Annotated in this window: 52 protein-coding genes (1 of these 52 only partly in view); 24 read left to right on the forward strand and 28 right to left on the reverse strand. The window is 71.4% G+C overall.

The genetic code is table 11. From position 1 onward, the window contains the following. Positions 1–976, reverse strand: the 5' end (the start) of a protein-coding gene (locus tag BJ964_RS20060) for an RICIN domain-containing protein (RefSeq protein ID WP_188122088.1). It extends 2,084 nt beyond the left edge of the window; 976 of the gene's 3,060 nt are visible here — the first part of the coding sequence; the start codon lies at positions 974–976; its stop codon lies off the left edge, out of view. Between the two features lie 94 nt (positions 977–1,070). Further along, positions 1,071–5,903, reverse strand: a complete 4,833-nt coding sequence (locus BJ964_RS20065) for a family 43 glycosylhydrolase (protein ID WP_188122089.1) — start codon at positions 5,901–5,903, stop codon at positions 1,071–1,073. 97 nt (positions 5,904–6,000) lie between these two features. On the opposite strand from BJ964_RS20065, the gene BJ964_RS20070 reads away from it, so the two are divergent. Beyond that, a complete protein-coding gene (locus BJ964_RS20070; RefSeq protein ID WP_229807367.1) occupies positions 6,001–6,621 on the forward strand; it encodes a TetR/AcrR family transcriptional regulator in 621 nt (206 codons plus the stop codon). A gap of 104 nt (positions 6,622–6,725) precedes the next feature. Then, positions 6,726–7,064 carry a DoxX family protein gene (locus tag BJ964_RS20075; RefSeq protein WP_188122091.1) on the forward strand — a complete coding sequence of 113 codons (339 nt, stop codon included), beginning with the start codon at positions 6,726–6,728 and terminating at the stop codon, positions 7,062–7,064. Between the two features lie 134 nt (positions 7,065–7,198). Here the strand turns inward: BJ964_RS20075 and BJ964_RS20080 are convergent, their stop codons facing one another. From BJ964_RS20080 to BJ964_RS20090, 3 genes are all read right to left on the reverse strand, one after another. Beyond that, complete coding sequence (locus BJ964_RS20080) at positions 7,199–8,302, reverse strand: FAD-dependent monooxygenase (RefSeq protein WP_188122092.1); 1,104 nt, start codon at positions 8,300–8,302, stop codon at positions 7,199–7,201. Between the two features lie 61 nt (positions 8,303–8,363). Then, on the reverse strand, positions 8,364–8,747 hold the full coding sequence (locus BJ964_RS20085; RefSeq protein WP_188122093.1) for a J domain-containing protein: 384 nt from the start codon (positions 8,745–8,747) through the stop codon (positions 8,364–8,366). Then, positions 8,744–9,457 carry a hypothetical protein gene (locus BJ964_RS20090; RefSeq protein WP_188122094.1) on the reverse strand — a complete coding sequence of 238 codons (714 nt, stop codon included), beginning with the start codon at positions 9,455–9,457 and terminating at the stop codon, positions 8,744–8,746. Before BJ964_RS20090 ends, BJ964_RS20085 begins: the two co-directional genes overlap by 4 nt. 174 nt (positions 9,458–9,631) lie before the next feature. Here BJ964_RS20090 and BJ964_RS20095 point away from each other — a divergent pair, with 174 nt between their 5' ends. Beyond that, a complete protein-coding gene (locus BJ964_RS20095; protein WP_188122095.1) occupies positions 9,632–10,267 on the forward strand; it encodes a hypothetical protein in 636 nt (211 codons plus the stop codon). A 107-nt stretch (positions 10,268–10,374) separates the two neighbouring features. Here the strand turns inward: BJ964_RS20095 and BJ964_RS20100 are convergent, their stop codons facing one another. After that, positions 10,375–10,710: a hypothetical protein gene (locus BJ964_RS20100; protein WP_188122096.1), complete on the reverse strand. Its 336-nt coding sequence runs from the start codon at positions 10,708–10,710 to the stop codon at positions 10,375–10,377. A gap of 1,136 nt (positions 10,711–11,846) precedes the next feature. Here BJ964_RS20100 and BJ964_RS20105 point away from each other — a divergent pair. Continuing rightward, positions 11,847–13,868, forward strand: a complete 2,022-nt coding sequence (locus tag BJ964_RS20105; protein ID WP_188122097.1) for a diguanylate cyclase — start codon at positions 11,847–11,849, stop codon at positions 13,866–13,868. Between the two features lie 92 nt (positions 13,869–13,960). Beyond that, complete coding sequence (locus tag BJ964_RS20110; protein ID WP_188122098.1) at positions 13,961–14,689, forward strand: matrixin family metalloprotease; 729 nt, start codon at positions 13,961–13,963, stop codon at positions 14,687–14,689. Here the strand turns inward: BJ964_RS20110 and BJ964_RS20115 are convergent. Further along, on the reverse strand, positions 14,670–16,112 hold the full coding sequence (locus BJ964_RS20115) for an aminopeptidase P family protein (RefSeq protein ID WP_188122099.1): 1,443 nt from the start codon (positions 16,110–16,112) through the stop codon (positions 14,670–14,672). The genes BJ964_RS20110 and BJ964_RS20115 overlap by 20 nt on opposite strands. Positions 16,113–16,168: 56 nt before the next feature. Here BJ964_RS20115 and BJ964_RS20120 point away from each other — a divergent pair, with 56 nt between their 5' ends. Then, complete coding sequence (locus BJ964_RS20120; RefSeq protein ID WP_188122100.1) at positions 16,169–17,938, forward strand: cellulase family glycosylhydrolase; 1,770 nt, start codon at positions 16,169–16,171, stop codon at positions 17,936–17,938. Here BJ964_RS20120 and BJ964_RS20125 read toward each other — a convergent pair whose 3' ends face one another. Both BJ964_RS20125 and BJ964_RS20130 read right to left on the reverse strand, forming a co-directional pair. Next, entirely contained in the window at positions 17,939–18,613 is a 675-nt protein-coding gene (locus BJ964_RS20125) for a carbonic anhydrase (RefSeq protein WP_188122101.1), read from the reverse strand. 119 nt (positions 18,614–18,732) lie between these two features. Beyond that, complete coding sequence (locus BJ964_RS20130; protein ID WP_188122102.1) at positions 18,733–19,242, reverse strand: PaaI family thioesterase; 510 nt, start codon at positions 19,240–19,242, stop codon at positions 18,733–18,735. Between the two features lie 56 nt (positions 19,243–19,298). Between BJ964_RS20130 and BJ964_RS20135 the strand changes: the two genes are divergently transcribed. Beyond that, positions 19,299–19,775 (forward strand): winged helix-turn-helix transcriptional regulator, encoded by a 477-nt coding sequence (locus BJ964_RS20135; protein WP_188122103.1) that lies wholly within the window; start codon positions 19,299–19,301, stop codon positions 19,773–19,775. Here the strand turns inward: BJ964_RS20135 and BJ964_RS20140 are convergent. Both BJ964_RS20140 and BJ964_RS49120 read right to left on the reverse strand, forming a co-directional pair. Next, positions 19,764–20,621, reverse strand: a complete 858-nt coding sequence (locus BJ964_RS20140; protein ID WP_188122104.1) for an arylamine N-acetyltransferase family protein — start codon at positions 20,619–20,621, stop codon at positions 19,764–19,766. The genes BJ964_RS20135 and BJ964_RS20140 overlap by 12 nt on opposite strands. Beyond that, a complete protein-coding gene (locus BJ964_RS49120) occupies positions 20,614–22,215 on the reverse strand; it encodes a tetratricopeptide repeat-containing diguanylate cyclase (protein WP_188122105.1) in 1,602 nt (533 codons plus the stop codon). Before BJ964_RS49120 ends, BJ964_RS20140 begins: the two co-directional genes overlap by 8 nt. Before the next feature lie 143 nt (positions 22,216–22,358). Between BJ964_RS49120 and BJ964_RS20150 the strand changes: the two genes are divergently transcribed. After that, complete coding sequence (locus tag BJ964_RS20150) at positions 22,359–23,546, forward strand: MFS transporter (RefSeq protein WP_229807369.1); 1,188 nt, start codon at positions 22,359–22,361, stop codon at positions 23,544–23,546. Here BJ964_RS20150 and BJ964_RS20155 read toward each other — a convergent pair. Beyond that, positions 23,515–24,759: an SGNH/GDSL hydrolase family protein gene (locus BJ964_RS20155; protein ID WP_229807370.1), complete on the reverse strand. Its 1,245-nt coding sequence runs from the start codon at positions 24,757–24,759 to the stop codon at positions 23,515–23,517. The genes BJ964_RS20150 and BJ964_RS20155 overlap by 32 nt on opposite strands. Before the next feature lie 81 nt (positions 24,760–24,840). Here BJ964_RS20155 and BJ964_RS20160 point away from each other — a divergent pair, with 81 nt between their 5' ends. The 3 genes from BJ964_RS20160 (at position 24,841) to BJ964_RS20170 (ending at position 28,099) form a co-directional block, all read left to right on the forward strand. Then, complete coding sequence (locus BJ964_RS20160; protein ID WP_188127578.1) at positions 24,841–25,419, forward strand: hypothetical protein; 579 nt, start codon at positions 24,841–24,843, stop codon at positions 25,417–25,419. 520 nt (positions 25,420–25,939) lie between these two features. After that, entirely contained in the window at positions 25,940–26,707 is a 768-nt protein-coding gene (locus BJ964_RS20165) for a hypothetical protein (RefSeq protein WP_188122107.1), read from the forward strand. A gap of 192 nt (positions 26,708–26,899) precedes the next feature. After that, the gene (locus BJ964_RS20170) at positions 26,900–28,099 is read left to right on the forward strand and encodes a DUF2231 domain-containing protein (RefSeq protein WP_229807374.1); all 1,200 of its coding nucleotides are present in this window, start codon (positions 26,900–26,902) and stop codon (positions 28,097–28,099) included. A gap of 6 nt (positions 28,100–28,105) precedes the next feature. Here BJ964_RS20170 and BJ964_RS20175 read toward each other — a convergent pair whose 3' ends face one another. After that, complete coding sequence (locus BJ964_RS20175) at positions 28,106–28,411, reverse strand: antibiotic biosynthesis monooxygenase (RefSeq protein ID WP_188122109.1); 306 nt, start codon at positions 28,409–28,411, stop codon at positions 28,106–28,108. A gap of 41 nt (positions 28,412–28,452) precedes the next feature. Beyond that, entirely contained in the window at positions 28,453–29,424 is a 972-nt protein-coding gene (locus BJ964_RS20180; RefSeq protein ID WP_188122110.1) for a helix-turn-helix transcriptional regulator, read from the reverse strand. Positions 29,425–29,561: 137 nt separating this feature from the next. On the opposite strand from BJ964_RS20180, the gene BJ964_RS20185 reads away from it, so the two are divergent. Both BJ964_RS20185 and BJ964_RS20190 read left to right on the forward strand, forming a co-directional pair. Further along, a complete protein-coding gene (locus BJ964_RS20185; protein WP_188122111.1) occupies positions 29,562–30,128 on the forward strand; it encodes a GNAT family N-acetyltransferase in 567 nt (188 codons plus the stop codon). Between the two features lie 96 nt (positions 30,129–30,224). Beyond that, complete coding sequence (locus BJ964_RS20190) at positions 30,225–30,698, forward strand: DUF4265 domain-containing protein (protein ID WP_203832953.1); 474 nt, start codon at positions 30,225–30,227, stop codon at positions 30,696–30,698. An 18-nt stretch (positions 30,699–30,716) separates the two neighbouring features. On the opposite strand, the gene BJ964_RS20195 is transcribed toward BJ964_RS20190, so the two are convergent. Next, on the reverse strand, positions 30,717–31,508 hold the full coding sequence (locus tag BJ964_RS20195) for an alpha/beta fold hydrolase (protein WP_188122113.1): 792 nt from the start codon (positions 31,506–31,508) through the stop codon (positions 30,717–30,719). A gap of 56 nt (positions 31,509–31,564) precedes the next feature. Here BJ964_RS20195 and BJ964_RS20200 point away from each other — a divergent pair, with 56 nt between their 5' ends. After that, entirely contained in the window at positions 31,565–32,212 is a 648-nt protein-coding gene (locus BJ964_RS20200; protein ID WP_188122114.1) for a TetR/AcrR family transcriptional regulator, read from the forward strand. 232 nt (positions 32,213–32,444) lie between these two features. Further along, on the forward strand, positions 32,445–32,660 hold the full coding sequence (locus BJ964_RS20205; RefSeq protein ID WP_183218021.1) for a hypothetical protein: 216 nt from the start codon (positions 32,445–32,447) through the stop codon (positions 32,658–32,660). Between the two features lie 34 nt (positions 32,661–32,694). Here BJ964_RS20205 and BJ964_RS20210 read toward each other — a convergent pair whose 3' ends face one another. After that, positions 32,695–34,116: an NAD(P)/FAD-dependent oxidoreductase gene (locus tag BJ964_RS20210; RefSeq protein WP_188122115.1), complete on the reverse strand. Its 1,422-nt coding sequence runs from the start codon at positions 34,114–34,116 to the stop codon at positions 32,695–32,697. Positions 34,117–34,241: 125 nt separating this feature from the next. Between BJ964_RS20210 and BJ964_RS20215 the strand changes: the two genes are divergently transcribed. Beyond that, positions 34,242–34,937 (forward strand): TetR/AcrR family transcriptional regulator, encoded by a 696-nt coding sequence (locus BJ964_RS20215; protein ID WP_229807372.1) that lies wholly within the window; start codon positions 34,242–34,244, stop codon positions 34,935–34,937. Here BJ964_RS20215 and BJ964_RS20220 read toward each other — a convergent pair. The 4 genes from BJ964_RS20220 to BJ964_RS20235 are packed head-to-tail and all read right to left on the reverse strand — an operon-like array spanning position 34,913 to position 38,552. Beyond that, positions 34,913–35,713 carry an SAM-dependent methyltransferase gene (locus tag BJ964_RS20220; protein WP_188122116.1) on the reverse strand — a complete coding sequence of 267 codons (801 nt, stop codon included), beginning with the start codon at positions 35,711–35,713 and terminating at the stop codon, positions 34,913–34,915. The genes BJ964_RS20215 and BJ964_RS20220 overlap by 25 nt on opposite strands. Positions 35,714–35,723: 10 nt before the next feature. Then, on the reverse strand, positions 35,724–36,776 hold the full coding sequence (locus tag BJ964_RS20225) for an aminotransferase-like domain-containing protein (RefSeq protein WP_188122117.1): 1,053 nt from the start codon (positions 36,774–36,776) through the stop codon (positions 35,724–35,726). Position 36,777: 1 nt separating this feature from the next. Next, positions 36,778–37,914 (reverse strand): acyl-CoA dehydrogenase family protein, encoded by a 1,137-nt coding sequence (locus BJ964_RS20230; RefSeq protein ID WP_188122118.1) that lies wholly within the window; start codon positions 37,912–37,914, stop codon positions 36,778–36,780. Beyond that, positions 37,914–38,552: a TetR/AcrR family transcriptional regulator gene (locus BJ964_RS20235; protein WP_188122119.1), complete on the reverse strand. Its 639-nt coding sequence runs from the start codon at positions 38,550–38,552 to the stop codon at positions 37,914–37,916. Before BJ964_RS20235 ends, BJ964_RS20230 begins: the two co-directional genes overlap by 1 nt. Positions 38,553–38,673: 121 nt before the next feature. Between BJ964_RS20235 and BJ964_RS20240 the strand changes: the two genes are divergently transcribed. Continuing rightward, positions 38,674–41,556, forward strand: coding sequence for a type II toxin-antitoxin system Rv0910 family toxin (locus tag BJ964_RS20240; RefSeq protein WP_188122120.1), 2,883 nt, complete (start codon positions 38,674–38,676; stop codon positions 41,554–41,556). A 30-nt stretch (positions 41,557–41,586) separates the two neighbouring features. Next, a complete protein-coding gene (locus BJ964_RS20245; protein WP_223149587.1) occupies positions 41,587–43,164 on the forward strand; it encodes an AMP-binding protein in 1,578 nt (525 codons plus the stop codon). 34 nt (positions 43,165–43,198) lie between these two features. On the opposite strand, the gene BJ964_RS20250 is transcribed toward BJ964_RS20245, so the two are convergent. Further along, a complete protein-coding gene (locus BJ964_RS20250) occupies positions 43,199–43,576 on the reverse strand; it encodes a YccF domain-containing protein (protein ID WP_188122122.1) in 378 nt (125 codons plus the stop codon). Between the two features lie 89 nt (positions 43,577–43,665). On the opposite strand from BJ964_RS20250, the gene BJ964_RS20255 reads away from it, so the two are divergent. Together BJ964_RS20255 and BJ964_RS20260 are read left to right on the forward strand one after the other, a co-directional pair. Beyond that, the gene (locus BJ964_RS20255) at positions 43,666–44,412 is read left to right on the forward strand and encodes a LamG domain-containing protein (RefSeq protein ID WP_188122123.1); all 747 of its coding nucleotides are present in this window, start codon (positions 43,666–43,668) and stop codon (positions 44,410–44,412) included. Between the two features lie 121 nt (positions 44,413–44,533). After that, positions 44,534–45,955 (forward strand): MFS transporter, encoded by a 1,422-nt coding sequence (locus BJ964_RS20260; RefSeq protein WP_188122124.1) that lies wholly within the window; start codon positions 44,534–44,536, stop codon positions 45,953–45,955. Here BJ964_RS20260 and BJ964_RS20265 read toward each other — a convergent pair whose 3' ends face one another. Beyond that, on the reverse strand, positions 45,956–46,561 hold the full coding sequence (locus BJ964_RS20265; protein WP_229807373.1) for a TetR/AcrR family transcriptional regulator: 606 nt from the start codon (positions 46,559–46,561) through the stop codon (positions 45,956–45,958). It abuts the gene before it with no gap. Between the two features lie 130 nt (positions 46,562–46,691). On the opposite strand from BJ964_RS20265, the gene BJ964_RS20270 reads away from it, so the two are divergent. Both BJ964_RS20270 and BJ964_RS20275 read left to right on the forward strand, forming a co-directional pair. After that, a complete protein-coding gene (locus BJ964_RS20270) occupies positions 46,692–47,678 on the forward strand; it encodes a lysylphosphatidylglycerol synthase transmembrane domain-containing protein (protein ID WP_188122125.1) in 987 nt (328 codons plus the stop codon). 4 nt (positions 47,679–47,682) lie between these two features. Next, positions 47,683–48,162 (forward strand): DinB family protein, encoded by a 480-nt coding sequence (locus tag BJ964_RS20275; protein WP_188122126.1) that lies wholly within the window; start codon positions 47,683–47,685, stop codon positions 48,160–48,162. 6 nt (positions 48,163–48,168) lie between these two features. Here the strand turns inward: BJ964_RS20275 and BJ964_RS20280 are convergent, their stop codons facing one another. From BJ964_RS20280 to BJ964_RS20305, 6 genes are all read right to left on the reverse strand, one after another. Next, positions 48,169–48,705 (reverse strand): DUF5565 family protein, encoded by a 537-nt coding sequence (locus BJ964_RS20280; protein WP_188122127.1) that lies wholly within the window; start codon positions 48,703–48,705, stop codon positions 48,169–48,171. A 93-nt stretch (positions 48,706–48,798) separates the two neighbouring features. Continuing rightward, positions 48,799–50,226, reverse strand: coding sequence for an FG-GAP repeat domain-containing protein (locus BJ964_RS20285; RefSeq protein ID WP_188122128.1), 1,428 nt, complete (start codon positions 50,224–50,226; stop codon positions 48,799–48,801). A gap of 84 nt (positions 50,227–50,310) precedes the next feature. Next, positions 50,311–51,804: an FG-GAP repeat domain-containing protein gene (locus BJ964_RS20290; protein WP_188122129.1), complete on the reverse strand. Its 1,494-nt coding sequence runs from the start codon at positions 51,802–51,804 to the stop codon at positions 50,311–50,313. 31 nt (positions 51,805–51,835) lie between these two features. After that, positions 51,836–52,096, reverse strand: a complete 261-nt coding sequence (locus BJ964_RS20295; protein WP_188122130.1) for a hypothetical protein — start codon at positions 52,094–52,096, stop codon at positions 51,836–51,838. Next, positions 52,096–52,269, reverse strand: a complete 174-nt coding sequence (locus tag BJ964_RS20300) for a hypothetical protein (protein WP_188122131.1) — start codon at positions 52,267–52,269, stop codon at positions 52,096–52,098. Before BJ964_RS20300 ends, BJ964_RS20295 begins: the two co-directional genes overlap by 1 nt. A 164-nt stretch (positions 52,270–52,433) precedes the next feature. Further along, positions 52,434–53,645: an ISAs1 family transposase gene (locus BJ964_RS20305; protein ID WP_239163896.1), complete on the reverse strand. Its 1,212-nt coding sequence runs from the start codon at positions 53,643–53,645 to the stop codon at positions 52,434–52,436. 196 nt (positions 53,646–53,841) lie between these two features. Between BJ964_RS20305 and BJ964_RS20310 the strand changes: the two genes are divergently transcribed. Further along, complete coding sequence (locus BJ964_RS20310) at positions 53,842–54,810, forward strand: helix-turn-helix domain-containing protein (protein WP_188122132.1); 969 nt, start codon at positions 53,842–53,844, stop codon at positions 54,808–54,810. 247 nt (positions 54,811–55,057) lie between these two features. Continuing rightward, complete coding sequence (locus tag BJ964_RS20315) at positions 55,058–56,251, forward strand: MFS transporter (RefSeq protein WP_203832845.1); 1,194 nt, start codon at positions 55,058–55,060, stop codon at positions 56,249–56,251. Positions 56,252–56,301: the final 50 nt, after the last annotated feature.

The raw sequence follows: 56,301 nt of genomic DNA on the forward strand, positions 1-56,301 counted from the left end.
CCCAGCTGCCCTCGACCTCGCTCATCCACAGCGGCCGCTGCTCGGCCTTGGCGATGTCCCGTACGGCGGTCCGCTGCCCGGTCCCGTACGTGTGCACGTTGATCCGGTCGACGGCGTCCCGGGCGGCCGGCGTGAGGCCGTACCAGTCGGTGACGAGCCGTCCCGGGTTGGTCTCGTCCGGGGCCGCGATCGCCCGCTCCGGCGCGGCGCGCCGCAGCGCCTCGATCACCGCGGCCTGTGACGCGGGCCCGGCGTGCGCGCCCTCCTGACGCCCTCCGGTGGGCCGGCCGTCAGACCCCAGGGTGGTACGCCAGTAGTCCGTGTTCGGCTCGTTGAGCGGCTCGATGGTGTCGACCGTGATGCCGTGCGCCTGCTCCAGGTGCTCGGTGACCCGGACCAGGTAGGTGGCGAAGTCGTCGAGCGTGTCGGTGCGGATCTGGTCGGTGTTCGCGTCGAATCCGCCGCTGACGTACCCGCTGACGGTCTGGAACCAGGGCGGCGAGTTGCTGAACGTCTCCCAGGAGGTGACCCGGTCCTTGATCCGGTCCACCCACCAGCGCTGGTTCGGGTCGGCGTCCCAGTTCCAGTGCTCCGGGTTCTCCGGGTCCCACCAGTCCTTGTCGGTGGGGCCGTAGGTGGCCGGCGCGTTCCACCAGCCCGGCACGTCGCCGCCGGGGCGCAGGTAGGACGGTACGGTCGGGGCGTTGCCGCCGCCGATGTTGTAGCGGGCGATGTTGAGGTTCAGCCCGTCCTCGCCGTAGAGCAGGTCGGCGAGCCGGTCGCGGATCTCGTCGGGGTAGCCGCCGGTGGCGTGGGCGAGCCAGGCGAGGCTGGTGCCCCAGCCCTCCCACTCGGGTCCCCGGTAACTCGGGTCGATGGTGATCGTCGTGGTGGCCGCGGCGGCGGTGGCCGCCGGTGGCGCGGCCAGGGGTGCGGCGGCCAGAAGCGTGGCGGCGAAAAGCGTTCGAATCTTCATCGCAGTCCTAGCGTGCGGGGATGTTTACGTAAACATTTACGAATCTGAATGTCAACGAAGGCGGGCCAGGGCAGTGCCCTGGCCCGCGGATACGTCAGACGGTGACGCCGCCACCGTCCAGGTGAGCGTCCCGCACCTCGTGGACGAGCCGGCCGGTACGGGCGTCCCAGATCCGGATCAGGATCCGATCCCTTCTCCCGTCCAGCACGGTCACCTGCATCGTGAAGCCGGCGCCGCTTCCGAAGAAGGTGGCGGTCGGACCGAGGATCAGCGGCGGGGTGAGACTCGACGAGGTGAAGACCCCCTTGGGGGTGCTGATCCACGCCGTCCCGCCACCGGGCTTGGCCAGGAACGCGAAGTCCGTCGTCCCGCTCCAGCCGCTGCCGGCCACCTGCCCGGCGCGCGGCTGGTGGACCGTCACGAACGGCAGCTCCCCGGTGGCCGAGGCGCCGCTGTCGTCGCGGACCGTGACCGACGGCCGGTGGACCCCGGATGTGGTGTACCGGTGGCGCAGCGTGCACACGCCCCCGGCGATCGCGCCCTCCGACGTGGCGCCGTCGCCCCACGTCGCGGTGCAGGTGAGCGTGTCGCCGCTGCCCGGGTCACTGACCGGGACGGTCCGGACCACCTCGGTCTTCGTGGCGACCGGGGCGTCCGGTGCGGGGTGCCCGCCCGGCACGGTGACCACCGGCGCCGCGTTGACGACCGTGACGGTCGCCGAGTCCCGGCTGCGGCCCGCGCTCAGCGTGACCGTGTACGTCCCCTCGTCCGCACAGGTCACCGTGGTGGCGGCCGCGTGCGGGTCGGCGAAGACGCAGCCCTCCGGTTCGGCGGTCCAGACCGCCTGGTTGGCGTCGTTGGAGACGGTCCCGCCGAGGGTGACGGCGCTGCCCTCGACCCCGCCGGCGTCCGGCCCGGCCGACACGACGGTCACCGGGTCGATGCTCGTCAGCGTCGGCACGACCGGCTTGATCGCCCTGTCCGCGGTGAACTCCAGCCGGTCGATCGTGGTCTCCCGGTGCGTGCCGTCCCCGCCCGGCATCGCGAACCGGTGGTAGGCGGTGTACCAGTCGCCGGTTCCGGGGACGCGGACCACCGAGTGGTGGCCGGTCCCGAGGATGCCCAGCGACGCGTCCTTCGACAGGATCACGCCGACCCGGTCGCTCCACGGCCCGAGCGGGGACGAGCCGGTCGCGTACGCCACCCGGTAGTCCGCACTGCGGGTGTCGTTCTCCGACCACATGAAGTAGTAGACGCCGTCCCGCTTGATGACGAAGCTGCCCTCGTTGTAGTTCGTGGGCTTGTATGTCTTCACCAGCGACGGGTCGAACGACACCATGTCGTCGTTCAGCGGCGCCTGGTACGAGTTGCCGTTGCCCCAGTACAGGTAGGACTTCCCGTCGTCGTCGGTGAACACCGCCGGGTCGATCATCTGCCCGCTGTAGGTGCCGGCCGCGACCAGCGGTTTGCCGAGCGCGTCGGTGAACGGCCCGGCGGGGGAGCCGGCCACCGCCACGCCCAGGTGCTTGGCCGTGTTGCCGGTGGCCATGCCGCCGGAGAAGTAGAGGTAGTACTTCCCGTCCCGCTGGGCGATCGTCGGCGCCCACGCGCTGTTGTCGGCCCACGTGACGTCCGGCCCGAGGTCCAGGATCACCCCGTGGTCGGTCCAGTTGACCAGGTCCTTCGAGGAGAACGCGTGGAACTGGGTGCCGGACCACCCGGCGAACCCGTCGGTGGTGGCGTGGATCCAGAACGTGTCGCCGAAGACCGAGATGTTCGGGTCGGCGTACAGGCCGGGGATGATCGGCGACTTCATGACCAGCGCCTTGACCGTCCACGCACGGGAGGTCCCGTCCGCGGCCGTGACGGTGTAGGTCACCGGCCCGCTGAAGTCCTGGGCCGTGGCCGGGCTGACGGTGCTTCCCCGCGCGAGGGTGAAGGCCGGGGCCAGCGACGTGACGTCGGTTCCGGGTCTGACCGGCAACGTCACCGTCGCCGCCGCGTCGTCGATGATCGCGTCGACCTTCAAAGCCTCAAGATCAACATCACCGACCGATGTGGTACGCCCGGCGAGCTCCAGAATCTCCGACGGCGACAGTGCGGTGTCGTAGATCCGGAAGTCGTCGACCTCGCCGGCGTAGTACGGGTCCGCCGAGTAGAGCGACCGCCCCACGTAACCGCTGTACGTCTTCGTCGCGTCGTACAGATCAGAGGGTTTGACCGTGACCCCGGTCGCGGAGGCGACCCGCGTGCCGTTGAGGTACATGGCCGCGTTCGCCCCGTCGATCGTCACCGCGATGTGCTGCCAGCTGCCGCCCGGCAGAGCCGCGTTGTGGGCCAGCTTCGACTCCGCCGACCAGCTCCCCGTGGTGATCGCGGAGTAGAGGACGTTGCCGCCGTTGCGCGGCCCGGTGAACAGGTATTTGTTGCTGTCCGGCCCGAGGGCGTAGATCCACTGGTTGATCGTGGTGGACGCGGTCCACTTGGCCCACACCGAGACGGTCGCCGCGGTCGCGCCCTTGAGCACGCCGTTCGGGATGGTGACGTACGGCGAGCTGCTGCCCCCGGCCATCCTGAACGAGCCGTCCTGCACGCCGGCGCCCCACGCCGGAGTGCGCACGTAGGTGCCGTTGAAGTCGTTGCCGGAGGTGTCCCGGGCGACCGTGCCGCTCGTCTCGTCGAACTGGTAGCGCAGCCGCAGCCCGATCGCCGGGGTGGGCGGCTCCTCGTACCTCGCGGAGATCCGGTCGTACTCGGCCCTGGTCACCGGCAGGACCGTGCCGTGCCGCGGGCGCGACGGCAGGCTGTAGGTGGGCTCCGGCGTCCACACGCCCGAGTCCAGGTCGGTCGTGGAGAACGGGACGTAGCCGCGGCCGCCGTACTCGTCGATGAACAGGTACCACCTGTCCTCGGTGTTCGACTTGAACACCAGCGGGCCCTCACCGCGGGACAGCGCGCCCGAGCCGATGCACTCGGCCACGAAGTCCCACTCCAGGTCCAGCAGATCGCCCGCCTTCTCCTGGATCAGGAACTTGCTGCACGGCGACGACGACGAGTTGTTCCGCTCGTCCTTGGTGATCCGGTGGTAGACCCCCTCGTGCTCGACGATCGTGGAGTCGATCACCGAGTAGCCGGGGTCCTTCCACACCTTCGGCGCGCTGAACGTGTGGAAGTCGCGGGTGGTCGCGTACATCATCCGGTTGTAGGTGCTGCCGGTGTGGTTCGGGTCGTCCTCGGCGTAGAGCTTCGAGGCCCAGAAGACCACGTACGCCCCGAGGTCCTTCGAGTAGAACGCCTCCGGCGCCCAGGTGTTGCCGGCCGTGTCCGGAGAGACCTTCACGAGCCGCTGGTCGGTCCAGTTGACCAGGTCGGTCGACTCCCACACCATGATCGACTTACTGCCGGAGCGCTGCGAGGCGTCCCAGTCGCCGTTGCCGTAGATCTTGAGGTCGGTGGCGATCTGGTAGAACTTGTCGCCCTCCGGCGAGCGGATGATGAACGGGTCGCGCAGGCCGGTGGTGCCCTTCGTCGAGGTCAGCACCGGGTTGCCGTTGTTGATCTCGCGCCAGCTCAGCGGATCGTTCCCGTTGCTCAGCGCGTTGTAGATCTGCTCCCCGTTCGCGTAGCCCTCGCCGGTGAAGTAGCTGAACAGGTAACCCTCGTACGGCGCCGCGGCCGGCAGCGGCGGAACCGTCGCGGTGAACTCCCGGGTCGCCGTCGCCGTGCCGTAGGTGACCGTCGCGGTCAGCGTGACCGTCCTCGCGGCCGAACCCGTGGCGGGGCGGTGGACCTCGCCGGTGGCCGAGACCACCGCCGGGTCGCTGGAGGCCCAGGTCGCGTTCGAGGGGAGGGCGAGATTTCCGCGTACGTCGTCGATGTCGTGCACGACGAGGGCCGCGGCCGCGGCAGCCGCGTTGGCCGCGTCGTCGAACGCGGCCTTGACCGTCACCTCGAACGTCTTCGTGCCCGAGGCGCCGCCCCGGCTCAGCGTCGCGGTGAGCGTGGCGTGCGCGTCCGGTTCCCCGGCGGCCGGGCGGGTGACCTTGCCGGCGTCGGTGATCACGCCGGAGTCGTCGCTGCTCCAGGTCACCTTCGAGCCGTTCGGTGCGGTCGCCGGCAGGGTCAGGTCGGCGGTGACCCCGCCGGTGTCGCCCAGGTTCAGCGCCGCCACGTCGGCCGCGACCGACTCGGTGTTGGCCGGCGCGGCCAGGGTCTCCACCTCGGCCGCGGACAGCGCCCGGTCGTAGACCCGCACGTCGCGCAGGCCGCCCTTGAGATAGCGGTCGCCGGTGTAGACCGAGCGGCCGAAGTAGTTCGCGGTCGTCGAACCGCCGCCGATCGCGCTCGGCAGGACACTGATCGCGGTGTTGGTGGCCACCGCGACGCCGTCCTCGTAGAGCGTGCCGGTCGTCTGGGTCTGCGTGTAGGTGACCGTCTTCCAGGCGTCGCGGGCCAGGTTGTAGCCGGCCGCGGGCCGGGTGTTCTGCTCGCCGGACCAGTTGCCCAGCGAGATCGCGTTCCGGAACGAGTTGCCGGTGGCGAACAGGTAGCCGTTGCCGTACCCGGTGGCGGTGTCGGTGTTGCCGAAGCCGTAGAGGAAGTAGGGCGCCGGCTGGGCAGTGTCGATCTTGACGTCGAAGGAGACGCTGATCGAGTCCATGTCGCGCAGCAGGTGGTCGGGCGCCTTGATGTAGGTGTCGGTGCCGTTGAGGCCCAGGCCTTGGTCGCCGGACCAGGACGGGGTGCCGAGCACGGCGCCGTCGCGGCCGTTGCCGGACGAGTCGGTGGCGACCGTCCCGGCGGACTCGTCCAGCTTGTACCAGAGGACCAGACCGTCGGTGGCGGCCGCCGCGGGCGCCGGGGTGACAAGGGTTCCGGCCAGCAGCGCCAGGCCGGCAAGGGGCGCTAACAGAAGCCTCGAGTGCATGTCTCTCCTTGCTGAGGACAGCAACGTAACGGGGGTGTTGCCAGAGTGTTAGCGCTCACAGCGGGAACGTCAAGAGTCGATGTGCGATAGTCCGGCGGTGAGTGAGAGAGGCCGGCGGCGCGACGCCGAGGAGAACCGGGACCGGATCCTGCGGGCGGCCCGGACACTGCTCGCCCGCCAGCCCGCGGCCAGTATGGACGACCTGGCCCAGGCCGCCGGCGTGGTCCGCCGCACCGTCTACGCCCACTTCCCCAACCGGGACGCCCTCCTGGCCGGGCTCGCCGACCGGTGCGCGACCGACCTGCTGGACGCGCTCGCGGTCACCGACCGGGCCGCCCTCGAACCGGAGGTGGCGCTCGCCGACTTCGCCCTCACCGTGTGGGCGGCCGGCGAGCAGTACCGCCTGCTGATCTCCCTCGCCGAGACCGGCCTCGGCATGGCCGGGCTGCGCGACCTGCTCCACCCGATCGCCGAACAGAGCTATCAGCTGCTGGTCCGGGGCCGGGAACAGGGCCGGTTCGCCACCCACCTGCCGCTGCCGGTGCTCAGCGTCGCGCTCCAGGCCATGACGCTGGCCATGATGCGGGCGGTCAACGACGAGCTGTGGGCCGACGACGGCACCCGCTCCACGGCCGGGCTCCTGGTCGCCGCCGGACTCACCCCGGCGGACGCCGAGGAGGCCATCCGCCGGGCCCGCGAGCCGTTGCGCCCGGCCTGAGGCCCGGTCCGCGAGCCGCGTCACAACCCGTTGCGCCTCGTCCGGCGTCCGGCCTAACCTGCACGTGCCTGTGCAGTTTGTCGCCGTCCGTTCGGAGTGACCTCGTGAACACCGTGCTCGCCGGCATCGTCATCGTCTTCTTCGGCGTCCAGGGCCTGGCCCGCCTCGCCGCCGCGCGCGAGGAGCAGCTCGCCGCGGCGTACCACTTCGGGGTCTCGCTGGGGGAGTACCGGAAGTTCTCCGCCCTGCTCATCGCCGGCAGCATCGGCGTGGCCGCCGGGCTGGCCGTCCCGCTGCTCGGCGTCGCGTCGGCCGTCGGCCTCATCGTGCTCATGGTGATCGCGGCCGGGTTGCGATGGCTCTGCCAGGACGGCGCGTGGCGGATCGCGGTGCCGCTGGTCGTCGCCGCACTCACGGCGGGTTACCTCACCACGGCCGGTTGATCCTCCTCCCCGGACCACCGATCTTCGCCCGGCGGCGCCTCGCGGGCGGGACCACGCACCCGGCTCGCGGTGCGCTACGGGACGTGCTGGATGCGGTGGGGGACGTTGTAGCCCGTACCGGGAACGGGGTTGATCTAAGGGGTGGGGAACGGGTGGCGGAGCGGGTCGTAGGTGGCGTGGTAGGTGCGCGGGCCGATCCGGGGGAGCAGCCGGTCACGTAGCCAGACCGGCAGGGCGGCGGCCCGGGAGAAGCGGTCGGTGGCGGCCTGTACGTGGGTGACCCGCTCCCGGCGCAGCTGTTCGTAGCGGGCGCCCGCGCCGTCCCAGTCGCCGTCGGCGAGCAGGTCGGCCAGGACCAGTCCGTCCTCGATGGCCAGAGCCGCGCCCTGCGCCCAGACGGGGGCGGTGGCGTGGGCCGCGTCGCCGATCAGCACGCAGTTGCCGGAGGCCCACGTGCCGGTGCGGACCTCCTCGACCGGGGAATGGTAGAGATCGGTCAGCCCGTCCAGAACCCGGCGGACCGGCGGCGGATAGTCACCGAACGTGTTCTGGAGCCAGGACGCGTCGGCGCTCACCGCGCCGCCGCCGGTGGCTGAGGCGTACCCGTAGACGGTGTCGTCGTCGACCGGGATCAGCAGGAACGCGCCGCCCCTGCCGGACCAGACCGTCCAGCAGTCGACGCCCGGGTTGGTCGCCATGAAACGCCAGCTAGCGGCGCTGAGCAGGGCGGTCTGCGTGCCGGTGGCGCCGGCCGGCATCGCGGTGGCGCGAACGACCGAGTGGACGCCGTCGGCGCCGGCGGCGAAGCCGAAGGTCTGGCGGGCGCCGTCGCCGAAGGTCGCCTCGGCGCCGCCCGGCACCGGCCGGACCGCGGTCACCGTGAGTGGCCGCCGGACCGGGGCGTCCAGGCCGTCGGCCAGCAGGGCCAGCAGATCGGAGCGCCGCACGCAGCGGGGCCGCGCCTCCGGGCCCCAGAACGCGTCCTCGTCGACGGCGAAGAGCAGCCGGTCGCGGGCCGAACGGTACTCCCTCCGGTGGGTGGTACGGCCCAGCTTCTGCAGACCGTCGGCGAGGCCGAGGGCGGCGAAAGCGGTCACGGCGTTACCGGGCAGGTTGATCGCCAGGCCGCCGGTGTCGCTGTCGCCGCGCTCGGCGACGGTGACCGGCACGTCCCGGCGGCGCAGCGCCCGGGCCATGGCCAGGCCGGCGATGCCGCCACCCACCACAAGAACGTCCATGACGACCCAGGCTCCCCTCATTCGCCGTCATCGTTGGATGAGTGGCGTCAACCGGACAGTTTCAGCGGCCGGCCCCCATGAGCCCGAGCAGGCAGCCGACGAAGCATACGAGGGTCACGACGGCGAGGGTGATCAGCAGGGTGTTGAGCGCGCCACCACCGGACGGCGGCGGCACGTGGTAGTGGTACGGCGACGTGTACGTGGGCGGCGGCGGCCCCGGGACGCGCGAGTTGTCGTACTCCCGCCGCAGTGCGTCGTCGAGCAGGATGTCCGCCGCCGTGTTGATCAGCTTGGCCCGGTCGCCGTCACCCGCCCCGCCGTCCGGGTGCGCCTCGCGCTGGCGGTCCCGCCGGGCCCGGCCGATCTCCTGCCGGGACGCGGTCGGGGCCACGCCGAGCACCTGGTACGGGTCGTGCCCGTGCAGATCCCGGAACCGGCCGGTCACTTGCGGACCCGGAACCGGCGGCAGTTCAGCCGCCAGGTGGCCGCCTCGCCGCGCAGCACCCCGGAACCGGCCACAACCGTCGCCCACCGGTCGTCGTGCAGGTAGCCGAACACCTTCCAGTCACGCTGGACGGCCGTCTCCCACTGGAAGATCTCCCGCTCGCCGCGGGGTGGTCCGGCCGCGTCCCGGAACGGTTTCTGCATCAGCCGTTGCGCCTGTTCGGGCAGGTGGCCGAGGAAGTCCCGCAGTTCCTGGGACATCCGGTCCAGCACGGGGGAGCCGGGCATCCGCTCCACCCCGCCGCCGGCCGTTCGAGTGCGGCCCCCGCCGGAAGTCTCGGTGATCTCCTTCAGGAGGGCGGTCTCCGGGCTCAGCGGGATCAGCTCGGTGAACTCGTGGCTACGCCCGTTCGGGGTGGCCTTCACCAGCGCCCGGTCGCCCAGCAGAATGGCGGTGACCAGGCCGTCGTCGACCCGTGCCCAGCGTTCCAGCGGCTGCCCGGCCCGCCGGGCGAGCACGCCGCGGACCTCCGGGTTCAGCCGGTTCCACGCCTCCTCGGGGTCGACCGCCGGAAAGAACTCGATCGCACCCGGCCGGTGGACCGGAACCGGCCGGCCCTCGCCGCGCTCTTCGCCGCCCCGGGCCAGGGCCCGCTCCCGGTCGGCGGCGCTGCGCCGATCCTCCCTGAACCTTTCCCGCTCGTCAGACACGGTCCCACGCTATCGACGGATGTTCTGTCCGTCAGTACCCGATCAAGCGATGTGCACTCAGGACATCGTCCACACCGAAGACCCACAACGGACAGTTTCGGCACTCGGACGTGGTCTGCCCCTGTTCAGACCACTCTGTACCTGCCAGGCTGGCGGCCGAGCAAGGGGGATGCAATGCCTGGTTTCCGGGAGATTCAGCAGCAGGAGGCGGAGCAGATCGCCGCCGGCTGGAAGTCGATGGTCGGGATGATCGAGCACCTGAACGCGGGCCGGACTGTCCAGCCGGTGCAACCGACGATCATGTGCCGGCCGGGCGAGGAACAGTACGGCACGCTGCCCGTGGACGTGAGCCTCTACTGCGGCGCCGACTACTCGTACTCGGGCGGCACCTACGCCTCCGGCGGCCTGCTGTTCACCGCCGCCGCGATGGCCGCCGGCGCCGCCTACCACGCGAACCAGCGGCGCAAGGCCGAAGAGGCGTCCCGCCCGCAGTGGCGACCGTGGGGCCGCTTCCCGGCGATCATCACGAACCGGCGGGTGCTGCTGATGATCGAGCAGTGGTCCAGCTACGAACTCGAACACCTGCTGATGATCGAACCGAGCCCGATGCAGTACTCGGTGGCCCTGCACTTCGAGGGCTCCCAGCCGATCATGCTGCGCGGCCCGTGGGTGCCCTGGGCGACCGTCACCCTGTGCGGGGCGATGTTCGGCAAGCCGTGGCCGCCCGGCTTCGTGCCGCCGCCCGAACTCCAGGGCATCGGCGGCCCGGCCCCGGAGACCGTCCAGCACGAGTTGCCGCCCGGCCCCTAGATCAACCCCGTTCCCGGTACGTGTGACGCCGTCCCGCCCTTTCAGGTCCGTTCCGCCCAGCCACGCGAGCCCGCTGCCCACTCCCGCCTTTGCCGCGTCCACCGGGCTCAGACGGGGTGGTCCCGCAGGCCGGCCTTCTGCCCACTCCCGCCCTTGCCGCCGCTCACCCTCCAGCCGGCGGCCACTGTTATGGCTTCCCATGCGCCCGGGCTGCCCACTCGCTGCCGCCGCTGCCGCCGCTGCCGCCGCTGCCGCCGCTGCCGCCGCTGCCGCCGCTGCCGCCGCTCCCGCTCCCGCTCCCGCTCCCGCTCCCGCTCCCGCTCCCGCTCCCGCTCCCGCTCCCGCTCCCGCTCCCGCTCCCGCTCCCGCTCCCGCTCCCGCTCCCGCTCCCGGCAGGTTGGTGGTTGCTGTTGTGCTTCCCATGCACCCGGCTGCCCACTCACCGCCGAAGCGCCGGTAGCGGTGGGCGCGGGCGGTGCAAGGGGCTGGGCGCACAAAGCGGCGGCCGTGTGCGCCCACGCCGTCTATCGCCGTGACGGTTGCCCACTTTGCGGCTTTCGTGCGCACTCACCTCCGAAAACCCGACGGGCCGGAACTCCGCGTGAGCATGAAACCCCGCTCACCGGCTCTTGCGGAAGATAGAAGCAGCGGGCGCGCCCCCACAGCCCACGATCTTGGACGATTGACCACCGCAACCGGTAGAAGAACATCCAAGATCGCGGGAGGGCGCCCGCGCCAGCATGCACCGTGCCAGCCGCCGCCGCGGTGGCGGTGGCGGTGGCGACGATCTTGGGCGACTGGCCACCGCAACCGGTAGAAGAGCGTCCAAGATCGCGGGAGGGCGCCCGTGCCAGCCGTGCCAGCCGCGCCAGCCGCGGCGGTGGTGGCGGCGGTGGTGGCGATCTTGGACGATTGGCCACCGTAGCCGGTGGTGAGGCGTTCAAGATCGCGGAAGCGCTTGGCGGGATGGCGGGCACCTGCCCGTGTGCGCCTCCGCGACCCGCGATCTTGGACGATTGACCACCGCAACCGGTAGAAGAACATCCAAGATCGCGGGAGGCCGCCCGCGCCAGCATGCACCGTGCCAGCCGCCGCCGCGGTGGCGGTGGCGGTGGCGGTGGCGGTGGCGGTGGCGGCGATCTTGGGCGACTGGCCACCGCAACCGGTAGAAGAGCGTCCAAGATCGCGGGAGGGCGCCCGCGCCAGCCGCGCCAGCCGTGCCAGCCGCGCCAGCCGCGGCGGCGGCGGCGGTGGTGGTGGTGGCGGCGGTGGTGGCGGTGGTGGTGGTGATCTTGGACGATTGGCCACCGTAGCCGGTGGTGAGGTGTTCAAGATCGCGGAAGCGCTTGGCGGGATGGCGGGCACCTGGCCGGGCGCGCCTCCGCGGCGCGCGATCTTGGGCGACTGGCCACCGAAATCGGTGGGAAAGCGTTCAAGATCGCGGGGCGGCGCCTGCAGTCGCCACCCGGGCGGTGGGAGACGGGGGGAGGCCGGGCGGGGAAGGCCGGGCGGAAGGCTCAGGTGGGGATGGGGTGGGCCGATGGGAGCCCGGTCAGGAGCCGGCCGGGGGAGGTGACGCGTGGGCAGGCGCAATTCCCTGGGGGCCGGGCAACGGTCGCGACGGCAGTCGGTGCGGGCCTCCACCCTCTACGGCGCGGTGCCCGCGGTGCTGGCCGGGGCCTACGCGATCGGCACCTGGAACGACGGCGGCCGTGGGCCGATGCTGCTGCTGGCGGCCGTGATGACCGGGTTCGCGCTGGCCGGGTGGGTGATGGCCGGGTGGATCGCGCGGTCCCGCTGGTGGATCGTGATCCAGACGGCGGGGTCGATCGTCAACCTGGCGGGGGCCGCGGCTCTCGGACTGTTGGACGGTGGGGTGGCCGGCCCGCTGGGCACGTTCGTGCCGTTGTCGGTGGTGCTGCTGGCGATCGTCGTGCCGCCGCGGGCGTTTCTGGTGCCGGCCACGGCCGGTGCTCTCGCGTACGCCTCGCTTGTGATCTTTGGTGAGACGCCGCCGGCGGCGGGTTATCCGCTGGTCCACGCGCTGGGTTTCGCCTGCGTGGCGGTGTTGTGCCTGCGGCATTCGGCGGTGCTGGCGTCGCTGCGGCGGCGGCTGGCCGACAGTTCCCGCACCGATCCGCTGACCGGCTGCCTGAACCGGCGCGGCTTCGACGAGCGGGCTGCCGCCGCGCTGACCGAGGCGGAGCGCACCGGTCGCCCGCTCACCGGGATCCTGCTCGACCTGGACCGTTTCAAGGAGGTCAACGACACGCTCGGCCACCGGGCCGGTGACGAGTTGCTGGCCTGGACGGGGCAGGAGCTGCGCGCCGAGTTGCGGGCGCACGACGTGGTGGGCCGGCAGGGCGGTGACGAGTTCGCGGTGCTGCTGCCGGACACCGACGCGGAGTCCGCGGCCCTGGTGGTGGACCGGCTCCGGGAGCGGCTGCGGGCGTGCGCGCCGGCCAGCCTGGGTCACGCCACCTTCCCGACCGACGCCACCGACCTGGCCGGCCTGGTGCACATCGCCGACCAGCGGCTCTACCGGGACAAGGCGTCCCGGGACCGGTGTGCGCCGAGTGCCGAGGCGGTTGCCGGGGCGCGTACCGGTGTCCGGTCGGCGCGGCCGGCCCGGTCGGTGACGGCACTGGAACGCCGCCGTCATTCGATCGCCGATCCGGGCTGGATGTCGATCACCCAGACCTGTGTGGCGATGCTCTACATCGCCCTGTTCGCGTCCGACCACCCGCACCGTACCGGCATGGTGGCGCTCTCGGTGTGGGGTTTCCTGACCGGGCTGGCCGTGGTGGCCCGCGCCGACTGGCTGAGCCGGTCGCGGCTGGCCCGGCCGCTGATGCTGGCGTTCGCGGCGAGTTCTTTCCTGAGCTGCGCGGCGGTCGCCACCCTGGACGGCGGTGTGGATCAGCCGCTCGGTGTCGGCGTGCTGCTGTCGATCCCGTTGCTGGTGCTGGGGATGCGCCCGGAGGTGACGGGACCGATCGCGGTCGTGGCGGGGGCCATGTGGATGCTGGTCGGCGCGCTTGTCGGCGATCCGGGCGGGTGGTATCTGGCGATTCAGCTGTTGGGTACGGCGACGGCCGCGGTGGCGTGTGCGGTGCAGGGCCAGGCGAGTGCCCGGCAGCGGCGGATGCTCACCAGGCTGTCCCGGGTGGACGTGCTGACCGAGGTGCTGAACCGGCGCGGGTTCGACGAGCGGTTCGCCGCGGAGGTGGCCGATGCCCGCCGGACCGGCCGGGGCGCCGCGCTGCTGGTCCTGGATCTGGACGATTTCAAGGCGGTCAACGACACGGAGGGGCACGCGGCCGGCGATCAGTTGCTGCGCTGGGTGGCCCTGACCCTGAGGGCCGAGGTCGACGTGGTCGGCCGGCTGGGCGGTGACGAGTTCGTGGCCCTCGTGGACGACGGCACGGACCCGTACGCCGTGGCGGACCGGCTGCGGGAGCGACTGGCCGCCCGGACCGGCGCCAGCATCGGTGTCGCCGTCCTCGACGTGGACGGCGGGGACTTCGACTCGCTCTATGCGGTCGCCGACGCACGCCTCTACCAGCAGAAGAAGCCGAAGAAGAGGTACGCCCACCGCTGAGCACCGCAACCGTTCCGCACCCTGCGGCGACCGGAGGGGTCACCCGTCCCGATCACAGAATGGGTCCTCCCTTCGATCGGAACGGATCCCTCATGAAGCGTGTTCTCGTCCTGCTCGCCGCGGTGTCGTCGCTGGTGGTGGCCCAGCCCGGGGTGGCGCTGGCCGCTGCCGGGAGCGCCCGGTCGTACGCGTTCATGAGCCAGTCGAACGGCGACCGCCTGGTCGCCCGCTGGAATCCGTGTGCCGGCCCCATCGACTACCGGGTGAATCTGGCCCGCGCGCCGAAGAACTCGCTCGCCGAGGTGAAGACCGCGTTCGCCCGGGTCGGCTCGGCCACCGGGCTGACCTTCCGGTACGCCGGGACGACCTCGGTGATCCCGCAGGCGAAGAAGGGGTTCAACGGGAAGTACCCGGCCGGCACCGAGATCGTGATCGCCTGGGCCACTCCCGGCAAGCACAGCACCTGGCTGCCGGCCAAGGCCGGGGCGCTGGGCATGGGCGGCGGCTCGTGGCAGGCCGCCTGGACGAAGTCCGGCGGTGACGCGCTGATGCTGGTCGAGGGCGCCGTGGTGCTCAACGCGACCGGGCTGAAGGGGATGGCCCGCGGTTTCGGGGCGCACCGCGGCGGCACCACCGGGGCGGTGCTGATGCACGAGATCGGGCACGCGGTCGGCCTGGCCCACCCGAAGCAGAACGACCGCAGCCAGATCATGTACCACACGGTGACGTCGAAGAAGGCGGTCTGGGGCGCCGGCGACCTGGCCGGCCTGCGCAAGGTCGGGAAGTCGGGCGGCTGCCTGGTCACCCGGAAGCCGAGCTGAGCCAGGACTCCACGTCGGCGGCGGTGCGCGGCATCGCCGCCGACAGGTTCTCGTGGCCGTCCTCGGTGACCAGCACGTTGTCCTCGATCCGGACGCCGATGCCACGGAACTCCGCGGGCGCGAGCAGGTCGTCGGCCTTGAAGTAGAGACCGGGCTCGACGGTGAGGATCATGCCGGGCCGCAGTTCGCCGCCCACGTAGTCCTCGCGGCGCAGCTGGCCGCAGTCGTGCACGTCCATGCCGAGGTGGTGTGAGGTGCCGTGGACCATCCAGCGGCGGTGCCAGCCGCCGGATTCCGGGTCCAGCGTCTGGTCGACGGTCACCCCGGCGGGCAGCAGACCCCATCCGTGTACGCGTTCGGCGATCACCCGGGTGGCGGCCGCGTGGATGTCCCGGAATTGGTTGCCCGGCCGGACGGCGGCCAGTCCGGCCTCCTGTGCGTCGAGGACGGCCTGGTAGATCTCCCGCTGCGGGCCGCTGAACCGGCCGCCGGCCGGCAGGGTGCGGGTGATGTCGGCGGTGAACAGCGAGTCCAGTTCGACGCCGGCGTCGATCAGGATCAGGTCGTCCGGGCGGACCTCTCCGGTGTTGCGGATCCAGTGGATGGTGTTGGCGTGGTCACCGGCCGCGCAGATCGAGTCGTACCCGACGCTGTTGCCCTGGTGGCGGGCGTGCAGCCCGAAGATCCCCTCGATCCAGCGCTCACCGCGGCCGGTCGTGATCGCCTCGGGCAGGGCCGCGATGATCGCCTCGAAGCCGCGGTGGGTGGCGGCGATCGCGGCGCGCATCTCGCCGATCTCCCACTCGTCCTTGACCAGCCGCATCTCGGACAGCTGCCGGTCCAGTTCGTCGTCGGCGCCGGGCAGGACGGCCGGGCCGTCGACCCGCAGTTTGTCGACGAGCCGTGCCACCGCCGCATCGGCCGACCGGACGACCCGCAGCCGGGCCGGGTCGGCGTCCTTGGCGAGCACGTCCGGGAGGGCGTCGAGGTGGGCCGCGGCGATGCCGTAGCGCGATTCGATCTCCTCGATGGTGGGCCGCGGGCCGACCCAGAATTCGCCGTACCGCATGTCGGCGTAGAACTCGCTGCTGTCGCGCGGGGCGAGCGGCCGGAAGTAGAGGGTGGCCCGCCCGTCGTCGAGGACGAGCACGCTGTCCGGTTCGGCGGCCGCGCCCAGCCCGGTGAGGTGGGCGAAGGCGGTGTGCGGCCGGTACGGGTAGTCGGTGTCGTTGCTGCGCACCTTGAGCCCGCCGGCCGGGATGACCAGCCGCTCGCCGGGGAATCTCCCGGCCAGTGCGGCACGGCGGCGGGCTGCTGGGCCGGCGACGTCGGCCCGGGGCGCCGGGGTGGTTTCGCGGGGCGCCCACCCGGAGGCGATGAACGCGCGGAAAGCTTCGGCCGTCATGGGTCGAAATAGTGCCATGCGCCGCTGTTATCGCGGGGGTATGCCGATTGTGAACGAGTGATTACCGTCGATACATGCGGGCCTTCTTCGTGACACTCCTGCTGGTCATGGTCGGTGTGGTGGCGCCGGCGCAACCCGCCTCGGCCGCCGCTCCGGCGTTCACCGACGCGTACGGGCGGGAAATCGTGCTCCGCGGCTTCAACGTCTCCGGCGGCACCAAGCTGTACGAGAACGGCCTGCTGCCGTTCCGCGACACCGCCGGCGCGGCCGCCGCGGCCACCGCGATGCGCGAGCTCACCGGCGCCAACGCGATCCGCTTCCTGATCAGCTGGGAGGGCGTGCAGCCGGCCCGGGACCGGATCGACACCGCCTACCTGGCCCGGGCCGCCGCGCAGATGCGGGAGTTCACCGACCGCGGCATCCGGGTGCTGATCGACTACCACCAGGACCTCTACTCGTCGTACCTGTTCGACCCGGACAGCTGGTACACCGGCGACGGCGCCCCGAAGTGGGTGATCGACGCCGGCACCTATCCGGACGAGTCGTGCGGCATCTGCATCCTGTGGGGGCAGAACATGCTCACCAACGGGGCGGTCCGGGCGGCCGCCCACGATTTCTGGCACAACCGGTACGGGGTACAGGACGCCTACCTGGCGCAGGCACGGGCCGCTCTCACCTACTTCCGCGCCAACCTGGACCCCACCATGGTCCTGGGCGTCGACCCGTTCAACGAGCCGTTCGACGGCGGCCTCGACGGCGCGTCCGGCACGACCTGGGAGGCGACCCTGCTGATGCCGTTCTACCAGCGGTTCCGTGCCGTGATGGACGAGACCGGCTGGGCCGCGCAACCGCTGTACGCCGAACCGCTGGTGTTCTGGAACACCCAGTTCGGTGAGGCGGGCGGGTTCACCACGATCCCGCCGCCCGGGTCCCGGTACGTGTTCAACAGCCACTACTACGACGGCGGCCGGATGACGCTGGACCCGACCGCGGCCGGCGACGGGACGTACAGCGCCGCCATGAACCGCATCCGGGACCGGGCGACCGCGCTGGGCACCACACCGTTCGTGTCCGAGTTCGGCAACGCGCTCTCCGGAACCGGCAGCAGTGGCCGTACCCCGTGGATGGTCCGGGCCATGTATCAGGGCCTCGATTCCCGGCTGTCCGGCGCCTCGTTCTGGAACGGCACGACCGGGTCCGGCCCGGTGCTGTCGGCGACGCAGTGGCACTGGGACGTCTACAGCGGCCGGCACAGCGAGGCGATGAACGGCAACCCCGACAAGATCCAGACCACCGGGGACGCATGGAACGGCGAAGACCATTCGGTGTACGCGAACGGAGCACTCCGACTGGACCGGCGGGTGCTGGACCGCCTCTTCCCCACCGCCGTGGCCGGGAGCACGATCGCGTTCGCCTACGAGGACCTGGCCCGCGACGGGTACGCGGGCGCCGGCCGCCAGCAGGCGTGGCTGACCGTCCCGTCCCGGCTGCCGGCGATCGCCGGGCTGGTCGCCGGCCGCCAGTACGGCGTACTGGTGTGGCGTGGCCCGTCCGCCCCGCTCGGCGCGCCGACCGAGTTGCACCTGCCCGGCTCGTTCCCGTCGGCCCGCACCGTGGTGGTCTCCGACCTGGGCACCCGGAGCGGGCTGACGGCGAGCGGCCCGATCGCGGTCGCGGGCGAGTCCGGCGCGACGACGGCCCGGCGGCTGCTGCTGGAGGGGGACGGATCGGTGCACGTGGCGCTTGTCGTCAACGCCTCCGACACGGCCTCGATCCCGGCCGCCACCCTGACGGCGGCGCAGACCGAACTTCTCGGCTGGGTGGCGGCCATCCACGCCGGGTGATCAGTCGACCAGCGTCACCAGTCCGGAGTCCAGGTCGTAGCGGGCGCCGACCACGATCGTCGCGCCGCTCTCCACCGCCTCGTGGACGATCCCGCTCTGCTCGACGAGTGCCTCGGCCTGGGCGTACACGTTGGCCCGGACCGCCTTCTCGAGGCCGTCCGGGTCGTCCACATAGGGCTCGACGATTCCGCGCAGCGCGTCCACGATGGCCGCGATGTGGCCGGGCACCTCGGCGCCGGTGCGGATCGCGTTCAGGGTGGCCGAGATCGCCCCGCAGCGCTCGTGCCCGAGCACCATGATCACCGGCGGGACGAACTCCTCCACCGCGTACTCGATGCTGCCGAGCAGGATGTCGTCGACCAGGTTGCCGGCGACCCGGTTGTCGAAGAGGTCACCGATCCCCTGGTCGAAGAGGATCTCCGGGGCGAGCCGGGAGTCCGCGCAGCCCAGGATGACCGCGAACGGATGCTGCCCGGCGGCGACCTCGCGCACCCGGGCGGGACTCTGGCGAGGATGCCGGGCGCGTCCGGCGGCGAACCGCCGGTTTCCGGCCAGCAGTGAAGCCAGCGGGTCCGGCGAGTGACCTGTGTCCGCCGAGGCGGTATGCGGGAGCGCCATCGATCCGGCGATGGCGCCACCGGCGGTGAACAGGGTGCGACGGTGGAGCGTAAGCATCAGACGTCTCCTATCTCGCAAGAGGGACGCCGGTCATCGTGCTCTCGCGAGTGGCCCCCGCCAAGACTCCGTCGTGATCAGGACACGTCGATCTGATGATGGTTCAAAAGACAGAAGAATCAGGCGGGCAGCTCGAAGATCATGCAGCTGGACGTGGCGTGGGCGATGAGACGGCCGGCCGCGTCGGTGATCCGGGCCTCGGCGAGCGCGGTCCGCCGGCCGCGCTGGAGCACGGTCCCGGTGCAGGTGAGCTTGCCGGACGCGATGGTGGCCGGGCGCAGGAACTTCACGTTGAGATCCATGCTGGTGTAGCCGACCCCGGCCGGGAGGGTGCTGTGCACCGAGCAGGCGGCCGCGGTGTCGAGCAGCGTCGACAGGATCCCGCCGTGCACGCTGCCGAGCGGGTTGTAGTGGAACTCCCGCGGCTCCAGCGTGAGGGTCACCGTGCCCTCCTCGACGTGCATGCCCTCGCCGTCGATGAGGTGCATGACCGGCGGCGGCGGGAGCTCGCCGGTGGCCATGGCCCGCAGGATCTCCAGCCCGCTGCGCCGGCCCAGCAGATGCGCGTGCTCCGCGGGGTCGGACCAGCCGAACGTACGGGTACGGGTGGCATCCTGAGTCTGCGTCATGGATGCAGGCTTGCAGAGGCTTGCTGCGTCTGTCAACGAGACTTAGCCTGGCTCACATGACTGCACCCTCCCCGCTGGACTGGTCGTTCGACAACTGCACCATCGAGCGGGCGATGGGCGTGCTCGGCGAGAAGTGGACCCTCGTGGTGCTGCGCGAGATCTTCACCGGGGTCCGCCGGTTCGAGGACATGCGCACCCGCACCGGCATCCCCCGCCAGGTGCTCACCAACCGGCTGGCCGGCCTGGTGGAGCACGGGGTGCTCCGGCGCGAGCCCTACCAGGAGCCGGGCGCCCGGGTCCGGCACGAGTACCGGCTCACCCCCAAGGGCTTCGACCTCTACCCGGTGCTGATCGCCCTGGCCGAGTGGGGCAACCGCTACCTGGCCGACCCGGAGGGCCCACCGATCCGCTACGCCCACCGCGACTGCGGCGCCGACCTGCACCTGGAGGCGCACTGTGCGGACGGCCACCACCTCACCGACCACCGCGAGATCCAGCCCCGCCCGGGCCCGGGCGCCCGGTTACGCCCGTGACTCCAGCCAGGCCTCGTGGGCCCGGGTGGCCGAGGCCCACAGGATCGCCCGGTCCTCGGCGGGCAGGGTGATGCCGAACACCTCGTCCAGGGCGCCGAAGTAGTCGTCCGGGCTGTTCAGTTCGGTGGGGACCGGCTCGGCCTCGGTCCGGGTCAGGGTGCGGGCGCGCAGCACGTCGAAGCCGGTGGCGTCACGCCGGCAGACCGCCGGGGTGCGGACGAAACCGGACTCCGGCGAGGTGGACAGCTCCTCGTGCTTCGCCCGGAACTCCGACATCCGGGCCGGTTCCGCGCGGAAGTCCATGCCGAGGAAGCTGCCGCGCGGATCGTGGTCGAACCGCCAGCCGCCCGGCTCGGCCTCGGACGGGCGCAGCGCGTACCGGAACGGGCCGTCCGCATGATCGCCCGCGATCAGCGGAAGCGGGCCGTGCAGGCCGTCGCCCATGCCCAGGTCGACCAGCCAGACGCCATCCGGGCAGGCGTCCGACGGCAGGCCGGAGACGGTCAGCACCAGGTGGTTGGCGGACGCCCCGGCGGGCAGCGTCTGGTTGCCCTGCACGCCGCCGACATGCCGGGTGACCTGGTAGCCGAGCGCCCGCAGCAGCGCCGAGAAGGCCCCGTTGAGATGGAAGCAGTAGCCGCCGCGACCGGCCACGATCCGGGCCGCCGACTCGGTCGGGCAGACCGTGGTGGGCCGCCCGATGTGGATCTCCAGGCATTCGTAGGGCACCCGTTCCGCGTGCGCCCGGTGCAGGGCGCCGAGCGCCGCCACACCCGGCTCGTGACCGGCCAGCTCGGACAGGCCCAGCCGGGCCAGGTAACCGGGTACGTCGATGCTGTCAGGCATGGGTAGACGTTAGTCCGAACCCCACACAGACCCGGTTCCGCCCGGCCCGCTTGGCCGCATAGAGCTGGGCGTCCGCCCGGGCCAGCAGCTCCGCCTGCCCGGCGCCCGGAGCGACCGCGTCCGCTCCGATACTCACCGTCACCGGCAGTTCCCCGGTAACCGGCCCCCACGGATGGTCGGCCACCGCCGCCCGCACCCGATCCAGGTACTCGGTCGCCTGTGAGCCGTCCATCCCGGTGATGACCAGCAGGAACTCCTCCCCGCCGAGGCGGGCGGCGAACCCCGCCGACGGTTCCATCTCGGTCAGCAGCCGGGCCACGTCGATCAGCACCCGGTCCCCGGCCTCGTGCGTACACCGGTCATTGACCTGTTTGAAGTGGTCCAGATCGAGCAATGCGGCCCAGAGCGAATCCCCGGTCCGCAACGTCTGCTCGATCAGTCCGGGCAGTTGCTCGTCCACGTAGCGGCGGTTGCGCAGCCCGGTCAGCGGATCACGGCGCGCCTGCTCACGGAACCGTTCCGCCTCCTGCCGGGCCTCGTTGACCTCGAAGAGCGCCTGCCGGTTGCGGGCCTGCGCCTCCCTGGCCGCGGAGAGCACCTCCCGCTCAGCCGCGTGGAACCGCTTGTGCTCGGCGAAGGCCCGCTCGTAGTCACCGGCAGCGCCGTGCAGCTCCGCCTGCTCCTGCATCACCCGAACCAGGATCTCGCCGTGCTCGTGCGCCTCGCACTGGTCCCGGCACGCGTCCAGGGTGTGCTGGGCGGCGGCGAGATCGCCCTGTAGCCGGCGGGTGACCGCCAGGGTGAGCAGGAACTCGGGCAGCGAGTCGGCCTCCTGCGGGCCGTCCGGATATCCGCCGATCGCGGCCAGAACGGTCTGTTCCGCCTCGGCGTGCTGCCCCAGCGCGATCTGCACGCTGGCCACCGTGTCCAGGTCGTTCGGGTCGAGCCGGTGCCCGCCCGCGACGGCGGTGGTGCACATCCGCTGGACCACCGCCCAGGCCCGGTCCGGTTCGCCGGCCAGGTATTCGGCGTACGCGTGATTGTTCAGCACCATGATCTGGTCGCGGATGTCCGTGCTGTGCCGGGCCAGCTCCTCGGCCTGTTGGTAGCGTTCCCGGGCCGCGTCGATCGAGCCGGTCTCGGTGAGCGCGTCGGCGTACTTGACCACGTAGGGCAGCCGGCGACGGGCCGGGACGCTGTCCTCCAGGGCCTCGACCGCGGCGACCGCGTGCTCCAGAAGCGCGGCGACGTCACCGAGGTTGCGGAAGGTGCGGCCGAGCAGCAGGTGGCTGCGGGCGATCAGGTAGCGGTTGCCGTGTTCATGGGCCCACTCGTTGATCAGCCACATCTCCTTGGCGGCGGCTCTCAGGTCACCGGAGCGTTCGGCGGCGTCGGCCTGGATCAGCCGGGCCCGCATCCGGGAGACCGGATCTCCGTCGGCGACCGCCTCCTGTTCGACCTCGGCGGCCCGGGCGGCCCGGGCGGCGGGGTCGCGGCCGACCCAGTCCTCGAGATCGTCCAGTTCCGCGGCCCGCGCCGCATGCACGGCGGCGAGCGCGGCGCTACCGGCCGAGGCCCGCGTCACGGCTGTCACGGTCATACCCGACCATCGGCGGCACCGCGCCCGGACGTAGGTTTCCCGCCGTCATGCCGATCATCGTGCGCCCACCGGGCACAACCGGCAAGGACCCGGCGACAGTTCGTCGATGCCTGTGGTCAGCCGCCTACGATCCGCGGGTGACTGTCACCGACACCGCCCGGCGCCGCCCGCTCATCACGCTGCTGGTCGTCTGCCAGAGCACGATCGGGCTGATCTTCGGCGGGATCGGGCTGTTCCTGCCGCTGATCCGTACCGACCTGGGGCTGAGCTTCACCGAGGCGGGCACGCTGGCCGCCGCGAGCAACCTCACCTACGCCCTGATGCAGGTGCCGTCCGGATACCTGGCCGACCGGTTCACCCCGCGCCGGCTGTTCCTCATCGGGCTGCTCGGCCTGAACGTCCTGTCGGCCCTGTTCGCTGTGCTCGACACGTACCCCCTGCTGTTGATCGATCAGGCGCTCGCCGGCTTCTTCCGCGCCCTGGTCTTCACCCCCGGCATGCTGCTGATGACCCAGTTGTTCCCGCCCGGCCGGCGGGCCACCGCCATGGGCCTGTACGTGGTCGGCGGCTTCTCCTCGAACGTGCTGCTCAGCGCGGTCGGGCCGCTGCTGGTCGGGCCGCTCGGGTGGCGGCTGCTGTTCCTGCTGTTCTCCGGGTTCGGGCTGCTGGCCCTGGTGCTGTACCGGTTCCTGGCCGGGGCCGCGCCGCGCCGGGAACCCGGCGACCCGGTCCGGTTCGCCGACCTGCCGGGGCTGATCCGGCAGCGGATCATCCAGCTCACCGGGGTCATCCAGTTCACCCGGCTCGCCGTGGCGCAGGGCTTCACGTTCTGGCTGCCCACCTATCTGGTGGTCGACCGCGGGCAGTCGCTGGCCACCGCCGGCCTGGTCGCGGCGCTGGCCTCGGCGATCAGCGCGCCGGTCAACTACCTGGGCGGCTACCTGTCCGACCGGATCAACCGGCCGCTGCTGGTGATCGGCGGTTCGCTGACCGTCCTGACCGTCGGCCTGACGCTGCTCACCTATGTGCCCGGCATGCTGGGAGTGCTCGGCGTGGTGGCGCTGATCTCGATGGCGATCCAGGTCTACTTCGGACCGCTGTTCGCCCTCCCGTTGCAGGTGCTCGGATCCGGCAACGCCGGGCTGATCAGCGGTTTCGGCAACTTCTGCGCCAACCTGGGCAGCTTCGCCCTCGTGTACGCGCTGGGCGCCGTCAAGGACGCCACCGGCTCGTTCCGGGCCGGGTTCCTGAGTCTGGCCGTGCTCTGCGTGGTGGCCCTGATCGCGACCCGGCTCACCCGGCCGCTGCTTCGAAGAGCCGGCTAGGCACGGCGGCCGCCAGGGCGGCGTACCCGCGCGGGTTCAGGTGCAGGTGGTCGCCGGCGTCGAAGACCGGCAGCAGTCGCCAGGGCGCGACCGGATCGCGTACCGCCGCGTCGAAGTCCACCCAGCCGTCGAACAGGCCGGCCCGGATCGCGGCGTTCACCTGCTGGCGGGCGGTCTCCCGTACGCCCGCCTTGTCGTCGTAGATGTTGCCGCCGAAAGGCGTGAGCGTGGCCCCGAAGATCCGCAGACCGCACGCCTGCGCGCGCAGCGCGATCTGCTGGTACGCGCCGATCAGCCCGGCCACCACACGGCGTTGCGCCAGCTCGGTGGCGGCCGTCATGCCCAGGTCGTTGACGCCCTCGAAGACGAGCAGCCACCGGGCGCCGCTGACCGTCAGCACGTCGCGATCCAGCCGGGCCAGGGCGTTCGGGCCGAGGCCGTCACACAGCACCCGGTTGCCGCGGGCCGCCTGGTTGAGCACCGCGAGGCCGGGGCGGCGCAGCCGGATCAGCAGCTGGTCGGGCCAGCGGTCGTTGCCGTTGAGGGTGGAGCCGCGGCCGTCGGTCAGCGCGTCGCCGAGCACCACCAGCCCGGCCGCGCCGGACGCGGTGACCTCGACCGCGCTGAGCAGGTACCAGTGGTTGACCGGCACGGCCCCCGGCAGCTCCGGGTCCGCGAGCCGGTCCCCCTCGATCAGCCAGGAGGTGGTACGCGAACCCGGATGCGAGGTGAGCGCCGACCCGTCCTGCCCCTCCCACAGGTGAACCGTGACCGTCAGGTTCTGCGCCGCGACCACCGGCAGATCGACCGGGTCGGAGATCATCTGCGCGCCCGGCGGCACGGTCACGCCGGCCCGGCCCCCGAACGTCAACCGCTGCGAGCTGCCCGGCTGGATGCCCGGCGCCCCGGCCCGGCCGTCCCGCGGCAGAGCCACGGCGGCCGCGGTGATCGGCAGGTCGGTCGTGCCGAACGCGTTGGAGAACCGCACCCGCAGCCGCCGCCCGCCCAGGGACAGGCGCACGGTCTGGCGCAGGGTGGTGTTCACCAGCATGGAACGGTCGCCGGTGAACGGCTCCGGCGGCAGGTCGTACGGTTCGGTGAGCTGTGGAGCGGCGGTCCAGGTGTGGGTCCAGCGGGGGCGTGGGGGCGGGTGGGGATCGAACAGAAGCAGCGGGGAGGCGGCTCCCAGGAGGGTGCGTCGCCGCAGGGGCACATCCCGAAACGTATAGCCGTGGATCTATACAGTCAATGGGCTCACGATGCGTTTGGGAGCGCTCCAAGATAAGCTTCCGCCATGCTGATGGCCCTGCTGCTCGACATCGCGAACATCGTCGGCGGGCTGCTGCTCGCCATCCCCCTGCTCGGCCGCTTCCCGGTCGTCGCCAAGGTCACCGCGCGGATCGCCCCGTGGCGCTGGCTCGCCGGGATCGTCGCCCTGGTCGCGGGAGGATACTTCCTCATCGTGCACCTGTTCTCCGGGCCGCACCTGTTCCACTTCGAGGTGGTCGGGATCGCGGTCGGCGTCCTGCTGGCCTGGGAGCGCCTGACCGGCCGCAAGCCCCTGGTCCCGGCCGCACCGGTGACCACCCCGGCCGCCCCGGCCCCCGTACCTTCGTCTTCACCTTCGTCTTCACCTTCGTCTTCACCTTCGTCTTCGCCTTCGTCTTCACCTTCGTCTTCACCTTCGTCTTCGCCTTCGTCTTCACCTTCGTCTTCACCTTCGTCTTCGCCTTCGCCTTCATCTTCGCCTTCGCCTTCACCCGAGCCGGTCGCGGTCGCTCCGGCTGATCTCGCCGGGCCGGCGCTGCTGGTCGCGGTCTTCGGCATCATCGCGATCATCGTGGGCCTCCAGGGCCTTTTCACCCCCAACTGATCTTGTACGCGTGACGCCGTCCCCAACCGCATCGGACCCGTCCCGCCCAGCCACGCGATCTCCTGCCCACTTTCGCCTTTGCCGCGCCCGCCGGGCGGAGCTCGGTGGTCCCGCGGGACCACTCAGCCCTCCTGCGGCCACTTACGCCGGGTGGGTGGTTGCGCTTCGGCTTCCCAGGCGCGGGGGCTGCCTGCTCGCGGCCGTCACGCCGGTCGCCCGGTGTGGGTGGTCGCGCTTACGTGAGGGTGTGCGCGCACGGCGGCGGTGTCGTGGTCGCCTACGTGCTAGGCGAGAATGGGGCTTTCGCCGGAAACGGGCGCCCGTTTCGCCCGCTTTGTACGCCGCTGTTGTGCGATCTTGAACGATTTGCCACCCGAGGCGGTGGCAAATCGTTCAAGATCGCTCCGGGTGGCGCGTCCTGCTGGCGAGGGATTGCGGATTCGGCCGTAGGTAGCCAGGAAGAAGACTCCCGGATGTATCCGATAGCCCAAGGTCTTTCAGCGGAAATAGATCATGGACGATGATTGACCGCGCGGTTACGGTGGCCGATCGATCCAAGATCGCCACCGCTGCTGCTGCCATCACCGCCACCGCCATCACCGCCACCGCCGCACCGCCGCCACCGCCGCACCGCCGCTGCCGCCGCACCGCCGCACCGCCGCCGCCGCACCGCCGCCACCGCCGCCGCCGCACCGCCGCCGCCGCCGCACCGCCGCCGCCGCTGCCGCCGCACCGCCGCCGCCGCCGCACCGCCGCCGCCGCCGCCGCACCGCCGCCGCCGCCGCACCGCCGCCGCCGCCGCACCGCCGCCGCCGCCGCCGCCGCCGCACCGCCGCCGCCGCCGCACCGCCGCCGCCGCCGCACCGCCGCCGCCGCCGCACCGCCGCCGCCGCACCGCCGCCGCCGCACCGCCGCCGCCGCGGCTGGCGCGGTGCCTGCTGGCGCGGGCGCCCTCTCGCGATCTTGGACGTTTTTCTACCGGTTGCGGTGGTCAATCGTCCAAGATCGCGGGCTGTGGTTTGGCTCGCGCCTTTCGTTCGGCCTTCCGTCTTCCGGCCGTTTCTGTTTTCTGGCACTGCGCTGTCCGCCGGTTGCGGATCTCGGCATGCCACGGCCGGGTGATCATCGGACGCGCGAGTCGCGGCTTTTGGGAGGATTCGGCCTGAGGGTCGCCCCACAGCCGCGCCCCCATCTGGAGCGCCACTGCCCGGCTCGTGGGGTTTTACCGCCCGCAGCCCGAATCACCCGCAAGGGAGGGTCCGGTCCGGTCGAATCCCGCACAGGCTGAGGAAGGTCCATTTCCCGGCCGGAGATACGGATCTCCAGCCGCCACGGCCGCAGCCCGGTCACGACCCGGGCGGAGGGGGTCCGCGTGACAGAGGCGCGCATGACAGGGAGACGCCATACCCAGAGCCGGCTCCGGCTCGCCGGGTCAGGCGTGCAGCCGCTACTGCTGATGTTCCCGCTCGGGCTGTTCTGGATGGCGTTCGTCTTCGACCTGGCCACCACGCTCGGCGCGCCCCCTCTGATCGGAACGGTCGCCTTCTGGAACCTGGTGGCCGGCCTCATCGGTGGCCTGCTCGCCGCACTGGCCGCCGCGGTCGACGCTTTCGGCGCCTCGGACCCGTCCGCCGCCCGGATCTTCTTCCTCGCCCTCCTTCTCGACGTCGGTGTACTGATCGTCTTCGCGGTCCTCACCCTGATGCGGGTCCGGGGCCACGACCGCTCCGCCGACGGCGGCCTCCTCGCCCTCGAAGCCGCCGCTCTGGGGCTGGCCGGTTTCACCGCCTGGTTCAGCGGCCGCCTCGCCGACCCCCAGGCCCCGGTCTCCGACCCACGCCCATCCCACCGCCGCGGCGGCAGCCTCCTCGACCCGGAAACACCGAGCGACATCCCTGCCCCGCGGGGCGAGCACCCTGGCCCGCGAGGCGGGAATCCCGGCCCGCGAAGCGATAGCCCCGGCCTGCGGAGCGGGAATCCCGGCCCGCGAAGCGAGACTCCCGGCTCACGGAGCGAGTACCCCGGCCCGCGAAGCAGGGCCTCCAGCCGCGTGCCCGCGGACCCTGACCCGCGGCGCGAAGACTCCGGCACTCGCTCTTCGCGGCGTGAAACCGCCGTCCCCACCCCTCGTCCTTCGCGTGGATGGCAGGCTGCGGGCCGCCAGCCGACCCCACCCCAGCGAGGCAGAACCACAGTGCCCGAGGCGCGAGGGCACGGGCCCGCAGCCGTCGAGCGGGAGGTTGGTGGGCAGGCGGGTGCGGCCGTCGGGCGGGAGCCGGGACGGTGGGGGACGGCCGCGGGGTCTGGGGTGCGTGGGCGTGGGGGTGCGGCTGTCGAGCGGGAGGCTGGTGGGCGTGGGGGTGCGGCTGTCGAGCGGGAGGTTGGTGGGCAGGCGGATGCGGCCGTCGGGCGGGAGGTTGGTGGGCAGGCGGATGCGGCCGTCGGGCGGGAGCCGGGACGGTGGGGGACGGCCGCGGGGTCTGGGGTGGGTGGGCGTGGAAGCGCGGCCGTTGAGCGGGAGGCGGGTGCGGACGCCGGGCGGGAGTCCGAGTGGTGGGGCGCGGCCCCTGGGTCCGGGTCGCGTGGGGGTGGAGACTCGGCAGACGAGTGGGAGTCGGGTCGGCGGGGCGGAGCTGAGCCTCCGCAGTGGCCGGCGCCTACCGGGCGGGCCGCCCGGTAGGGCGGGTCAGGCGGGTGGGGGCCAGGCGGAGACGACCTCGGCGTGGCGGATGCCGCCCGACTCGGTGATGTGCCGGAACCAGGCGGCACACTCGGGGATCGAGGCGATCTCGCGGGCCGACGCCTCCGCCTCCTCCCGGGAGCGCCAGACCAGGACGTCCAGCCAGCCGCCGTCCTCCTCCTTGCTCAGGTAGGCGGCCAGGCAGCCGGGGAAGCCGCGGCGTAACGCCGCCAGCATGGCGGGGCGCTCGGCGATCAGTTGCTCCTCGGCGCCCTCGGCGATGGTGAAGCGGGCCAACTCGAGAACGGCCATGGTTCCTCGATTCTCCAGCGGGGACCGGTATGCCGCGGACCCTACGCGGCACCCCCGACATTTTTCGGCCGCGCGGCTGCGAGCAGGCGTTCCGCGATCCGGCGGGCGGCGTCGCGGATCTCCGGGCTGTCGACGATGCGGTAGTCGGCGGGGATGACGGTGAGCTGCTGGGCGTACCAGCGGGGGTTGCTGGTGCTGCCGGTCAGGATGGTGGTGCCCGGCTCCGGGCCGGGGGTCAGCGCGCCCAGGGCGGGGCTCAGCCAGGCGGGGATGTCGGCGATCGGGGCCTCGATCAGGATCTCGGCGCGGAATTCCCAGCCGACGGCCAGGTGGGCGTCGAGCACGGCGACCGGGTCCAGGTCGGCGGGCGGCCGGAAGCCGGTGGGCAGGATCTCCACGGCGGTGACCCGGTCGATCCGGTACGCCCGTCGCGCGCCCGCCGCATGGGAGTGGCACAGCAGATACCACCGCCCGTGCCGCACCACGATGGCCCACGGGTCCACTTCGGCCGTCCACTCCGAACCGGCCTCGGTGCGATAGCCGACCCGTACCCGGAGATTCTGAGCGCACGCCCGCACCAGGCCGCTGGTGATCTCGGGGTCGGGCCGCGCGGCGCCGCGGTCGGGGGCCGGTGCGGCCGTCCGCCGGACCGCCTCGACCTGTGCGCCCAAGCTCTCCGGCAGCACCCGGACGATCTTGCCGAGGGCGCTGCCGACCGGATCGGCTGTGTCGCCGGCCGCGTGGTGGCCGTCGAGGACCGCCATGACCAGGCCGAGCGCCTCCGCCTGCGTGAAGATCAGCGGGGCGGGCCGGGCGCCGCGACCGACCTTGTATCCGCCGTAGGGCCCGCGGACGGACTCGATGGGGAGCCCGGCCTCGCGCAGGATGGCGATGTAGCGCCGGGCCGCCCGGTCGGAGATGCCGAGCCGTTCGGCGATCCGGTCCGCGGTGATCCCGGGAGCGCCCTGGACCGCCTCGTAGGCCATCAGCGCCCGTGCGGTCGGGCTCAGCATCGGCGTACCCCTCGAATCCGGAAGTAGAACGTCCGGAGCGGAAGGCTAGCGTGCGGGCGTGACGGAGAACATCCCGCGAGCGCCCGCCGGTCTGAAACATCGTCGCGTGGCGGCGGTCGTTGTGTGATCGTGGGCGGATGCCGCAACCGACGCTGACCACCGAGCGGATGGTGCTGGTCCCGCTGACGGACGAGCATCTCGAGTACGAGGTGGAGCTCGACGCCGATCCCGAGGTGCTGCGTTACATCGAGGGCCGGGCCCGCACCCGTGAGGAGGTGGCCGGCTGTCACGCGGAGCGCATGGAGCTGGGTGGGCGGGTGGACGGGCTGGGCTACTGGCTGGCGACCGAGAGGACCGGAGAGTTCGTCGGCGTGATGATGCTGCCGCCGGCGGAACGGCCGGGGGAGGCCGAGCTGGGCTACCGGCTGCTGCGACGGTGCTGGCGGCGGGGCCTGGCCGCGGAGGGCGCCGCCGCGCTGGTGCGGCACGGCTTCGCGACGGCCGGCCAGGAGCGGATCATCGCGCAGACCATGACGGTGAACACCGGCTCCCGGCGGGTGATGGAGAAGTGCGGGCTACGGTACGTGCGGACCTTCTTCCCGGACTATCCGCCGATCCCGGGCTCCGGCGAGGGCGAGGTGGAGTACGCGATCACCCGTGCCGAATGGCGGGCCGCCACCGGTCTGCGGGAGGTGGGCCTGTGATGCGACGGTCGATCTTCTGGGAGACTACGTCTCCGCGCGGCTGTGGGGTGCGACGGCAAAGGGGTCCGGCATGACGAAAGCCGCTTGGTGACCGTCGTGGACGCGGTCAAAGTCCACTTCGACCTGCCGAGGACGAACGACGACTGGCCACCCGTGTCGGTCGAGAGCCTCTGGGCCGAACCGGTCGGCGACGACGTGGTCCGGCTCAGCAACGCGCCCTGGTTCGTGCGCGGTGTCGCCAACGGTGATCTGATCCGGGTGCGGCGGGACGAGGACGGCGTCCACTGGGCCACCGAGCAGGTGGAGTGGTCCGGGCGCTGCACGATCCGGGTCGTCCCGTTCGGCAGTGGCCCGTTGCGCGGTTCGGTGCAGCGGGTGCTGGACGCGTTCGAGCCGTTCGGGGTGACCGGTGAGGGCATCCGTCAGTACCACCTGGCCGCCCTGGACGTGCCGCCGGACGCCGACCTGGCCGCCGTCCAGCGGGTGCTGCGCGCCGGAGCCCGCGACGGCTGGTGGGACTACGACGAGGGCTGCGTGGGCGACGACTGGCTGGCCGCCGCCCCGAACTGAAAGCCCACCGGGCTGAGGTCAGCCCACCCGGGCGGGTGCGGCGAAGAACTCCGCGAGCGGCTCGACCACCTGGGCGGGCGCCCGGTTGACGGCGTCGTGCGCGGCGCGCGGCACCAGCAGGGTGCGGGCGTGCGGCAGCACCGCGGCCAGTGCCTCGTTGAGCCGCGGATAGTAGGACGGTCCGTTCGCGCCGCAGGCCAGCAGCACCTCGCAGTCGATCCCGGCCCACTGCTCGGCCGGCCCGGTGAAGGCCCGGATCCCGTCGACCTCGTCCAGCGTCAACGGCAGGAGCTCACCCATCTCGCGGCCGATCGGGGTGCGCATGAACAGCCGGCAGATCGCCGTCTGCACCGAGAGCGGCAGCCGGCTGGCCGCGCTGTGCGTGTTGATCCCGGCGCTGGTCAGGGCGAGCGCGCGGGCGATGTCGCCGGCTCGTGCCGCCTCCCGGGCGGGTTCCACCCAGGCGGTCGGGAAGAGGTCGCCGATCGGGACCACCCCGTCGTAGAGGGCCAGCCGCTCGACCGCGCCCTGCCGTGCGGCGAGCAGGGCGACGATGCCGCCGCCGCTGTGCCCGAGGACGTTGTGCGAGCCGGTCTGCCGCAGCACCGTGAGCAGGTCGTCGACGTCCTCCTGGACGTCGTAGGGCAGGGACCGGGCCGGTGCGTCGCCGCGCCCCCGCCGGTCGTAGAGGTGCACGGTGAACCGGTCGGCCAGCTTCCCGGCCAGTCGGCGGTAGATGCCGGAGGTGACCCCGCCGCCGTGCACCACCACGATTCCCGGCCCGTTGCCGGTGGAGTGGACCTGAACCATCTGAACCCTGCCTTCGGTGAGGAATAAACCGCGAACGACGTTCGCAGTTTACAGTGATGCGAGTGAGCGACGCATCCCCCATCTGGATCCGCCCGGCCCGCGGCGCCCGCGGGCCCCAGCCCACCCACAGCCGGGACGAGATCGTCGAAGCCGCGATCGCCCTGGCCGACGCCGAGGGCCTGGCGGCCGTCTCGATGCGGGCGGTGGCCACCGCGCTGAACACCGGCGCCGGGTCGCTCTACCGCTACCTGTCGTCCCGCGACGACCTGCTCGACCTGATGACCGACCGGGTGGTGACCGGGTTGCGGCCCTTTCCGGATCCCGCCGGGGAGCCGGTGGACTCGCTGACCGTCCTGGCCGGGCGGCAGCTCGCCCTCTACCGCCGGCATCCCTGGGCGATCGACCTGCTGCACCGCCCGACCGGGATCGGGCCGGAGGCCCTGGCCTGGTTCGACCACTGTCTCGGGGTGCTGGCGCCGGTGCCGTGCGGGTCGGCCGCCAAGTTCGAGGCGCTGGCCATGATGACCGGCGTGGTGACGCTCTTCGCCCGCTCCGAGAGCGCAGTGCCGCCGCCCGCCTTCACCGGGCTCGACCTGACGGTCTATCCCCATCTCGTCGCGGCTTTCGCTGATCCCGGGGCGCGGCGCCCGGACCTTTTCGACCGTACGCTGCGCGGCCTGCTCACCGCGCTGCTGTACGACTGAGGGGTGACCGCGACCCACCACTCAAGCCCGGATGCGGGCGCCACGGCCCGGAGTGGCAGACGATCGCGACCGCGCCGCCAGGGCCGCGCGTAGCCGTACCGGAAATCGGTGTCATGAAGTGGACCAGAGGCCGCAGCCGGCCGACAGGAAGGCAAAGCCCGCCCCTTCACTCACCGTTCACAACGGGTGACTCGGTGCAAGAGATCAGAAATGGGTGCCTAGGATGATCGGCATGGACGATCCAGCTGAGGGTCCGGTCACCGCGGTACGTGTGGAGTGGACCGGGGCGCGCTACCGGATTCATCTGGTTCGCGGCGCCGGTGGGATGAGCGTCGTCGACGGCGGCGCCAAACCGGGCGAGGTGATGGCGGGGCTGCTGGCGCTCGGGGTTCCCGCCGGCGAGGCCGAGCACTGCGTGCGTGAGGTGGAGCCCGGCTACCGGGCGTGAGGGCCGGCCCGCTGGGGGACCGGCCCGTCAGCCGTCAGGAGTCGAACGAGAAGCCGACGGCGTTGGCCGCCTTCAGGATGAAGCCGTCCCGGCCGCTGCGGTCGGCGCGGGCGATCGCGTTCCGGATGATCTGCACGGCCGGGTAGAGCACCGGCTCCGGCGGCACCGGCAGCGGCTTGCGCCGGGCCATCTTCAGCCGGGTACGAGCGGTGTCGCGACCGTCGAGCAGGTCCAGCATCACGGTCGCGCCGTAGCGTGTGGCGGCCACGCCGAGACCGGTGAAGCCGCTGCTGTAGGCCACCTTGCCGCCCATCGCCCGGCCCTGGAACGCGGCCAGCTGGGTGCACATGTCGATCATGCCGCCCCAGGCGTGGCTGAACCGGATGTCACCGAGCTGCGGGAACGTCCGCAGGAAGTGGTCGGCGAGCCGGGCGAAGGTCTCCGGGTTCTGGTCGTGCTCGGGCCGGATCGTGCCGCCCTTGTGGTAGACGACGTCGTAGCCGCCCCACAGGATCCGGTTGTCCGAGGTCATCCGGTAGTAGTGGAACTGCCGTGAGGCGTCCGAGATGCCGAACCGCCGGGTCCAGCCGATCTCCTCGATCTGGGCGGCGGTGAGCGGCTCGGTCATCAGCGCGTAGTCGTAGACCGGAACGGTCAGCAGGCGGTTGCGCTTGAGCAGCGACGGGAAGCCGTTGGTGGCCAGCGCCACCTTGCCGGCCCGGATGCTGCCGGCCCAGGTCGCCGCCCGGATCGTGGCGCCCTCGTCCTTGATGTCGGTGACCGGGGTGTTCTCGAAGATCCGCACACCGAGCCGCAGGCAGGCGGCCTTGAGGCCCCAGGCCAGCTTGGCCGGGTGCACCAGCGCGGCGCCCTCGTGCTGCATGAGCCCGGCCCGGTAGAGCGGGGAGCGCACCAGCCCGGCCAGCCGCTCGCGGTCGTAGAAGGTGGTCCCCGCGGTGGTCGCCGCGCGCAACTCCTCGACCTGGTGCGGCTCGGTGGCGACGGCCAGCACACCCTCTTTCACGAACTCGGCGTCGATGCCGTGCCGGACCAGGGTGTCCTCGAAGGCCGCGAAGTTCTCCGCGGCCAGACCGTCCAGGATCGGCAGCTCGTCGGCGAAGTGCCGGCGCCCGTTCTCGGTGCCGTGGGTGAGGCTGGCCTCGACGAAGCCGCCGTTGCGCCCGCTGGCCGCCCACGCGATCTCGTTGCCCTCGACGAGCACGACGTCCCGGGACGGGTCGGCCTCCTTGGCGATCAGCGCGGTCCACAGGCCGCAGTAGCCGCCGCCGATGACCAGCAGGTCGGCCTCGGTCGAGCCGTTGAGTGCCGGCTCGGGAGCGGGCCGGCCGGGGTCTTCCAGCCAGAAGGGGGTGCGGACCGCGCCGTCCAGCGCCCGGCGGATGCGCTGCTCGTCGGTACGGATGTCCTGATCGTAAGCGGGGGGTGTGGCCGCCATGGGGAGTCCCTTCCAACTCTCGAGACCGCCCGGCTGTGAACCGGTGGAGATCTCGTGAACCGAGGATGCCGATGTCCCCACTCTTATGTCAATGCGTTGACATAAGAACACCCTAAGGTGGTGACGTGCCAGGAGTGGAGCGCGTACGCAGTGTCGGAGCCCGTCGCCGCAAGACCCGCAGCGGAGTGGTGCTGACCGAGGACCTGATCGTCGATGCGGCGCTGCGGCTCATCGAGTCGCCGAGTGGCGATCGTCTCAGCGTCCGCCGCCTCGGCGCCGAGCTGGGCGCCGACCCGACGGCGGTGTACCGGTACTTCCGGGACCTGGACGCGTTGCTGCTCGCCGTCGCGGACCGGCTGATCGGTGACGCCTTCGCCGATTTCGTCCCCCGCGACCACTGGGTCGACTCGCTGCGCGACCTCGCCCACTCGCTGCGCCGTTCGATGCGGCAGCACCCGCGGCTCGCCCACCTGCGGGCCATCCGGGTCACCGCCGGCCCGCACGAGATGCGGGTCGTCGACACCGGCATCGGGATCATGCTGAACGCCGGGTTCGCCCCGGCCGACGCGGTCCGGCACTACCGCGACTTCGTCGACACCGTGCTCGCCGTGGCGGCGGTCGACGCGGCCGAGCTCACCGAGGGGCAGGAGACGGCCGAGCAGGAGGCGTGGTCCCGGGTCTACACCTCACTGCCCGCCGACGGGTACCCGAACGTGCACCTGGTTCGCGAGCACCTCCCGTCGATGTACAACTCGGCCTTCCCGGGGACCATCGAGAAGCTCCTCGACGCGCTGGTTCAGGCCGCCCCGACCCCGGCGTAGGCGCCGTACCGTTCCGGGTTGTCCACCGGCTCGCCCGTCTCGGGACGCCACAGCGGCAGGTGCACCAGACCCGGCTCGACCAGTGGGAAACCGTCGAACCAGGCGGCGATCTCGGCGTGCGGCCGCAGCACGATCCCGGTGCCGGTGCGCGCCGACAGCCGCTGCGCCTCGAGCACCTCGGGCGGCTGCCCGTCCGAGGTGGCGTGCGAGATCACCAGGAAACTGCCCGGCCCCACCGCGTCACGCAGTGCGCCGACCAGCCCGGCCGGGTCGTCGGCGTCCGGCACGAAGTGCAGCACCCCGGCCAGCAGCACGGCCACCGGCTGCCCGAAATCGATCAGGCCCGACCTGGCGGTACCGGTCAGGATCAGGCCGGTGTCCCGGGCGTCGGCGCAGATCACCCCGGTACGCTCCACGCCCGCCAGGATCGCCCGGCTGTGCTCCACCGCCACCGGGTCCACGTCCACGTAGACCACCGCCGACCCGGGCGCCTCGGCCTGCGCGATCTCGTGCACGTTGCCCGCCGTCGGGATGCCCGAACCGATGTCCAGGAACTGCCGCACCCCGGCGCCGGTCAGGAACCGCACCGCCCGGCGCAGGAACACCCGGTTGGCCCGCATCGTCTCGCCGATGTCCGGCGTCATCGCCTCGATCTGCCCGGCCAGCTCCCGGTCCACCGGCAGATGGTGGGTGCCGCCGAGAAAGTAGTCGTACACCCGGGCGGTGCTCGGCCGGCTCGTGTCGATGCCGGCCGGCACCCAATCCGTATCAGTCATGCACGCAGGTCTATCGGTTGTGGGCGATCACGGCAACGGCCTCGCCCAGCCGCGCCGCCGCGACCTCCAGATCGGCGGCCGGCAGAAGCGAGAAACTGAGCCGGATCCGGTCCGCGCCGCCGCTGCCGTCGGCCCAGAACCGGGGCCCCGGCACGAACGAGACGCCACGCTCCTCGGCGACCGGCAGCAGCGCCTCGGCGGTCACCCCGGCGGGCAGCCGCGCCCAGACGAACCAACCCCCGGCGGGCGACCGCACCGCCAGCTCCGGGACATGCTTGCGCAAGGCGCCGACCAGGGCATTCCTTTGCGTACGGTAACTCGCTCGCAATCCTGCCACGTGCCGCTCGAAGCCCCCGCCCGTGCAGAACGCCGCCATCGTGACGGCCGTCGTGTGGTTGACCCCGCCGCCGCTGTGCACGTACCCGAGCCCGGTCAGCCGCGCGATGATCTCCGGCTCGGCGTTGATCCAGCCGAGCCGCAGACCGGGCGCGACCGTCTTGGCGAACGACCCGAGCCGGACGACGGGGTCACCGCCGGCCATCGACCACAGCGACTCCGGGGCCGGTCCGTCGTAGGACAGCTCCCGGTAGGTGTCGTCCTCCACGATCGTCGCACCGACCTCCCGGGCCGCCTCGATCAGCTCGATCCGGCGTTTCCACGGCAGGCTGGCGCCGGTGGGATTGCCGAACGTCGGCACCAGGTAGATCAGTTTCGGTCGTACCTGCCGGACCGACCCGGCCTGGACGATCCGCAGCCCCCGGTCGGCCAGGATCGGGAAGGCCAGGTGATAGGTGGGGGAGACGGCCAGCACCACGTCACCCGGGGCGGTGAGCACCTGCGTCACCAGGGCCAGGGCGTGCGAGGCGCCGCCGGTCACGAACGTCCGGCCCGGATCGCCGAGCCACTCCAGCAGCGGATCCGGCCCGGCCGCCGACCCGTAGGTCAGGGCCCGCCAGTCGTTGTCCCGTCCGGCGGAGGACCACTCCCGGACCGGCAGCAGGTCCGGCCGGGGATGCCCCCACGACAGGTCGAGGATCCCCGGCCGGTGATCGAACTGGATCACCTCACTGGTAGCCGAACATCTTGGCGGCCAGGTCGGTCATGATCTCGCTGGCCCCGGCGCCGATGCCGAGGATCCGGGTGTCCCGGTAGTGCCGCTCCACCTCGGACTCGCGCATGTAGCCCATGCCGCCGTGCAGCTGGACAGCCTCGTCCACCACGTACTTGCAGGCCTCCACCGCGGTGTTCTTGGCCAGGCAGACCTCGCCGATCATCGGCTCACCGGCGGCGTGCCGCTCGGCCAGCCACCGGGTGTACTGGCGGGCCACGTCGATCCGCTGCCGCATCTGGACCAGCTTGTGCCGGACCACCTGGCGGCTGATCAGCGGACGGCCGAACGTCTCGCGGGCCCGCGTGTACTCCAGCGTCAGGTCGAGGCAGCGCTGCGCCACCGAGTAGGCGTGCACCGCCGCGATGATGCGCTCGGACACGAAGGCCTGGCCGATCAGCGCGAACCCGAAGTTCTCCGGGCCGACCAGGTTGGCGGCCGGCACCCGGCAGTCGACGAAGGACAGCTCCGCGGTGTCCGAGCAGAGCCAGCCCATCTTGTCGAGCTTGCGGGACACCGTGAAACCGGGCGTGCCCTTCTCGATCACCAGCATGCTGATGCCGGACGCGCCCGGGCCGCCGGTGCGCACCGCGGTGGTCACGAAGTCGGCCCGGACCCCGGAGGTGATGAACATCTTGGCGCCGTTCACCACGTACGCGTTGCCGTCACGGACCGCCGTGGTGCGCAGCGAGCCGACGTCGGAACCGGCCTCCGGCTCGGTGATGCCGAGCGCGCCGATCTTCTCCCCGGCCAGGGTCGGGCGGACGAACCGGTCGATCAGGCCGCTGTCACCGGACGCGATGATGTGCGGCAGCGCGATCCCGTGCGTGAACAGCGAGGCGTGCGCGCCGGACGATCCGCCGGCCTCCAGGAACGCCTCGGTGGCGACGACCGTGTCGACCGTGTCGCCGCCGTCGCCGCCGACCTCCTCCCCGAAGCCGACGCCGTACAGGCCGGCCTTGGCGAGACGGGCGTGCACGTCACGGGGGATCTCACCGGCCCGCTCCCAGTCGGCCAGATTCGGGAGGATCTCCCGGGCGGTGAACTGTTTCATGGAGCCGGCGAGGGCTAGGCGTTCCGGGGTGTCGAACATCAACTCTCCTTTGAGCGGGCGCGTTCCACCAGGGTGGACGGATCGCGGTGGCCGAGCAGGATGGCGGCCGCCCGTTTCCAGCGGCGGATGAGCAGCTCACGGCGGCCCAGATCGCCGCTGACGATGCCGGTCATGGCCAGTCCGGTGAGGACCTCGTAGCTGAACTCGACCACGGTCGGCACGCGGGGATCACCGGGCGAGCTCCCGCTGAGCAGATCGCGGGCCCGGTCGTGCAGAACGGCGAAGATCTCCTTCTCCACCGGGAGCAGCGCGGCGCGCAGCTCGGTGTCGGTGCGGCAGGCGTTCCACAACTCGAGTGCCGCCCAGAACAGCGGGGAGGAGAAGTGCCGCCAGATGATGTCGATCAGCGCGTCGAGACGGTCCGCCTCCGGCGGGATCGCGGCCAGCTCGGCGGTCAGCGACTCCACCCGGCGGCCGGCCACGTGGTGCACCGCGCCGACCAGCAGGTCGACCTTGGTCGGGAAGTGGTGCAGCAGCGTGCCCCGGGGCACGTCGGCGCGGGCCAGGACCTCGGCGGTGGTGGTCTCCGCGTAGCCGCGCTCGACCAGGCACTGCACGGTGGCCTCCAGGACCTTCGCCCTGGTGTCGGCACTGCGCTGCGCCTGCGTTCGTTTCACGGATTTACCGTACGGCTTGACGGTTAGTTGCGTCCATACAGCTTGTTTCAATGATCGACTCGCTCTTGCCGTGACCCAGGTCACCCCTTTACCGTCAGGTCGGACTGTTAGGGGAGCGTCGATGCCCGCTGGAAACCTGGCCCGGATGTTCGCTGTCGCGCGAGCGGCCGCGACCACCGCACTGACCCGCCGCCGGCCCGAGCCGGACGCTCCAGCGGCGGTCGAACCACCCCGGGTCTTCGCCTACCCGTGCAGCGTCGCGGTCGAGGTGGCCGCCCGCCCCGACCAGGTGTTCGCGGTGCTCGCCGACCCGGCCCGGATGCCCGGCTGGGTGCTCCAGCACACCGGATGGATCGACGCGCCGCCCGCCGAGTTCGCCGAGGGGGTGCGCTTCCGGCAGCGGATCAAGCTGATGGGCGTACCGAGCGAGGTCCGCTGGACGGTCGCCGGGGTCGTCGAGGACCGGGCCGTCTGGTTCGAGGGCACCGCGCCGATGGGCATCGAGGTCGGCTTCTATCTGTCGGTGGCGCCGTCGGCGGCCGGTGCGCTGGTCCGCTTCGACGGCGGCGTCGAGGGCGGGCCGGCGGACGGGCCGCTCGGGCCGATGGTCGCCCGGAACCTGGCCGACGCCATGAGCAAGAGCCTCGCCGAGCTGGGCCGGCTGGCTCCGGCGGCGAGCGCGTCACGGCCGCGTGCCGTCACGGCCGTGCGAAGGACCCACGAAAAGCCCGATCCGATCCGGTACGAGCGGACCGGCCAGGATGTCGCCGCGTGGACGCCGGTGATCGTCGGCGCCGGCCAGCTCTCCGAGAAGTCCACCGAGCCCGGCGGTGGGGACCCGGTGTCGCTGGCCGTGCGCGCGCTGCGGCAGGGCGCCGGCGCCGGACTGCTCGCGAAGGCCGACTACGTCGGCTACGTGGCCAGCGTGTCCTGGCAGTACCCGGACGGGGCCGCGCTGATCGCCGCGGCGGTCGGCGCGACACCCGCCCAGACCGTGCAGACCACCATCTTCGGCGGTGACGGCTCGCTGCGGCTGCTCAACGACGCGGCCGCCGAGATCGCCGCCGGACGGGCCTCGATCGCCCTGGTCGGCGGCGCGGAATCGGCCGCCACCGCGGCCGCCGCCGAACGCTCCGGTAACACCCTGGACTGGCCCGCCCAGCCGGACGGCACGGCGCCCACCCGCACGCTGGGCAACGACTCCCCGGCCAACAACGACGCCGAGACCGCCGCCGGTCTGGTCGCGCCGATCCACCTCTACGCGCTGATCGAATCCGCCGTCCGTGGCCGTCTCGGCAACACGCCGGAGGAACACCTGGACCGGATCACCCGGCTCTGGGCGAGCTGCTCCGAGGTCGCCGCCGCCAACCCGGCCGCCTGGCAGGGCGTCCCGCACACCGCGGAGGAACTGGCAACCCCGACCGCCGCGAACCGGATGATCTCCGCGCCCTACCCCAAGCTGCTGACCGCGAACCTCCAGGTCAACCAGGGGACCGGCATCGTCGTGTGCAGTGCGGCGGCGGCACAGGCGGCCGGGATCAGCCAGGACGACTGGATCTTCGTGCACGCCGGGGCGCACGCCACCGAGGAGTGGTACGTCACCGAGCGCGCCGACCTGGCCAGCTCGCCCGCCATCAGGGCGATCGGCGACGCCGTCCTCGGGCACAGCGGGCTCACCATCGACGACGTCGAACACATCGACCTGTACGCGTGCTTCCCGTCCGCCGTACAGATCGGCGCCCTGGAACTGGGGCTGCCGGTCGGCGACCCGGGGCGGCCGCTCACCGTGACCGGCGGGCTGACCTTCGCGGGCGGGCCGGGCAACAACTACACCAGTCACGCGGTCGCCAACCTGGTGCCGCTGCTGCGTGCCGAGCCGGACAGCTACGGGCTGGCCACCGCGCTGGGCTGGTACCTCACCAAGCACGCGGCGACCGTCCTGTCCGCCCGGCCGCCGGTCTCCGCGTTCGCCGACATCGACGCCGACCCCCGGTTGCCGCGGCCGCCGGCCCGTCGCGCGCTGCGGTCCCACCACGGCCCGGCGGTCGTGGAGGCGTACACCGTCCCCTACGAGCGGGACGGCTCGCCTGCCGCCATGATCATTACCGCGATCACCCCGGCGGGCGATCGCGTCGTCCTCCGTACTTCCGACATTTCAGAAATGTCGGAATTCTGGAAGCTGGAGGTGGACGGCGCCGGCTTCGCCGTGACCGACCGTGGCCGGCATGAGCTGCCTCCGCCGCCTCCGCCGCCGCTGATCGTCGAGTGGCACGGCCCGGTGACCGTCCTCCGCCTGAACCGGCCCGCCGTGCGCAACGCCATCGACCTGGCCACCGCCCGTGCCCTGGAGAAGGCCGTCGACGCGTTCGAGGCCGACCCACGGGCCCGGGTCGCGGTCCTCACCGGCTCGGACACCGTGTTCAGCGCCGGCATGGACCTCAAGGCCGCCGCCCGCGGCGAGTACCCGGTCACCGAGGGCCGCGGACTGCTCGGCATCACCGCCAAACCGCCCGCCAAACCGCTGATCGCCGCGGTCGAGGGGGCGGCCCTGGCCGGCGGGTGCGAGCTCGCCCTCGCCGCCGACCTGATCGTCGCCGCGGAGGACGCCGTGTTCGGCATCCCCGAGGTCAAGCGCGGCCTGGTCGCCGCCGCCGGCGGGGTGCTCCGGCTCGCCCGGAGCCTGCCCCGCAGCACCGCCCTGGAACTGGCCCTCACCGGCGAGCCGATGCCCGCCCGCCGGCTGCACGATCTGGGCTTGATCAACCGCGTCACGTCACCGGGCAAGGCGCTCGAAACCGCCCTGGAACTGGCCCACGACATCGCGGCCAACGCGCCCCTGGCTGTACTGCTCTCGAAACGCATCGTCGACGAACACCGCGACTGGGGCGCCGCGGAGGCCTTCGACCGTCTCTCCGACATCGCCGGCGAGGTGATCGGGTCCGCGGACGCCGTCGAGGGCATCCGCGCGTACGCCGAGAACCGCGCCCCCATATGGAAAGGCTGATTAGTGAGCACCCTGCAAGCGGTTCTGCGGATGCACCAGATTGGCATCGTCAACCTTCTGCGCCCGGACCGGCTGATCAAGGCGGCCGGCAACAACGCGAAGATCGGGCCGCAGGCGGCCCTCACCGAGAAGGCCGCGACCGAGTTCCCCGACCTGCCGGCGCTCACCGACGAGCGGGGCACCTGGACGTACCTCCAGTTCTTCCAGCGCTCCAACGCCCTCGCGCACGCGCTGCGCAAGGTGCGCCTGCCGGAGAAGTCGATCATCGGAGTGCTGGCCCGGGACCATCGTGGGCTGGCGCTGGCGATCACCGGCACGGCCCGGGCCGGACTGCGGCTGGCGATGCTCAACACCGGTCTCGCCGCCTCCCAGCTGGCTGAGGTGATCCAGCGGGAGAACGTCCGCTTCCTGATGTACGACAGCGAGTTCGCCGACACCGTCGATGCCCTGCCGGACGACATCCCCCGCTACCTGACCTGGGAGGACGACGGCTACGACCGGCCGCCGGGGCTGCTCAGCGTGGAGGAGTTCACGGCCGCCGAGCCGACTACGATTCCGCAGCCGATCCCGGAGAAGCCGGGCGGGTTCATCATCCTCACCAGCGGCACCACCGGACTGCCCAAGGGCGCTCCGCGTACCAAGGTGTCGCCGTTGGCCAGCGCCGTCATCGCGGACCGGATCGACTTCCCCCGCCAGGGCACCGCGGTGATCGCGTCCCCGCTGTTCCACGCCACCGGGTTCGGCGCCTGGACGGTCGGGCTGTCGCTGGCCAACCACGCCGTGCTGCTGCGCCGTTTCGGGGCCGAGCAGATCCTCGCCGCGATCGCCGAGCATCGGGCGCACATGCTGGTGGCCGTCCCGACCATGCTGAACCGGATCCTCGCCCTCGGCCCGGACGTGATCGCCAAGTACGACACGTCCTCGCTGAAGACCGTCTTCCTGGCCGGGTCGGCCCTGCCGCCCGACGTGTGCGTCCGCTTCCAGGAGGTCTTCGGCGACGTGCTCTACAACGTCTACGGTTCCACCGAGGTGGCCGTCGCGTCCGTGGCCCAGCCGCACGAACTGCGTAAGTCGCCCGGAACGGTGGGCCGGCCGCCGGTGACGGTCCAGGTGGCGCTCTACGACGGGGAGGACAGGCGGATCACCGCGGCCGAGACGAAGGGCCGGGTCTTCGTCCGTACCGGCATCCCGTTCGAGGGCTACACCGACGGCCAGAACAAGCAGATCATCGACGGCTTCATGGCCACCGGCGACCAGGGGCACTTCGACGCCGACGGCCTGCTCTACATCGACGGCCGCGAAGACGACATGATCATTTCGGGTGGGGAGAACGTCTACCCGCTCGAGGTGGAGAACCTGCTCTCCCAACGGGCCGACGTGATGGACGCCGCGGTCATCGGCGTCGACGACCCGGACTTCGGCACCCGGCTGCGCGCCTTCATCGTCCCGACCGAGGAGTCCGCCCGGGACCCGCAGGAGATCCGCGAGTTCGTCCGCGCCAACCTGGCCCGGTACAAGGTGCCCCGGGACGTGGTCTTCGTCGACGACCTGCCGCGCAACCCGACCGGCAAGCTGGTGCGCCGGGAACTGCCCACCGGGCCGCTGTAGACGCCGGCGCCGCCGACGGCCGGGTGATCGCGGATCAGTCCAGCTCCACGATCTCCCGGCCCAGCGGCCAGAACGCCACCGGCACCAGCTTGAAGTTCGCGATCCCGAACGGGATGCCGATGACCGTGATGCACTGCGCGACACCGGCGATCAGGTGGGTGAGCGCCAGCCACCAGCCGGCCAGCACCACCCAGAGGATGTTGGCGAGACCGGAGGCGACGCCCGCGCCCGGGCTGCTGACCACGGTCCGCCCGAACGGCCACATCGCGTAGACGGCGAGCCGCAGCGCGGCCACCCCGAACGGGATCGTGACGATCAGCAGGAAACAGACGAGTGCGGCCAGCCCGTAGCCCAGGGCCAGGAGGAAGCCGCTGCCGAAGATGAACCACAGCACGTTGAGGATGAATCGCACCCCCTCAGGATGACCCGTGACCGCCACCCCTGGCGTGCGGACGCGTTTGACGGTATGTGCCCTCACCGCTGACCCGCCGCCGAGCCGCGGTGATCGCCCTGCTGGCGCTGCTGCCGGTCGCCGTCCTCGCCGCCGTGGTCTTCTTCCGCCCGACCGGACCCGCGCCGGCCGTCTGGGTCACCCCCACGTCGCCGCCGGCGCCACCACCGCTGACGCTGGCCCACTACGACTTCGACGGTCCGCGACCGTGGGACGACACCTCCCGGTTCGGCCACCATCTGACCCCGTTCGGCGGCAACCGGGCCCGCCCCCGCCGCGTCCCGCACGACGCCGGCCGGGCGGTGCAGTTCCCGCGGCCGTGCGAGCGGGAGCCGTGCCCACGGCTCATCCTGCGCGTGCTCAGCCGCCCGGAACTCAACCCGGGTGACGCGCCGTTCAGCTACGGCGCCACCGTCCGGCTGGCCGCGCGGCACACCACCGACGGGCAGAACGTGCTCCAGAAGGGCTACTCGGCCGAGGGCAGCCAGTACAAACTCCAGATCGACGGTCGGCCCGGGCAGCCGAGCTGCGTCATGCGCGGCGAGGACTCCCGCGTCATCCACGTGGCCGTCGCGCCGATCGGGGTGGCCGACGGGACCTGGCACCGGCTCGAGTGCCGGCGGACCCGTACCGATCTGATCCTGTTCGTGGACGGCTCGCCGCACGCCGCCGTCCGCATCCCCGCGAGGCTGCGCATCGACAACGCCATGTCCCTCAACGTCGGCGGCAAGAGCGCACACGCCGACAACGACCAGTTCCACGGCGCCGTCGACGACATTTTCCTTTCAAAACCGTAGATTTCGTACGCCTCCGTGAGCCTCGAGAAGCACGTGTGATGTAAACGTCCGTTGACCTACCTTCCGGTGGACCCTAACTTGGATAAGTCAGCGAATGTTTACTTCTTCCTCCGGGGATCTGATGACGCAAACCATCGCCGAGCCGTCCAAGTCCGGCACCGCTCCGGGGAGGCACGCGAACACCACGCTCGTGGTGCTCTTCCTGTCTCTGGGCGGGCTCGCCTTCGCCGTGCTCCAGTCGCTGGTCGCGCCGGCGCTGCCGGTGATCGCCCGGGAGTTCCAGGTGGACACCGGGGAGATCAGCTGGATCCTGACCGCGTACCTGCTCTCCGCCTCGGTCCTGACCCCGATCCTGGGCCGCCTGGGTGACATGGTCGGCAAGCGCAAGGTCCTGCTCGTGGTCCTGGTGCTGCTCGCCGCCGGCACCCTGCTCGCCGCCCTCGCGCCCAACCTGGCCGTGCTCATCCTGGCCCGGACGTTGCAGGGCGCGGCCGGCGCGATCATGCCGCTCTCCATCGGCATCGTCCGGGACGTGCTGCCGCCGGAGAAGGTCAGCGTGACCGTCGGCGGCCTCTCCGCGATCTTCGGTATCGGCGCGGGCGTCGGCATCGTCGCGGCCGGCCCGATCGTCGACCACCTGTCCTGGCACTGGCTGTTCTGGTTCCCCCTGGTCATCGTCATGATCGCGCTGGTCGGCGCGATCTTCGGCGTGCCCGAGTCGACCAGCCGCACCCCGGGCAAACTCGACCTGGTCGGCGCGGGCATCCTGTCCGTCTCCCTGGTCTCGATTCTGCTGGCCATCAGCGACGGCGACGACTGGGGCTGGACCTCCGCCAAGACGCTCGGCCTGCTCGGCTTCGGCCTGGTCACGCTCGTGGTGTTCGTCCTGGTCGAGCTGCGCATGGCGGAGCCGCTGATCAACATGCGGCTGCTCACCAAGCGGGGCGTGTGGACCGCCGACCTGGTGGCGCTGATCCTGGGCTTCGCGATGTTCGGCAGCTTCCTGCTGATCCCGATCCTGCTCCAGCTGCCCACCGCCCTCGGCTACGGCTTCGGCAAGACCGTCTCGGAGGCCGGCTTCTACCTGCTGCCGACCACCCTCATGATGCTGGTCTTCGGCCCGCTCGCCGGCTTCCTGGACCGTAGGTACGGCCCGAAGATCCCGCTGGTGACCGGCGCCGTCGCGGTGGTCGCCGCCTTCGCGCTGCCGGCCGTCGGGCACGGCGAGATCTGGCAGATCCTGGCGTCCGGCTGCCTCACCGGCATGGGCATCGGGCTGTCCTTCGCGTCGATGTCGAACGCCATCATCGCGGCCGTCCCGGCGGCCAACACCGGCGAGGCGACCAGCGTCAACGCGATCGCCCGGTCGGTCGGCAGCAGCATCGGCACGGCCGTGATCGCCGCGGTGATCGCCTCCGAGACCGGGCCGCGGGGCATCCCGTCGGACGCCGCCTTCACCAAGGGCTTCTGGATCTGCGCGGGGGTCGCGGTGCTGGCCGTCCTGGCGTCCCTGCTCGTGCCGTCGTCCCGGCGCCGCGCCTGATCAGTTCTTCTTGAGGAGGGCCTCGACCAGGTCGCGCAGCGGCGGGACGAGGTCCTCCTCGGTGGCCTGGGCCAACGGTCCCAGGCCGGTCTTGGTACGCAGGAGCGCGATCCCGGCGGCGGCGGCCAGCACCACCTGTGCGCGCAACAGCAGGTCGTCGCCTTCGGGGGAGCCGGGTGACCAGCCGGCCACCGCGGCCAGCCGCTCGCTGTAGGACTGGAGCAGCCCGAGCCGGATCCGGTCGGCCCCCTCGTCGCCGGACGAGCGCAGCAGCAGCACGAGGTGGTAGGGCAGGCCGTCCGCGCACGGGCCGGCGATCTGCCGGGCGATCGCCTCCGGCGTACGGCTGAGGGGGGTCTCGCCGGTGTTGCGCCGCAGCTCGTCGACGCTGCTGGTGAGGCAGGCCTCGAAGAGGCCCTCCTTGGACCGGAAGTAGCGGCTGATCAGCGCTACGTTGACGCCCGCGTCGTCGGCGATGTCGCGGACGGTGGTGGCCGCGTAGCCATCCCGGGTGAACCGCTGGATCGCCGCGTCGAGCAGAAGGCGCCGGGTCTTCGCGGCGTCCCGGCGCCGTGGCGGCGGCGTCGCGGTCTCCCCTGTGGTCAAAGCCGTCCTTCCGGTCAGTTCCGCCAGCTTAGCCACCCTGTGCCTGTGACGTAAACGGCTGTTGACCCCTATGCCGTACGCCGGTACGGTTTTGAAGTCAACAACTGTTTACTAGAGGCCGGATTCAGGAATGACCACCCTCGTCGAGGAGCCGACCAAACGGCGCGCCGGCTGGATAGTCGTCGCCGTGGTCGCCGCGATCCTCGGTGCCGAACTGGTCCTCGGCTGGCAATCGCTGCTCGGCGCGCTCGCCCACCTGCGCGCCCCGCACCTCGGCTGGCTGGCCGCCGCACTGCTCGCCGAGACCGCCGCCATGCAGGCCTACGCCCGGATGCAGCGCCGCCTGCTGCGCTCCGCCGGCGTCCGGGTGCCGTTGCGGCGGCACGTGGCGCTCGCCTACGCCGCCCACTCGCTCAGCGTGAGCCTGCCCGGCGGCCCGGCCTTCTCCACCGCCCTCAACTACCGGCAGATGCGCCGTTTCGGGGCCTCACCGGCGATCGCCTCCTGGTGCATCGCCCTCTCCGGCATCCTCTCCGCGGCCGCCCTCGCCGCGATCACCCTGTTCAGCACGGCCACCGCCGGCGACACCGCCGACTGGCACACGCTGGCCGCCCTGGCCGTGGCCGTCGTCCTGGCCACCCTCGGGGTGCGCCGGCTGGCCCGCCACCCGGGCCGCCTCGCCGCGCTGCTCACCGTGGTGAACCGGCTGCGCCAGCGGCCCGCCGACCACGGCCGGGACCGCGTCCAGGACTTCCTCGAACAGCTGCGGGTCGCCCGGCTCACCCCCGGCCACGGCGCCGCGGCGATCACCTTCGCCCTGCTCAACTGGCTGCTCGACGCGCTCTGCCTGTGGCTGTGCTGCGTCGCGGTCGGCGGCGGCACGATCAGCACCGGACAGCTGCTGCTGGCGTTCTGCGCCGGGATGGCCGCCGGCAGCCTGCCGATCGTGCCCGGCGGGCTCGGCATCATCGACGGCGCTCTCATCCTCGGCCTGATCGCCGGCGGCATGACCACCGAGATCGCCATCGCCGCGGTGGTCCTCTACCGGCTCATCACGCTGGGCTTCATCATCGGCCTGGGCTGGCTCTCGTACCTGGCGATCCGCCGGATAACGTGAGCGTATGTCTTCGATGGACGACGTGATCGACAGGCCGCTGCGCGAGCAGTGGGAGTTCTTCCTCGACGAGCACCGGGCGGCGCTGTACGAATGCCTCGACGGCCTCACCGAGGAGCAGGCCCGGCGGAGCCTGGTGCCGTCCCGGACCACGCTGCTCGGGCTGGTCAAGCACGCCACGTTCGTCGAGAAGGTGTGGTTCGACGAGGCGATCACCGGGCGGTCCCGGGACGAGATCGGGATCCCGGCGACACCCGACGAGTCGTTCGTCCTGACCGGCGAGGACACCGTCGACAGCGTGCGGGCCGCCTACCGGGAGACCTGCGAGGCCTCCCGGAAGGCGACCGCGGGGCTCGGGCTGGACGACGTGGTGACCGGCAACCGGCGCGGGCCGCTGCCGTTGCGCTGGGTCTACCTGCACGTGCTGCGGGAGTTCGCGCAGCACTGCGGGCACGCCGACATCCTGCGCGAACAGATCCTCGCCTAGCTTCGCCTACGCGAAATCGCGGTACTTGATCTTGGCTCGGCGGCCGTCCGGGTGATGCCAGACGATGCCCTCGAACTTCGGGTGCGCCAGCAGCCAGGTGCGCAGCCCGTCCAGGTCGCGGGGCACGTCCAGCCGGTCCGCCTTCGCGTGCGCCACGAGCGCGTGTCCGCGTACCCCCTCGGGGTTGCCGTTGATCTTCTCGCCGATCAGCTCGTAGGTGCCCGGATCGCCGCGGAACGACGCGGCGGCCTCGGCGTGATATCTCGCGTAGGCCGACTGGGCGATCGGCTCCCAGCCCACCGTCTTGCCGGTGACCTCGTCGGTCATCACCGGCCGGTAACCCGGCGGGCGGGTCCGGCTCGGGCGGACCTCGCGGCGCGCCCACCACGTGCCGTCGGCGTCGAGCAGCACGCAGGTGCCGTCGTATTTCCGGGTGGCGATCCCCTCGCCGTCGAGAACCCACTGGCAGACGGGGTTGGCCTCGGGTAGCACGCGCTTACGGTCCTGCGGGTCACGCTGGAACAGCGTGGGGATCTTCTGCATGGCGCCATGGTCGCATCGGGCTCAACCCGTTATCGGCGCTGCCGTCACCCGCTCGGTGTGAGCGGGTGACGGCAGCGGTTTGCGCGGGGTGGGTCAGACGATCAGGTCGAAACCGCCCCAGCCGGCCCAGATCTCCTTCTGCGCACCGAATTCGAAGCTGCCGTTGCCGTCGCCCTTGTACAGCCAGATGGCCTTCGTCGTGGAGTTGCGGGCGATCAGGTCGGGGTCGCCGTCGCCGTCGAAGTCGCCGGGGGTGATGATCATGTCGTAGCCGCCCCAGCCGGCCCAGAGTTCCTTCTGCTCGCCGAATTCGAAGCTGCCGTTACCGTCGCCCTTGTACAGCCAGATGGCCTTGGTGGTGGCGTTGCGGGCGATCAGGTCCGGGTCGCCGTCGCCGTCGAAGTCGCCGGGGGCGATGATCATGTCGTAGCCGCCCCAGCCGGCCCAGAGTTCCTTCTGCTCGCCGAACTCGAAGCTGCCCTTGCCGTCGCCCTTGTACAGCCAGATGGCCTTCGTCGTGGAGTTGCGGGCGATCAGGTCCGGGTCGCCGTCGCCGTCGAAGTCACCGGGAGCGATGATCATGTCGTAGCCGCCCCAGCCGGCCCAGATCTCTTTCTGCTCGCCGAATTCGAAGCTGCCGTTACCGTCGCCCTTGTACAGCCACAGCGCCTTCGTGGTGGAGTTGCGGGCGATCAGGTCCGGGTCGCCGTCGCCGTCGAAGTCACCGGGAGCGACCACGATGTCGTAGCCACCCCAGCCGACCCAAACCTCTTTCTGCTCGCCGAACTCGAAGCTGCCGTTACCGGCCCCCTTGTACAGCCACAGCGCCTTGGTGCTGGCGTTGCGGGTGAACAGATCCGCATCCCCGTCCCCGTCGAAGTCATGGTTGCCGGGGGCGGCGCTCCCGTTCCACAGGGCATCGACGATGATCTGGGCGTCGCCGGCCTGGGGCTGATACTTGGACCCGTACTGGGACTGCTGTACCTCCTGGCACACCGCCCCGATCTGCGCGGTCTTCCAGGAGTCGTCGGGGTACTCCCGCAGCATCTTGTCGAGGAAGGCGTTGGTCGCCCAGACCGGGTCGAGTCGCTGCGCCTCGCTGCCCCAGGGATCCTGCTGCTGGAACAGCCCCAGGCTGGTGTGGTCGAGCTTGACATTGAGGTTCACCAGGTGGGTTTCCACGATGACCGTGGTGATCGCGATGACGGCGGCCCGCTCGCTCAAACCGCGGGCCTTGACCGCCTCGACGACCATCCGGGCGCAAGAGGTCCGGTACGCGTTCATCGCCCCGCGCATGTCGACCTGTAGTTGGCTGTTCAGCTTGGTGGCCAGCGCCGCGTCAGCGGCGGTCGTACCCTGCGGGTCGCAGGCGGCGCTGTCGGAGGCCGCGGCGGCTTCCGCGCTGAGGGGCTGTGCCGTGTCGGCTGGATCGGCGAGCGCCGGAGTGCCGGCGAGCATGACCGTCGCGCCCACCGCTGCTGCCAGGCTGTGGCGCAGGCCGGTGGAGAGGATGTTCCACATCAGATTCCTCGCTGGGTGTTGAGGGATGGGCTTCGGGGGGTGCCGTCACCCGCTCGGTGTGAGCGGGTGACGGCTGTCGGTGGGTCAGACGATCAGGTCGAAGACGCCCCAGCCGGCCCAGAGTTCCTTCTGCTCGCCGAATTCGAAGCTGCCGTTGCCGTCGCCCTTGTAGAGCCAGATGGCCTTGGTGGTGGAGTTGCGGGCGATGAGGTCCGGGTCGCCGTCGCCGTCGAAGTCGCCGGGGGCGATGATCATGTCGTAGCCGCCCCAGCCGGCCCAGAGTTCCTTCTGCTCGCCGAATTCGAAGCTGCCCTTGCCGTCGCCCTTGTACAGCCAGATGGCCTTGGTGGTGGCGTTGCGGGCGATCAGGTCCGGGTCGCCGTCGCCGTCGAAGTCGCCGGGGGCGATGATCATGTCGTAGCCGCCCCAGCCGGCCCAGAGTTCCTTCTGCTCGCCGAACTCGAAGCTGCCCTTGCCGTCGCCCTTGTACAGCCAGATGGCCTTCGTCGTGGAGTTGCGGGCGATCAGGTCCGGGTCGCCGTCGCCGTCGAAGTCACCGGGAGCGATGATCATGTCGTAGCCGCCCCAGCCGGCCCAGATCTCTTTCTGCTCGCCGAATTCGAAGCTGCCGTTACCGTCGCCCTTGTACAGCCACAGCGCCTTCGTGGTGGAGTTGCGGGCGATCAGGTCCGGGTCGCCGTCGCCGTCGAAGTCACCGGGAGCGACCACGATGTCGTAGCCACCCCAGCCGACCCAAACCTCTTTCTGCTCGCCGAACTCGAAGCTGCCGTTACCGGCCCCCTTGTACAGCCACAGCGCCTTGGTGCTGGCGTTGCGGGTGAACAGATCCGCATCCCCGTCCCCGTCGAAATCGTGCGACGAAGCAGGGCGGGCCGCCGTCCACCAGGTGGTCTCCTTGCGTGCGCCGGCCCAGCTGAAGCTGAAATGGATGTGGTCGGTGTGCGCGCTTTCGCCGCTGTACGGCTGCCAGCCCGCCGAAGCCTCGCTCGCGTGCCAGATCTGGCGGTTCCAGATCAGGTACATGATGCCGAGGCGCCGGGCGTTCGCGTGCTTGTTGCCGTACCGGTCCGTGGCCAGCAGCCAGTTCAGGATGGATTCGGCGACGGCCTTCTGGTCCGCGTCGTTGACGTTCAGCATGTAGTCGAGGGCCCGGCCCTCCTTGTGCTCGCTTCGCCCGCCCACATCGCAGGCACGCAGGAAATAGCCGGTGTGGTCGCCGTAGGTCTGGTCCAACAGCGCCTCCAGCGCGAGCGGCCCCGGCCGCACGCCTTCGGGGCAGGTGGTCTGCCCATCGGAGGCGGCATAGTCATCGATGCTCGGGCCGAAGATGGGAGTCACCGGCTTCCGCGGGTCCGCGGCCGCAGCCGATTGCAGAACCGAAGGACCGGTGGTCACACCGTCTTTCAGGACAGCCTCGGCGAAATCGGTCTCGCCCTCGATGACGGACGGCGCGGGCGGGTCGGCGGCGAACGCGGCGGTGGCGGCGAACGGGCTGATCACGGAGCAGACGGTGGCCAGCAGCGCCGCCCGGTAGGCCTTGTTCATGAGAGTGTTCATGGCAACCTTCCTCAAAGTTTTCGAAGCGGTTTCAGAGCAGGCGCCATTGCGTCAACAACGGCGTGCTGAGAATGGTGGTGTTGATGAGCCGGCGAATGGCGTCGTCGGATTCGTATTGATTCATCGCGACGGTGAAAGCGGCGATCCGGAGGCATTCGTGTCCCCGGCCGACCCGGATGTGCTCCACCGGGTCATGCGTTGAACGGTGCTGCCACAACCGGCTGCGCAACCATTCCGGGGTGATGTCCACCCGGCCCTGCAATGGCGCGATGCGGGCTATGGACAGGAGCATCAGGGAGCCGTGGATCCCCACCCGAACCCGGCCACCGTGTCCGTGACCAGGCCGAACCCGGAGTCACCGGCGAGCGTGCCGGTGAGAGCCGCCGTGACGGCCAGCGCCACGCCGGCGAGGACGGTCACCCGGCGAACCGGAACAGTGGCCAGAAAAGCTCGGATGGAAAGCATGAGTCGGTCCCCGTTCTGAAGCGATTGTTTGTCTCCCGGTCGTGTCCGTTTCCCCCGGGGCTCCATAAGCATTTCTCGCCGGGAAGCCGAAGTCACTACCTCCGGCCCGGCGTGAACACGCCTGGCGTATTGACGCCGAACGAAGATCCCCTAGGGTGTCAGGGTCATTGCGTTCTCGGATAGCTGCTGGTCACTGCGGTGATCAGGTCGTTTGACCGGCGGTTGGCTTGACGGGTGGCGCGGGCGATGTTGGTGGCGCCGGTGGTGCGGTGCCAGCCGATCGCAGTGTTACGTAGGGTCGCGATGACGGCGGGTCCGGTTCCGGTCCGGGCTTGGTGTTGGTCTTCACGGAACGTCACGTCGCGGACGTGATGGAGGCGGTTCTCGATGTGCCAGTGCCGGCGGATCCAGGTTTGCAGGTCGCGGGGCAGGGCTTGGCCTGCGGGTAGGGACACGGTCAGGTAGGCGGTTTCTCGGCTGGTCCTGCCTGCGATGATGCGGGTCCGGGTGATCCGGACGGCCTGCTGGGCGTGGGGGAAGGTGATGCCGCCGGGCGTGGCGACGGTGACGGCTTTGACGGTGCGGGTCTCGCGGCGGCCGTGTCCGCGGTCGCGGGTCCGGTCACCGACCGGGATCTGTGCCCAGGGAAGCCGTTTGAGCTGCTTGAACAGGGTCGGCTGGTTACCTTTCACCTGGACGAGCAGGTGTGCCTGGCGGATGGTGACCTCGTCGGCGTGCCTGGTTTGGGTGTGCAGGGCGTCGGCGATGAACAGGACTCCGGCGAGGGTTCCGAGGACCGTTTCGACGGCGTCGAGCAGCGGTGCGAACGACGTGATCTCGTTGCTTTTCGTGTCCACGGTGACCTGGGCGAGCACAATCCCGGTGGCGGTGTCCAGGGCGGACATCAGGTGGACCTGACGGCCGTCGCCGAGGCGGGCGCCGCGCAGGGTCTTGCCGTCGATCGCGATCACCCGGCGGTACCGGCGTGGTGGTGGGCCCGGCGGGTCGGTTCGGGTGTGCAGCCAGCCTGCGAGAACGGCGGCAAGCAGGGTCGGGTCGAGACGGATCAGTAGTCGCCACATCGTTGTCGAAGCGGGAACGGCATTGCCGAAGCCGAGCCGGTTGCGGGCGTGTTCGTCGAGGTCATGGAGCCAGTCGGTGATCGCCGCGAATGATGATGCGCCGGCTATGACCGCGCAGACCGCGACTGCCAGTACCGCGGCCAGCGGGTAGCGGATTCCTCGTGGGTCACGTGGATCCGGAACCTTTGCGAGCGCGTGCAGCAACCCGTTGTGTTCACCGTCGGTGATCAGTGCGGGTGCGCCGATGGCGTGGGGTGTCGTGACGGTCAGTGCGGTGATGAGAGATGATGCCATCGGCGGGTGAGGTCCTCGGAGCTTCGTGCGGCGTAGAGAACTTCATGATCACCGATGTGATCTCACCCGCCACCTTCGCCTCCACAGAGGCCACTCATCTCATGAAACCCCAGTTCAGACGTCCTCCTTCGGACTACGCAATCGCCCTGCCTAGGGTGTAGGCACGCGGCGACGGGGGTCGCGGGAAGGATGTTCCATGCTCACTGAACTGGGTCTGTCCACCTGGGACGAGACGGTGTATCGAGCAATGCTCCAGAGTCCCAGGGCCGGTGTGGCGCAGTTGGCCGCACAGCTCGAGGTCGACGAGCCGGCGGTCCGCGGCGCTCTGGACCGGCTCCTCGATCTCGCGTTGCTCCGCAGTTCCGACGACGGCCTGTGCGCGGTGAGGCCGATGGCGGGACTCATGTCGCTGCTGGACCGGGCCGAACGCGAGGTGACCCTTCGGCAGCGCCGGCTCGAAGTGGCGCGGCTGTCCATCGCCACCTTCGCCACCGAGTTCTCCCACCAGGCCGGCACCGACCTGATCACCCGGCTGGAAGGCATCGACGCGGTCCGGGACCGGCTCGTGGAACTGGCGCAGGAGGCGAAACACGACTGCCTCAGCTTCAACAGCGGTGGCGCGCAGGCGCCGGACATCATCGACGCGGAGAAGCCGCTCAACCAGCAGGCCCTGGAACGCGGGGTGCAGATCCGCGAGATCTACCAGGAGAGCTTCCGCAACGACCCCGGCACGCTGGCGCACGCCGAATGGATGGCGCGGCTCGGCGGACACTCCCGGACCGTGCCGACACTGCCGATGCGCCTGGTCATCGTCGACCAGCGGACCGCCCTCGTGCCGATCGACCCCGACGACCCGCGAGCCGGGGCGCTGGAGATCAGCACACCGGGCGTCGTGGCCGGGCTGATCGCCCTCTTCGAACACATCTGGGCTTCGGGCCGCCCGTTCGGCGAGGCGGCCGCCCGGGACCAGCTCGGCCTGACCACCCAGGAGCGTGGCCTGATCGAACTGCTCGCCGAAGGCCACACCGACGAGTCGGCCGGTCGCAAGCTGGCGATATCCACCCGCAGCGTGCAGCGGACCATGATGGTGCTTACCCAGCGGCTCGGCGTCAGCAGCCGGTTCCAGGCCGGGGTGGAGGCGACCCGGAAGGGTTGGGTGCGCTGAGAGGCCGCTTTCAGAGGCGCCTTTCGAGGCCGCCTGTTGTCACTGTGCTCAGTTCCACCTGGGAGGCGGGGGTGAGTTCCGGCCCGGACTGTAGGCGGTACCCAAGTCCACGGTGCACTGACCGAAAACGATCAGCAGACTGAGCGCCGACAGCGCGAGGGCGAGATTGTTTCGCCAAATTCTCATGGTGGTAAATATTGGGAAGTGTCGCGCTTGGTGGTGTCCCGGCGCGGGCTACCGTTCCCGGGTGACCGAGACCGCCGCCGCCCAGGGCCAGACGCTGCGCCAGCTCGGACCGACCGTCTACCTGCCGTCGGCGGTCTACTCCACCGGCATCGGGGCAGTCGCGCCGGTGATCGTGCTGACCGCCACCGGCCTCGGCGCGTCCCCCGCGGTCGCCGCGATCGTCGCCGGGCTGCTCGGCCTGGGCCAGATCAGCGGCTCCCTGCCGGCCGGCGTGCTGATCTCCCGGGTGGGGGAGCGGCGCACCATGCTCGCCGCCGCCGGGCTCGCCATCCCCGCCCTGATCTGCTGCATGCTCGCCCCGAACGTGCTGCTCCTAGGAGCGGCGGTCGCGCTCCTGGGAGTGTGCGGTTCGGCGTGGGCGCTGTCCCGCCACGCCTACCTCACCGAGGCGGTCCGCCCCGAACTGCGCGCCCGCGCCATGTCCACCCTCGGCGGCGTCGGCCGGATCGGCACGTTCACCGGCCCGTTCCTCGGCGCCGCCGCCATGCACCTGGCCGGGCTCGACGGGGCGTACCTCGTCGCCGTCACCGGAGTCGGCCTGGCCACCGTCGTACTGATCGTGTCCCCGCCGGTCCCGCACGACCGCGCCGTACCGGCCGGAACCGAACGCCCCGGCCTGTGGACGGTCATCCGCGACAACCGGCACACCCTGCGCACCCTCGGCGTCGGCGTACTGCTGGTCGGCGCGCTGCGCGCCTCCCGCCAGACCATCGTCCCGCTGTGGGGCGTATCCCTCGGCCTCGACCCGGCCACCATCGGCCTGATCTACGGCGTCTCCGGCGGCGTCGACATGCTGCTGTTCTATCCGGCCGGCAAACTCATGGACCGCTACGGCCGGCGGTGGGCCGCGGTCCCCGCGATGACCCTGCTCGGTGTGGCACACGCCCTGCTGCCGCTGGCCACGGGCGCGTTCGGCCTCACCGCGGCGGCGCTGCTCATGGGCCTCGGCAACGGCCTGAGCGCGGGCCTGGTCATGACCCTCGGCGCGGACGCGTCCCCCGCGGCCGGGCGCGCCGAGTTCCTCGGCGCTTGGCGTCTCTGCTCCGACATCGGCCAGGGCGGCGGCCCCCTCCTGATCGGCGCGGTCACCGCGGTCGCCTCCCTAACAGCCGCCGCGATCACGGTGGGCGGCGCGGGCCTGCTCGCCGCGGTCCTGCTCCACCGATGGATAAAACCCCATCCCCAGTACGCGTAAAGCACACCGCCCACCCCACCGTGCCCGACCCCTCGCCCGCCTACCGCATC

Origin of the sequence: Actinoplanes lobatus (assembly GCF_014205215.1) — a bacterium.
Taxonomy (GTDB): Bacteria; Actinomycetota; Actinomycetes; order Mycobacteriales; family Micromonosporaceae; genus Actinoplanes; species Actinoplanes lobatus.

Bases quoted from the DNA above. Each gene is read 5' to 3' on its own strand.
- BJ964_RS20210 (WP_188122115.1), bottom strand. From the start codon at position 34,116: ATGGCGGCCACACCCCCCGCTTACGATCAGGACATCCGTACCGACGAG.
- BJ964_RS20295 (WP_188122130.1), bottom strand. From the start codon at position 52,096: ATGCTCCTGTCCATAGCCCGCATCGCGCCATTGCAGGGCCGGGTGGAC.
- BJ964_RS20175 (WP_188122109.1), bottom strand. From the start codon at position 28,411: ATGGCCGTTCTCGAGTTGGCCCGCTTCACCATCGCCGAGGGCGCCGAG.
- BJ964_RS20195 (WP_188122113.1), bottom strand. From the start codon at position 31,508: ATGGTTCAGGTCCACTCCACCGGCAACGGGCCGGGAATCGTGGTGGTG.
- BJ964_RS20310 (WP_188122132.1), top strand. From the start codon at position 53,842: ATGCTCACTGAACTGGGTCTGTCCACCTGGGACGAGACGGTGTATCGA.
- BJ964_RS20200 (WP_188122114.1), top strand. From the start codon at position 31,565: ATGCGAGTGAGCGACGCATCCCCCATCTGGATCCGCCCGGCCCGCGGC.
- BJ964_RS20220 (WP_188122116.1), bottom strand. From the start codon at position 35,713: ATGACTGATACGGATTGGGTGCCGGCCGGCATCGACACGAGCCGGCCG.
- BJ964_RS20185 (WP_188122111.1), top strand. From the start codon at position 29,562: ATGCCGCAACCGACGCTGACCACCGAGCGGATGGTGCTGGTCCCGCTG.
- BJ964_RS20160 (WP_188127578.1), top strand. From the start codon at position 24,841: ATGCTGATGGCCCTGCTGCTCGACATCGCGAACATCGTCGGCGGGCTG.
- BJ964_RS20165 (WP_188122107.1), top strand. From the start codon at position 25,940: ATGATTGACCGCGCGGTTACGGTGGCCGATCGATCCAAGATCGCCACC.
- BJ964_RS20110 (WP_188122098.1), top strand. From the start codon at position 13,961: ATGAAGCGTGTTCTCGTCCTGCTCGCCGCGGTGTCGTCGCTGGTGGTG.
- BJ964_RS20230 (WP_188122118.1), bottom strand. From the start codon at position 37,914: ATGTTCGACACCCCGGAACGCCTAGCCCTCGCCGGCTCCATGAAACAG.
- BJ964_RS20275 (WP_188122126.1), top strand. From the start codon at position 47,683: ATGTCTTCGATGGACGACGTGATCGACAGGCCGCTGCGCGAGCAGTGG.
- BJ964_RS20065 (WP_188122089.1), bottom strand. From the start codon at position 5,903: ATGCACTCGAGGCTTCTGTTAGCGCCCCTTGCCGGCCTGGCGCTGCTG.
- BJ964_RS20305 (WP_239163896.1), bottom strand. From the start codon at position 53,645: ATGGCATCATCTCTCATCACCGCACTGACCGTCACGACACCCCACGCC.
- BJ964_RS20300 (WP_188122131.1), bottom strand. From the start codon at position 52,269: ATGCTTTCCATCCGAGCTTTTCTGGCCACTGTTCCGGTTCGCCGGGTG.
- BJ964_RS20080 (WP_188122092.1), bottom strand. From the start codon at position 8,302: ATGGACGTTCTTGTGGTGGGTGGCGGCATCGCCGGCCTGGCCATGGCC.
- BJ964_RS20140 (WP_188122104.1), bottom strand. From the start codon at position 20,621: ATGCCTGACAGCATCGACGTACCCGGTTACCTGGCCCGGCTGGGCCTG.
- BJ964_RS20095 (WP_188122095.1), top strand. From the start codon at position 9,632: ATGCCTGGTTTCCGGGAGATTCAGCAGCAGGAGGCGGAGCAGATCGCC.
- BJ964_RS20135 (WP_188122103.1), top strand. From the start codon at position 19,299: ATGACTGCACCCTCCCCGCTGGACTGGTCGTTCGACAACTGCACCATC.
- BJ964_RS20205 (WP_183218021.1), top strand. From the start codon at position 32,445: ATGGACGATCCAGCTGAGGGTCCGGTCACCGCGGTACGTGTGGAGTGG.
- BJ964_RS20170 (WP_229807374.1), top strand. From the start codon at position 26,900: ATGGCGTTCGTCTTCGACCTGGCCACCACGCTCGGCGCGCCCCCTCTG.
- BJ964_RS20130 (WP_188122102.1), bottom strand. From the start codon at position 19,242: ATGACGCAGACTCAGGATGCCACCCGTACCCGTACGTTCGGCTGGTCC.
- BJ964_RS20245 (WP_223149587.1), top strand. From the start codon at position 41,587: ATGCACCAGATTGGCATCGTCAACCTTCTGCGCCCGGACCGGCTGATC.
- BJ964_RS20240 (WP_188122120.1), top strand. From the start codon at position 38,674: ATGCCCGCTGGAAACCTGGCCCGGATGTTCGCTGTCGCGCGAGCGGCC.
- BJ964_RS20280 (WP_188122127.1), bottom strand. From the start codon at position 48,705: ATGCAGAAGATCCCCACGCTGTTCCAGCGTGACCCGCAGGACCGTAAG.
- BJ964_RS20115 (WP_188122099.1), bottom strand. From the start codon at position 16,112: ATGGCACTATTTCGACCCATGACGGCCGAAGCTTTCCGCGCGTTCATC.
- BJ964_RS20260 (WP_188122124.1), top strand. From the start codon at position 44,534: ATGACGCAAACCATCGCCGAGCCGTCCAAGTCCGGCACCGCTCCGGGG.
- BJ964_RS20290 (WP_188122129.1), bottom strand. From the start codon at position 51,804: ATGAACACTCTCATGAACAAGGCCTACCGGGCGGCGCTGCTGGCCACC.
- BJ964_RS20270 (WP_188122125.1), top strand. From the start codon at position 46,692: ATGACCACCCTCGTCGAGGAGCCGACCAAACGGCGCGCCGGCTGGATA.
- BJ964_RS20125 (WP_188122101.1), bottom strand. From the start codon at position 18,613: ATGCTTACGCTCCACCGTCGCACCCTGTTCACCGCCGGTGGCGCCATC.
- BJ964_RS20285 (WP_188122128.1), bottom strand. From the start codon at position 50,226: ATGTGGAACATCCTCTCCACCGGCCTGCGCCACAGCCTGGCAGCAGCG.
- BJ964_RS20180 (WP_188122110.1), bottom strand. From the start codon at position 29,424: ATGCTGAGCCCGACCGCACGGGCGCTGATGGCCTACGAGGCGGTCCAG.
- BJ964_RS20120 (WP_188122100.1), top strand. From the start codon at position 16,169: ATGCGGGCCTTCTTCGTGACACTCCTGCTGGTCATGGTCGGTGTGGTG.